General features: G+C 39.7%; 31 protein-coding genes and 1 rRNA gene. 25 read left to right on the top strand and 7 right to left on the bottom strand.

All coding sequences use genetic code 11. The features are described from left to right. Positions 1 to 155 precede the first annotated feature (155 nt). Complete coding sequence (locus LMB57_RS08530; RefSeq protein WP_229272391.1) at positions 156 to 620, bottom strand: low molecular weight protein-tyrosine-phosphatase; 465 nt, start codon at positions 618 to 620, stop codon at positions 156 to 158. 129 nt (positions 621 to 749) lie between these two features. Here LMB57_RS08530 and LMB57_RS08525 point away from each other — a divergent pair, with 129 nt between their 5' ends. From LMB57_RS08525 to LMB57_RS08500, 6 genes are all read left to right on the top strand, one after another. Further along, the gene (locus tag LMB57_RS08525) at positions 750 to 1,319 is read left to right on the top strand and encodes a LemA family protein (protein ID WP_003667234.1); all 570 of its coding nucleotides are present in this window, start codon (positions 750 to 752) and stop codon (positions 1,317 to 1,319) included. Between the two features lie 2 nt (positions 1,320 to 1,321). Then, positions 1,322 to 2,218 carry a zinc metalloprotease HtpX gene (gene htpX, locus LMB57_RS08520; RefSeq protein ID WP_019252335.1) on the top strand — a complete coding sequence of 299 codons (897 nt, stop codon included), beginning with the start codon at positions 1,322 to 1,324 and terminating at the stop codon, positions 2,216 to 2,218. Positions 2,219 to 2,373: 155 nt separating this feature from the next. Beyond that, positions 2,374 to 3,753: a UDP-N-acetylmuramoyl-tripeptide--D-alanyl-D-alanine ligase gene (locus LMB57_RS08515; RefSeq protein ID WP_229272392.1), complete on the top strand. Its 1,380-nt coding sequence runs from the start codon at positions 2,374 to 2,376 to the stop codon at positions 3,751 to 3,753. Between the two features lie 71 nt (positions 3,754 to 3,824). Then, positions 3,825 to 5,321, top strand: coding sequence for a degradosome RNA helicase CshA (gene cshA / locus LMB57_RS08510; RefSeq protein WP_229272393.1), 1,497 nt, complete (start codon positions 3,825 to 3,827; stop codon positions 5,319 to 5,321). Positions 5,322 to 5,638: 317 nt separating this feature from the next. Continuing rightward, the gene (locus tag LMB57_RS08505) at positions 5,639 to 18,721 is read left to right on the top strand and encodes a DUF1542 domain-containing protein (protein ID WP_229275845.1); all 13,083 of its coding nucleotides are present in this window, start codon (positions 5,639 to 5,641) and stop codon (positions 18,719 to 18,721) included. Between the two features lie 286 nt (positions 18,722 to 19,007). Further along, positions 19,008 to 19,949, top strand: a complete 942-nt coding sequence (locus LMB57_RS08500; RefSeq protein ID WP_324255234.1) for a glutaminase — start codon at positions 19,008 to 19,010, stop codon at positions 19,947 to 19,949. Between the two features lie 43 nt (positions 19,950 to 19,992). Here LMB57_RS08500 and dltD read toward each other — a convergent pair whose 3' ends face one another. The 5 genes from dltD to dltX are packed head-to-tail and all read right to left on the bottom strand — an operon-like array spanning position 19,993 to position 24,439. Then, positions 19,993 to 21,282, bottom strand: coding sequence for a D-alanyl-lipoteichoic acid biosynthesis protein DltD (gene dltD / locus LMB57_RS08495; RefSeq protein ID WP_229271044.1), 1,290 nt, complete (start codon positions 21,280 to 21,282; stop codon positions 19,993 to 19,995). Further along, the gene (gene dltC / locus LMB57_RS08490) at positions 21,275 to 21,514 is read right to left on the bottom strand and encodes a D-alanine--poly(phosphoribitol) ligase subunit DltC (protein ID WP_003665624.1); all 240 of its coding nucleotides are present in this window, start codon (positions 21,512 to 21,514) and stop codon (positions 21,275 to 21,277) included. Before dltC ends, dltD begins: the two co-directional genes overlap by 8 nt. A gap of 19 nt (positions 21,515 to 21,533) precedes the next feature. Further along, entirely contained in the window at positions 21,534 to 22,751 is a 1,218-nt protein-coding gene (gene dltB, locus LMB57_RS08485; RefSeq protein ID WP_229271043.1) for a D-alanyl-lipoteichoic acid biosynthesis protein DltB, read from the bottom strand. After that, entirely contained in the window at positions 22,751 to 24,277 is a 1,527-nt protein-coding gene (gene dltA / locus LMB57_RS08480; protein WP_229271042.1) for a D-alanine--poly(phosphoribitol) ligase subunit DltA, read from the bottom strand. The genes dltB and dltA overlap by 1 nt, the downstream gene beginning before the upstream one ends. Before the next feature lie 21 nt (positions 24,278 to 24,298). Beyond that, positions 24,299 to 24,439, bottom strand: a complete 141-nt coding sequence (gene dltX, locus LMB57_RS08475) for a teichoic acid D-Ala incorporation-associated protein DltX (protein ID WP_003671255.1) — start codon at positions 24,437 to 24,439, stop codon at positions 24,299 to 24,301. A gap of 330 nt (positions 24,440 to 24,769) precedes the next feature. Between dltX and acpS the strand changes: the two genes are divergently transcribed. The 6 genes from acpS to LMB57_RS08445 all read left to right on the top strand — a co-directional run bounded on the left by acpS (position 24,770) and on the right by LMB57_RS08445 (position 30,624). After that, complete coding sequence (gene acpS, locus LMB57_RS08470; RefSeq protein ID WP_229271041.1) at positions 24,770 to 25,132, top strand: holo-ACP synthase; 363 nt, start codon at positions 24,770 to 24,772, stop codon at positions 25,130 to 25,132. Further along, positions 25,133 to 26,260 carry an alanine racemase gene (gene alr / locus LMB57_RS08465; RefSeq protein WP_229271040.1) on the top strand — a complete coding sequence of 376 codons (1,128 nt, stop codon included), beginning with the start codon at positions 25,133 to 25,135 and terminating at the stop codon, positions 26,258 to 26,260. It abuts the gene before it with no gap. Positions 26,261 to 26,278: 18 nt separating this feature from the next. Beyond that, a complete protein-coding gene (locus LMB57_RS08460) occupies positions 26,279 to 26,653 on the top strand; it encodes a type II toxin-antitoxin system PemK/MazF family toxin (protein WP_003667249.1) in 375 nt (124 codons plus the stop codon). Positions 26,654 to 26,842: 189 nt separating this feature from the next. Continuing rightward, positions 26,843 to 28,219, top strand: coding sequence for a cytosine permease (locus LMB57_RS08455; protein ID WP_229271039.1), 1,377 nt, complete (start codon positions 26,843 to 26,845; stop codon positions 28,217 to 28,219). Then, a complete protein-coding gene (gene codA, locus LMB57_RS08450) occupies positions 28,210 to 29,448 on the top strand; it encodes a cytosine deaminase (RefSeq protein WP_229271038.1) in 1,239 nt (412 codons plus the stop codon). Before LMB57_RS08455 ends, codA begins: the two co-directional genes overlap by 10 nt. A gap of 384 nt (positions 29,449 to 29,832) precedes the next feature. After that, positions 29,833 to 30,624: a 2-keto-4-pentenoate hydratase gene (locus LMB57_RS08445; protein WP_229271037.1), complete on the top strand. Its 792-nt coding sequence runs from the start codon at positions 29,833 to 29,835 to the stop codon at positions 30,622 to 30,624. Between the two features lie 108 nt (positions 30,625 to 30,732). Here the strand turns inward: LMB57_RS08445 and cbpA are convergent, their stop codons facing one another. Next, positions 30,733 to 31,371, bottom strand: a complete 639-nt coding sequence (cbpA, locus tag LMB57_RS08440) for a cyclic di-AMP binding protein CbpA (RefSeq protein WP_229271036.1) — start codon at positions 31,369 to 31,371, stop codon at positions 30,733 to 30,735. Positions 31,372 to 31,576: 205 nt separating this feature from the next. Here cbpA and pth point away from each other — a divergent pair, with 205 nt between their 5' ends. The 13 genes from pth to LMB57_RS08375 all read left to right on the top strand — a co-directional run bounded on the left by pth (position 31,577) and on the right by LMB57_RS08375 (position 48,251). Further along, entirely contained in the window at positions 31,577 to 32,137 is a 561-nt protein-coding gene (gene pth / locus LMB57_RS08435; protein WP_229271035.1) for an aminoacyl-tRNA hydrolase, read from the top strand. Positions 32,138 to 32,155: 18 nt separating this feature from the next. Further along, a complete protein-coding gene (gene mfd, locus LMB57_RS08430; protein WP_229271034.1) occupies positions 32,156 to 35,695 on the top strand; it encodes a transcription-repair coupling factor in 3,540 nt (1,179 codons plus the stop codon). Further along, a complete protein-coding gene (locus tag LMB57_RS08425) occupies positions 35,692 to 35,964 on the top strand; it encodes an RNA-binding S4 domain-containing protein (protein ID WP_229271033.1) in 273 nt (90 codons plus the stop codon). The genes mfd and LMB57_RS08425 overlap by 4 nt, the downstream gene beginning before the upstream one ends. 100 nt (positions 35,965 to 36,064) lie before the next feature. Beyond that, a complete protein-coding gene (locus LMB57_RS08420) occupies positions 36,065 to 36,421 on the top strand; it encodes a septum formation initiator family protein (RefSeq protein WP_229271032.1) in 357 nt (118 codons plus the stop codon). A gap of 198 nt (positions 36,422 to 36,619) precedes the next feature. Continuing rightward, positions 36,620 to 37,114, top strand: a complete 495-nt coding sequence (locus tag LMB57_RS08415) for a S1 domain-containing RNA-binding protein (protein ID WP_229271031.1) — start codon at positions 36,620 to 36,622, stop codon at positions 37,112 to 37,114. 1 nt (position 37,115) lies between these two features. Next, positions 37,116 to 38,510: a tRNA lysidine(34) synthetase TilS gene (gene tilS, locus LMB57_RS08410; RefSeq protein ID WP_229271030.1), complete on the top strand. Its 1,395-nt coding sequence runs from the start codon at positions 37,116 to 37,118 to the stop codon at positions 38,508 to 38,510. Continuing rightward, a complete protein-coding gene (gene hpt, locus LMB57_RS08405; RefSeq protein ID WP_066035758.1) occupies positions 38,503 to 39,045 on the top strand; it encodes a hypoxanthine phosphoribosyltransferase in 543 nt (180 codons plus the stop codon). The genes tilS and hpt overlap by 8 nt, the downstream gene beginning before the upstream one ends. A gap of 232 nt (positions 39,046 to 39,277) precedes the next feature. Further along, positions 39,278 to 41,386 (top strand): ATP-dependent zinc metalloprotease FtsH, encoded by a 2,109-nt coding sequence (ftsH, locus tag LMB57_RS08400; protein WP_229271029.1) that lies wholly within the window; start codon positions 39,278 to 39,280, stop codon positions 41,384 to 41,386. 90 nt (positions 41,387 to 41,476) lie between these two features. Next, positions 41,477 to 42,397 (top strand): Hsp33 family molecular chaperone HslO, encoded by a 921-nt coding sequence (gene hslO, locus LMB57_RS08395; RefSeq protein WP_229271028.1) that lies wholly within the window; start codon positions 41,477 to 41,479, stop codon positions 42,395 to 42,397. A 107-nt stretch (positions 42,398 to 42,504) separates the two neighbouring features. Beyond that, a complete protein-coding gene (dusB, locus tag LMB57_RS08390; protein WP_003665662.1) occupies positions 42,505 to 43,506 on the top strand; it encodes a tRNA dihydrouridine synthase DusB in 1,002 nt (333 codons plus the stop codon). 20 nt (positions 43,507 to 43,526) lie between these two features. Next, entirely contained in the window at positions 43,527 to 45,053 is a 1,527-nt protein-coding gene (gene lysS / locus LMB57_RS08385; protein WP_229271027.1) for a lysine--tRNA ligase, read from the top strand. 176 nt (positions 45,054 to 45,229) lie between these two features. Further along, positions 45,230 to 45,763: a DUF7010 family protein gene (locus LMB57_RS08380; protein ID WP_229271026.1), complete on the top strand. Its 534-nt coding sequence runs from the start codon at positions 45,230 to 45,232 to the stop codon at positions 45,761 to 45,763. Positions 45,764 to 46,675: 912 nt separating this feature from the next. After that, positions 46,676 to 48,251, top strand: a 16S ribosomal RNA gene (locus LMB57_RS08375). The last annotated feature ends 52 nt before the right edge of the window (positions 48,252 to 48,303 follow it).

Here is a 48,303-nt window from a genome sequence, read left to right as displayed (position 1 = left end):
ACTTCGTTTTTCGACGCGAAGCTAGCCTCTGGGAGCCCCCGCAAGCAACAATAGGCCTCTAACGTTCGGTTTTGCCGGACGTTAGAGGCCATTGTTGTACTGCGTATTTGCTTTTTATGAAAGTAACTTAACTTATGTCACAGTCCCTTTTGTTATTATGATAATTCTTTAGTAATCTTATCCAGCCATAATGGTAATGTCTCGTTTAGGCTATTATACGTATCTTCAAAGCGGTGAGTATACCAAGGATCGGGAATTTCTTGATCCTCTTTACCGGGAATTACTTCATATGCTAAATGGACTTTATCACGATCTTGTGCTGGTGCAATACGTTGCAAGTTGTACTTGTTCATATTATCCATGCAGATGATGTAATCAGCCCAATCGAAATCTTGTCGGGTAATTGGGCGTGAGATTAAGCCCTCTGTTGATAGCCCGTGTGCGTGCATTGTCTTTGCGGCACCTGGATGGGGACTATTTCCTTCTTCTTCGTTGCTTGTTCCAGCAGAATCAACATTGATTTTGCCATTTAATCCTGCGTCCTCAACCATTTGCTTAAACATTGCCTCGGCCATCGGTGACCGACAAATGTTTCCTAAGCAGACAAATAAAACGTTCATGTAATCACCTCATTCATACTTCTATCATACCGAAAAAGATAATATTTTGCTAAAATCTTTGGTAATCATAACACTATCCTTAAGTTTTTGGTAAAATTAAGAACAAATATTTTTAGAGGAGGAACAAAAATGACCCTTATTATTGTAATTGTTGTCATTGTCTTGCTGATCGCCATTTATGCGGGCCTTTACAACAGTTTGATTCAATTGCGGACACACGCACAAGAATCGTGGAGTCAAATTGATGTTCAATTACAACGACGTAACGACTTGATCCCTAACTTAATTTCAACAGTTAAGGGCTACAGCAAGTATGAAGCCGGAACCTTGGAAAAGGTAACTAAGCTACGGACAGAATTAAACAGTATTCCAGACAGCGATCATGCTAAAAAAATGGAAGTTTCCAATGAATTGACGGGAACTTTACGGACATTGTTTGCCGTTGCTGAAAATTATCCAGACCTTAAAGCAAGTGCTGAATACCAAAAATTAATGGAAGAATTAACCAATACTGAAAATAAGATTGCCTACTCACGGCAGCTTTACAACAGTACTGTGGCGGCTTTAGATGCTAAGATTCAATCTTTCCCAAGCAATATTGTGGCTAAAATTCATCACTTCCAACAAATGGATTACTTACAAGTGCCAGAAGAAGCCAAGGCTGTGCCAAAAGTTTCATTTGATGATTTAGGTGATTAAGCATGTTATATCAGCAAATTGCCCGTAATAAACGAAAAACAATTTTAGTGATGTTTGGGTTCTTTGTATTGCTTGCTTTAATTGGAGCCGCGATTGGATATTTATTTGCGCGGACAGCGATTGGCGGCATGATCATTGCAGCGATTATTGCGGTAATCTATATGTCTGTGATCATTGGGCAATCGACTGATGTAGTGATGCGGATGAATAATGCGACAGAGGTACGGTCAGCGAGTGATGCGCCAGAACTTTGGCATATTGTTGAAGATATGGCCTTAGTTGCACGGGTACCGATGCCTAAAGTTTATATCATCCATGACCCAAGCCCCAATGCTTTTGCGACTGGTAATGATCCTGAGCATGCTGCTGTGGCCGCTACTACTGGTTTGATGGAAAAAATGAATCGTGAGGAACTAGAAGGGGTAATGGCCCATGAAATGACTCACGTTCGTAACTATGACATCCGTCTGCAAACAATTGCGTTAGCCTTAGCATCCGCAATCGCAATGCTTGTCAATTTTGCTGGAAATTTCTGGTGGATTGGTGGTCGGAGCAGTAGTGATGACCGAGATAATCCATCAAGTGTTTTCGCGATCCTTGGTTCGATTCTCTTGATTATCTTAGCGCCATTAGCAGCAACCATTGCGCAGATGGCCCTTTCACGTAATCGAGAATACTTAGCCGATGCAGGTGCTGTCGAATTAACCCGTAATCCGCAAGGGATGATTAGTGCATTAGAAAAGCTAAAAACTGCTGTACCAATGAAACATGTGGATCCAAGCAGTTCGGCATTATATATTAGCGATCCGGAAAAGAACGCTAAGCACCATCCTTTTTCAAATTTATTTGACACCCACCCGCCGCTAGATAAGCGAATTGAACGGTTGCGTCAAATGTAATAAATTTATAATGAGTCAAGGCTGAGAAAAAATTTGCTTTTTCTCAGTCTTTGCTATTTTTATTCCCGACTTATCGTTTTTAATCGCCTTATATCAGTGAGGGTGATATAATTAAAAAGCTAGACCAAAGTATCAAAAGAAGAGGTATCTTTTTCATGAAAATGAAATTAGCGGAAATTGCCAAGGCGATCAACGCACAAAATGACATTGAACAGTGGAAAGACGTAGAAGTGACTAATGTCTCATTCGACAGTCGCCATTTAGATCAAGGGAGCTTATTTGTTCCGTTGCAAGGTGCCCAAGACGGTCACCAATACGTACCGAGTGCTTTTACTAACGGTGCAGTAGCTAGTTTATGGGCTAGTGACCATGAGATAACAGATCAGACACACCCGCTATTAGTTGTTAACGATCCGCTAGCGGCCCTTCAACAACTAGGGAAGTACTACTTGCATAAGATCAATCCGATTGTTGTTGCAGTTACGGGAAGTAATGGCAAGACGACGACTAAAGATATGATTGCGTCAATTTTAAGTACGCAGTTTAATGTCACGAAGACATATGCTAATTTTAATAATGAGATTGGGGTTCCAGTAACGCTTCTTAACATGGAGTCTAATACCGAAGCAGTGGTAGTTGAGATGGGAATGGACCGTTTTGACCAGCTTGACTTCTTAAGTAAGCTTGTAAATCCTGACATTGCCGTTATTACAATGATCGGAGAAGCACATATTGAATTCTTCGGGACTCGTGATAAGATTGCTGATGCAAAGATGGAAATTACCCATGGCCTAAAGGAAGATGGAACACTAGTATTTAATGGGGATGAGCCATTATTAGAGGAACGGGTAAAAGATCTTACCCAACGACAGATGCGCTTTGGTCGGCAACTAAGCAATAATTTGTATGCAACAAGTGTCCGTGATGAACCACGGCAGTTATCATTTACCGTCAACGAATGGCCAGATGAAGACTTCACTATCCCAATGGTCGGTGAATACAATATTAATAATGCGTTAGCGGCTATGGAAGTGGGTAAGATTCTGCATATTACTCCCGCCCACATGAAGCAAGCGTTGGCAAACGTTGAATTAACGGAAAATCGTGCTGAATGGGTTAAAGGAAAGAATGGTGAACAGATCTTAAGTGATGTTTACAATTCAAATCCAACCGCTGCCAAGGAAGTCCTTAAGACGATTGCAGAAACACCAGTAGACGGTCGTCGGATTGCCGTATTAGGTGATATGCTCGAATTAGGAGATGCAGCGCCAAAGTTGCATGCTAGCTTAGCAAAAGAGATTGACCACCAAAAGATTGCTAGTGTTTACCTTGTAGGCGAACAAATGAAAAATCTTAAAGACAAGTTGATCCAAGAAGGTTATCCAGCTGAAGATATCCATCATTATGCTACCAGCGACCTTCAACAATTAATTGCCGATCTTACGGCTACTTTGACAGGTGAAGATATTGTTCTATTGAAAGCCAGCCATGGCATTCACCTAGAAGAAGTCTTGACGGCATTAAAAGCAGAATAGTTAATATATTTGCCAGTCGATTACTGATGCTTATATCATGAATCGACTGGTCATTTTTAGGAGGAAAATTTTTGAAGTTTAGTGAATTAGGCTTATCAGATAGTCTATTAAAAGCAATCAAACGGAGCGGATACGAAGAAGCAACACCAATCCAAGAACAAACGATTCCAATGGTTCTTGAGGGTAAGGATGTTATTGGCCAAGCACAAACTGGGACTGGTAAGACGGCTGCTTTCGGTTTGCCAATTATTGAAAACGTTGATACTGAAAATCCAAATATTCAAGCAATTATCATTTCACCAACACGTGAATTAGCAATCCAGACTCAAGAAGAACTTTATCGTCTTGGTAAAGATAAACATGTTCGCGTGCAAGTAGTATATGGTGGGGCAGATATTCGGCGCCAAATTAAGAGTTTGAAACAACACCCGCAAATTCTTGTTGGGACCCCGGGACGGTTACGGGACCATCTTAACCGTCATACAGTTAAACTTGACCACATTAAGACATTGGTGCTTGATGAAGCAGATGAAATGCTAAACATGGGATTCTTAGAGGATATTGAATCAATTATCAAGGAAACCCCGGATGATCGGCAAACATTGCTCTTCTCGGCAACGATGCCACCAGAAATCAAGCGGATTGGGGTTCAATTTATGTCTGATCCAGAAACAGTCCGGATTAAGGCCAAGGAATTGACGACTGACTTAGTTGATCAGTACTATGTTCGTGCCCGTGACTATGAAAAGTTTGACATTATGACCCGCTTAATTGATGTTCAGGATCCCGACTTAACAATTGTCTTTGGTCGGACAAAACGGCGGGTAGATGAATTATCGAAGGGCTTGATTGCGCGTGGATATAATGCAGCTGGTATTCATGGTGATCTTACTCAGGATAAGCGTTCTAAGATCATGTGGAAGTTTAAGAACAATGAACTTGATATTTTAGTTGCAACAGATGTAGCTGCCCGGGGATTAGACATTTCCGGTGTTACGCATGTTTATAATTATGATATTCCATCTGACCCAGATAGCTATGTTCACCGGATTGGTCGAACAGGGCGGGCTGGACATCACGGGGTATCTTTAACTTTTGTTACTCCAAATGAGATGGATTATCTTCATGAGATTGAAAAATTAACTCGGGTACGGATGTTGCCACTCAAGCCACCGACAGCTGAAGAAGCATTTAAGGGTCAAGTGGCATCAGCCTTTAATGATATCGATGAATTAATCGCGCAAGATTCAACTGATCGTTATGAAGAAGCAGCTGAAAAGCTATTAGAAACTCATAATGCAACTGATCTAGTAGCAGCATTGTTAAATAACATGACAAAGGAAGCGGCCAGTGAGGTTCCGGTCAAGATTACCCCTGAGCGGCCCCTTCCACGGCGTAACAAGCGTAACAACCGTAATAATGGCAATCGAAATAACTCGCATGGTGGTAACCACTACCGGCGTAAGAATTTCCGTCGTCACCAACATGGTAGTCGTCGCAATGATAACCATGGTAAGAGCCATTCGAGCCGTCATGCATTTAATATTCGTCATCGAAAAGAAGATTAAATTAGCTAAGGAGTCTTTGGTTGAGATTTAACCAAGGGCTTTTTATGTTAGATAAATTTAATATAATTGCTTGGGTATTAAATTTAGGCTATACTTATCATATGTTTATAGATAGATAGATTTTTTTGAAGTGGATTATCGTGAAAAGTAGTTTACGGACCCTATAGTAGAGCATAGGTAACGAGGTTGTTTTTTAATGTACTAGACAATTACTACAAGAGTGATTAATAAGATGATTAATTATTTGTTTTTGTTCAATTACATTAATAAGGGCAACCTCTTTTAATTACATTTTAATGATTCAGGAGGAATAGAATATGGTATCAAAAAATAATAAAAAATTGATTGCAGAAAAGAATCGGCGTAATGAAAAGCAACGGTTCGCTATTCGTAAATTAAATGTTGGCGTTGCCTCTGTGCTTTTAGGAATAACTTTTAGTATTTATGGCGGTGGTCAAGTAATTGCTCACGCGGATACAGTAAATACTAGTGACCAAGTTGCCGCAAGTGATACGGGTGATAACAGTTTAGCTGGTAAGTCAGAAGTCGCTTTAAGCAATACTGCTTTGAATGCTAGTCAATCGTCCACATCAGCAACTAGTGCTAATAGTGCAGTCCAAAGTCAAGCGTCAGCTAATAGCCAAACAGCAGTAACTGCTAACACTCCTGCTAGTGGTGATAATGCTGTTGCTTCAAATGCAGCTGTAGAAGCAACTAAGGATCAATCTACGGCAGAAAATCAACCAAGTCCTAGTCAAAAAGTACAAACTCCAGCGCAACCAGTAGCACAAGAAAATGTTTCTAGTGATGCGAGCCTTAATGTAACCCGGCAAGTCCTAAATACGATTGCTAACAGAAATTCGATGCCTGTTGCAAATTATTTGACGTCATTTGCTGCGGTTCCTGCTTCTGGTGTAGTTACATTAAATGCAACAGCTGAAGCAGAAGATCCTAATGCAAAAACGGTTACTAATGCGAAGGAATTTATTGATGCAATTCAAAATGGGACTGCTACCACTATTAATGTTGCAAATGATATCAATTTAGCAGAACAAACAGATAATAAATATACAGAGATTCAGATCAAGAATAAGCGTGATATTGTAATTCAATCAGATAATCCAGAAGAAAAACGTACAATTGACTTCTCTGGATATTCATTTGATATGAATACACAAAATTCTGTAACCTTTAAAGACTTGAATATTTATGCTCGTAGTTATTGGGGACTTGTTTATAATGCTGGTGGATATACATTTGATAATGTTAACTTTACTGGTTCACAACTTATCTATACCAAACCAAGTATTAATTCAACCTTAACATTTAAGAATACCATTACTGCAAACTCTGTTTCCTCTTATGTAGGACCACTTGATGGTAAGACACGCGATACTCAACAAAATGGTGGACAGCAAATTCTTCAATTTGAAGGTGGAACAAATCAAATTATTTTTGATGAAAACAGCAATGTGACCTTAACAACAGAAGATGCTAATGCTCTTGAAATTGACGGCGGCACCACAACAATTTATGTAAAAGACGGTGCAAATGTAGCAATTAATCCACATTCTAAAGGTAATCCTGAAAATCGTAATGGAATTGGAACTGGGAAGGTTGCTCGTGCTATTGCTGCCAATGCAAAGATGACAATTAATATTGATCCAAATGCAACTTTAACTATTAATACTGAAAAGGTAGATGGCGATAAGGATGTTGCGGGAGCATTATATTTAAATTCTGATGCTGCTCTTAATGTAAATGGTAATTTAGTTATCAATTCAAATGGCACACCAAGTGCAAGCAAAAACAATGGTGTTCCAGTATACATCAATGGAAATGCAAATATTAATGTTGGAAATGGTGGTAGTTTCGTATTAGATGCTACAAATCTTGGAGACTATAGTTCAAGTCTAATTTCTGTTAATGGTAAGGGGACTGTTAAGTTAGATCCTCACTCTACTTTCAAGATTAGTGCTGATGGAACTGGCGCTTTAACTGCCGTTAACTTGTCATCTGATAGTACCTTTACTTCTGACCAACCAAAAGAATTTACCATTGATTTATCAGCTAATACTAGTTCCGGCAAGACTTTGATTAAGAACGGTACAATCAACTTTACCCGTGTTAAAAACACTAACGTTGCCAGTCAATATCAAGTCCCACTAGGTAAAGTCGATGCCACATATAGTTCTACTGGTGCATTGAGCAACAGTGTAGTAACTTCCTTAAATAAAGATGTTCCTACAAAAGTTTATGACTACATTAAGAGTAATCCAAGTGCACTTTCTTTTGTTGCTGCTGGTGAAGATGTAACTTTAAACAGTTTGCACCTTGATAAAAATAATCAATTAACTGGTATTGCAACCTCTACTGGGGATAGTAAGACTCCAATTTATATTACTGTTTTGATTAATAACAGTTCTACCGGTATCCGTGAAGAAGGAATGTATCGTGTTTATACTGATACTGATGGAAACATCTCTACGACAAAAGTAACTTATACCGGTACTCCTAAAAATCCCGATGGTTCACCAAAGCCTAATGGGGGAGAATTCTCTATTGACCTATCCTCGTTAGCTAGTCAATTAACTGATGATGCAAAGATTACAGTCATCGCTTCTAAAGACTTCGTTGAATCTCCAACGCTTACTGAAACAGTTGAAGCATTACGTGCGCTTAATACTACTACTCTTCAAGAATTAGTAGACGCTGCACCGGAAGAAGAAAAGAAGCCAAGCTACTACAATGCTCCTGCAGAAGCGCAAAAGGCATATACTGATGCGATTAGCACTGGTAAAACTATTCTTGCTAATCCTGGTAACTACGATCAAGTTGATGTAGATAAGGCTGTAACTGCCATTCAAACTGCTCAAAAGGCTTTAACAGGTGAAGAAACCAATAAGCAAGCCCTTCAAACAGCAGTTGACGACGCATCATCAGTAGAATCAAGCAATAATTACACTAATGCTGATTCTAATTTGCAAAAAGCCTACACTGATGCAATTAGTGCTGGTCAAACAGTTTTAAGTAATGCTAGTGCTACTCAAACTGAAGTAAATAATGCATTGACTACTATTAATAATGCAAAAGATGCTTTAAATGGGGATGCTAAGACTGAGGCCGCAAACAAGGCTGCCTTAGAAGCTGCTGTTAAGGATGCGCAAAATGTAAGAAATACGGCTGCATACTACAACGGTAGTGAAGAAGCCCAAACAGCATATAATAATGCAGTCACTGCAGGTCAAACAGTTTTAGCTAATCCAGATGCAACTGCTACTCAAATTACAGATGCTTTAAATGCCATTAATACTGCCAAGGGTAATCTTAAGGGTGAAGCAACTAATACTGAAGCTTTGGAAACAGCTTTAACCAATGCTAATAATGCTAAGGAAACTGGTAATTACACTAATGCTGATCAAGCAAAGCAAGAGGCTCTTAATAATGCAATTGCTGCCGGTCAAACCGTTTTAAATAATACTAATGCGACTCAAGCAGAGGTAGACAATGCAGCCAAGGCTATTACTGATGCAATTAGTGGCTTGAATGGTAATGCTAACTTGGAAGATGCTAAAGACGCTGCTACTGAAGCTATTCAAAAGGCACTAGATACGAAGACTACCGAAATTACTGCCGCTACTAATATTGATCAAGTTACTAAGAATCAATTAATTGAAGATGCTAAGAAGGCAGCAGAGGATGCTAATACTGCTATTAATCAAGCAACCGATGCAAATGCAGTTAACACTGCTAAATCTGAAGGAATTACTAACATCAATAAGGTAACAGTTCCAAGTTTAGATGATGCTAAAACTAAGGCAGCCAAAGAAATTGATCAAGCATTAACTGCTAAGACCAAGGAAATCACTGATGCTGAAAATATCGATCAAACAACGAAAGATCAGTTAATCAAAGAAGCAACCGATGCAGCAAATACAGCAAAGGATGCTATTGAAAAATCTACAACTAATGATGCAGCAACTAAAGCAGGCCAAGCTGGTGTAGATGCAATTAACAATGTAAGGGTACCAAGCGTTACTGATAGTCAAAATGCTGCAAAAGAAGCAATTGATGATGCCCTTAACTCTAAGACTAAGGAAATCAACAGTGCTACCAATATTGATCAAACAACTAAAGATCAATTAATCAAAGAAGCAACTGATGCAGCTAATAATGCTAAAGAAGCCATTGATAAAGCAACCACAGCTGAGGCAATTGAGACTGCACAAGATGAAGGAACAACTAATATTAATAATGTTACTGTTCCAAGCTTAGAGGCTGCTAAGAAAGCAGCAACTAAGGCTGTAAATGATGCTCTTACTGCTCAAACTGAGGCAATTAATAAAGCTGATAATCTTAGTGATGCAGAAAAGAAAGATCTAATTGATCAAGCAACTGTTGAAGCCAATAAAGCTAAAGGAAATATTGAAACTGCTACGACAAACAACGAAGCAGCTCAAGCAGGCCAAGCTGGTGTGGATGCAATTAAGAAGATTGTTCCAACAAGCTTAGATACTGTGAAATCTGATGCAAAGAAAGCAATTGACGATGCTTTAACTAAGAAATTAGAAGAGATCAATTCCGCTAGTGATTTAACTACTGATGAAAAGAGTACGTTAACACAAGAAGCCAATACAGCTGCAGATAAGGCAAAAGAAAAAATTACTAAGGCAACGACTAATGATGCTGTAATTGAAGCACAAAATAATGGTGTTACTGCAATTGATGGTATTAAAGTTCCAACTGAATCAGCAGTCAAAGCAGCAGCTAAGAAGGCAGTAGCCGACGCAGCAACTGCAAAGAACAATGCAATTGATGCGTCAAACTTAACAAATGAAGAAAAAGCTGCCTTGAAGCAAAAAGTTACTGAAGCACAAAATGCTGCAGATCAAGCAATTGATAATGCAACAACAAATGCAGCAGTGACCGAAGCTCAAACCAATGGAGTTAATGCAATTAATGGTATTGAAGTAACTACGTCAACAGCTAAAGAAGCAGCTAAGAAGGCAGTAGCTGACGCAGCAACTGCAAAGAATAATGCAATTGATTCTTCAAACTTAACAGACGAAGAAAAAGCTGCCTTGAAGCAAGAAGTTACTGACGCACAAAATGCTGCAGATCAAGCAATTGATAATGCAACTACCAACGCTGCAGTTACTAAAGCCCAAGAAAAAGGCGTCAATGCAATTGATGGCATTGACGTACCAAGCAAATCAGATGTTAAAGACCAAGCAACAACTGATCTTAACGCAGCAGTTGAAAATGCTAAGAAAGCAATTGATCAAGACAGTAATTTAACTGATGAACAAAAGCAAGCAGCTAAGGATCAAATTGACTCTGATGCTAAGACTGCTCAAGAAGCCATCAACAATGCTACGACTAACGATGATGTCAAGAATGCTGTTGCCGATGGTACGTTAGCCATTGACAAGGATGTTGCTAATGCCGCCATTGATAATGCCGTTGCTGGTAAGAAAGTAGAAATTTCTAAGTCACCATTAACAGACGAAGAAAAGACTGCTTTAAACAATGAAGTGGACCAAGAAGCTAAGAGTGCTAAGAAAGCAATTGACGCTGCAACTACTTCTGAAGCTGTAACTAACGCTCAAGAAAATGGAATTAAGAATATTAATGATACTAAAGTTCCAGCTGAATCAGCTAAAAAGCAAGCAGCCAAGGAAGCTGTGGCTAAGGCAGCTGATGAAAAGAATAAAGCCATTGATGCTTCAAACTTAACAGATGAAGAAAAAGCTGCGTTGAAGCAAAAAGTTACTGATGCACAAACTGCTGCAGATCAAGCAATTGATAATGCAACTAGCAACGCTGCAGTTACTAAAGCTCAAACCAATGGTGTGAATGCAATTAATGGTATTAAAGTACCAACTAAATCAAATGCTAAGGAAAAGGCAGTCACTGATCTTAACACGGCAGTTGAAAATGCTAAGAAAGCAATTGATCAAGATAACAACTTAACTGATGAGCAAAAGCAAGCAGCTAAGGATCAAATTGACTCTGATGCTAAGACTGCTCAAGAAGCCATCAACAATGCTACGACTAACGATGATGTCAAGAATGCTGTTGCCGATGGTACGTTAGCCCTTGATAAGGATGTTGCTAATGCAGCCATTGATAATGCCGTTGCTGGTAAGAAGGATGAAATTTCTAAGTCACCATTAACAGACGAAGAAAAGATTGCTTTGAACAATGAAGTAGATCAAAAGGCCAACGTTGCTAAAGAAGCAATCAATAATGCAACTACTCCAGAAGCTGTAAGCAGTGCACAAGAAAATGGTATTAAGAATATCAATGAAACTTCAGTGCCATCTGAATCAGCTGCAAAACAAGCAGCCAAGGAAGCTGTGGCTAAGGCAGCTGATGAAAAGAATGCTGCAATCAATTCTTCAAACTTAACAGATGAAGAAAAAGCTGCATTGAAACAAAAAGTTACCGACGCACAAAATGCTGCAGATCAAGCAATTGATAACGCAACTAGCAACGCTGCAGTAACGGAAGCACAAAACAATGGTATTACTGCAATTGAAAACATTGAAGTTCCAACAACATCAGCAAATAAAGAAAAGGCAATCACTGACCTTAACACTGCTGTTGATGAAGCGAAGAAAGCAATCGATCAAGATAGCAACTTAACTGATGAAGAGAAGCAAGCAGCTAAAGACCAAATTGACGCTGACGCCAAGCAGGCACAAGAAGCAATTAATAGCGCAACAACTGACAACGATGTAAACGATGCACTTAACAGCGGCAAGATTTCAATTAATAAAGAAGTTGCTAATGCAGCGATCGATAATGCAGCTGCTGGTAAGCTTAAAGAAATCAAAGATCCATTAACTACTGAAGAGAAACAGACTTACACAGATCTGATTAACTCTGAGGCAAATAGTGCAAAACAAAATATTGCTGATGCTACTACTGTTGCAGAAGTAACTACTGCACAAAACAGTGGTGTAGATGCAATTAACAAGATTGAAGTGCCAACTACTTCTACAGTTAAGGACAATGCTATTAAGGCAATTGATAAAGCATTAAAAATTAAGACTGATGAAATCAATAGTGCTTCAAACCTTAACACTCAAGAAAAGACTGACTTAATCAGTCAAGCAACTGAAGCAGCAGATACTGCTAAAAATAATATCAACAATGCCACTACTAATGCTGATGTTGAGACTGCCCAAACCAACGGTGAAAAAGCAATTGCTGATGTAACAGTTCCAAACTTGTCTGATGTTAAGAAGGAAAGCATTGATCTTATTAACAAGGCTTTAGATGCCAAGACTAACGAAATCAACAATGCTTCTAACCTTTCTCAAGATGAAAAGCAAAGTTTGATCAATGATGCAACTAATGCCGCAACTGAAGCAATTAACAACATCAACCAATCTCAAACAAATGATGATGCTAAAGCTGCTGCAACTACTGGTGTTCAAAACATCGAAAATGTCACTATTCCAAGTCTTGATGATGCTAAGAAGAATGCTAACCAAGCTATTGATGATGCATTGAACTCTAAAGTAAATGAGATTAACAATGCTTCTAACTTGAATGATACCGAAAAGCAAAAATTAGTTGATCAGGCAAATGAGGCAGCAACTACTGCTAAGAATAATGTTGAAAATGCCACTACCAATGATGCTGCTCGCGATGCAGCCAATGCAGGAATTGACAACATTAAAGGTATTAGCTTTACTTCACTAGAAGATGCTAAGAAGGCCGCCAACACTGCAATTGACAATGCTCTTAAAGTTAAGACAGATGAAATTAATAATGCATCCAACTTAAGTACTGATGAAAAGCAAGACTTAATCAATCAAGCAACTGAAGCAGCTAATACTGCTAAAGATAATGTTGAAAATGCTACTACTAATGATGCCGTCACTGCCGCACAAAACAAGGGTATTGCAGATATTGCTAATGTGACTGTTCCAAGTTTGGATCAAGTTAAACAAGATGCAATTAATGCAATTAAGCAAGTTCAAGATGCTAAGAATAAGCAAATTTCTAATGCATCTAACCTAAGTGCTGAAGAGCAAAAAGAATTAACTAATCAAGTAGATAAAATTGCTAACGATGCAATTGCTAAGATTAATGATGCAGCAACTACTACCAATGATGCAGTTACTGCAACCCGCGATGAAGCAATCAAGCAAATTACTGATCTATTTATCCCAACACTAGACGGTGCACAGACTGATGCAATCAATGCAATTGAAAGTGCCAAGAATGCCAAAATTAGTGATATTAACAATGCTACTCACTTAACTGATCAAGAAAAGCAAGACTTAATTAATCAAACCAATAAAGCTGCTGATGAGGCAACGAAGGCAATCAAAGACGCTCAAACTAATGATGCGGTTAAGAGTGCGGAAACATCAGGTTTAGAAGACATTAATAACGTCACTATTCCAACTCTAGCCGAAAAGCAACAAGAAGCTATTGAGGAATTAAATGCAGCTCGTGATGCTAAGAACAACGCAATCGATAATGCTACCGATTTAACTACTGATGAAAAGAATGCTTTGAAGGATAAAGTTCAAGCAGCATACAGTAATGCACTATCAAATATCACGAGTGCAACAACGGATGAAGCAGTAACAACTGCTAAAGACAACGGCATTGCTGCAATTAAAGACATTCAAATTCCAACTAAGTCAGCTGCGAAGGAACAAGCAACCACTGACCTTAATACGGCAGTTGACGACGCTAAGAAGGCAATTGATCAAGATAACAACTTGACCGATGAGCAAAAAGAAGCAGCTAAGGATCAAATCGATTCCGACGCTAAGAAGGCCCAAGAAGCCATCGATAATGCGAAGACTGATGATGAGGTTAAGACTGCCGTTGACAATGGTCAGCTTGCAATTGATAAAGATGTGGCTAATGCTGCCATCGATAATGCCGCTGCTGGTAAGAAGGCCGAAATTGCTAAGTCACCATTAACTGATGAAGAAAAGTCTGCGTTAAACAATGAAGTCGATCAAAAGGCTCAAGAGGCTAAAGAAGCAATCAATAATGCCACTACGTCAGAAGCTGTAACTAGTGCGCAAAACAATGGTATTAAGAATATCAATGATACTGAAGTGCCAACTGAGTCAACAGCTAAAGAAGCAGCTAAGAAAGCTATTGCAGAAGCAGCCGAAGCAAAGAACAATGCAATCGATTCTTCAAACTTAACTGATGAAGAAAAAGCTGCATTGAAGCAAGAAGTTACTGATGCCAAAAACGCTGCCAATACTGCAATTGATAACGCAACTACAAATGCTGCAGTAACCGAAGCAGAAGGCAATGGTATTAAAGCTATTAATGGTATTGAGGTGCCAACTAAGTCACCAGCGAAGGATCAAGCAACCACTGATCTTAATACCGCCGTTGACGAAGCTAAGAAGGCAATTGATCAAGATAACAACTTGACCGATGAGCAAAAAGAAGCAGCTAAGGATCAAATCGATTCCGACGCTAAGAAGGCCCAAGAAGCCATCGATAATGCGAAGACTGACGATGAGGTTAAGACTGCCGTTGATAATGGTAAGCTCGCCATTGATAAAGATATTGCTAATGCCGCCATCGATAATGCAGTTGCTGGTAAGAAGGCTGAAATTACAAAGGCTCCATTAACCACCGATGAAGCTAAGATTTTGAATGACTTAGTTGACCAAGAAGCAAAGGCAGCTAAGAATGCAATTAATTCAGCTACTACCATTTCAGCAGTTGAAGATGCTAAGAATACAGGAGTTGCTGCAATCAACGATATTGTAGTTCCAACAACATCATCAACCAAGGATCAAGCCAACCAAATAATTGATAATGCTTTAGCTAACAAGACTAAAGAAATCAATGATGCAACTAACTTATCTGATAAGCAAAAGCAAGACTTAATTGATCAAGCCAACGAAGAAGCGGCAAAGGCTAAGGAAAACATTCAGAATGCCACGAGCAATGAAGCAGTCAACAAGGCTACTACAGATGGTGTAGAAGCTATTGCAAATGTCACTGTCCCAAGCCTTGATGATGCGAAGAAGGATGCTAGTCAAGTAATTGATGGCGTTCTTAAGCAAAAAGAAGATGAGATCAATAATGCGTCCCACTTGACTGATCAAGAGAAGCAAGACCTCATTCATCAAGCACAAACCGCCGCTGACGAAGCCAAAGATAAGATCAATCAAGCGACAACTAACGACGATGTAGCTACGGAAAGAGATACTGGCGTAGAAAAGATTGCCAATATTATTGTTCCGAGTCTTGATGATGCTAAGGATAAAGCCACGAAGGCAATTGATGATGCTTTAGCAGATAAGACGAAGGAAATTAATGATCAAACTCACTTATCTGACCAAGAAAAGAATGATCTTATCAAGCAAATCACTGATATTGCTGACAAGGCAAAGGATAAGATTAACAATGATTCTAATGATGCAGAAGTTGCCAAGGACGAAAAAGATGGTATCGATGCAATTGTTGATACTAAGGTTCCTGGCTTAGAAGATCATAAACAGAATGCAATCAAGTCCTTAGACGAGGCTAAATCTACTAAACTTGCCCAAATCGATGAAGCAGCTCACTTAACTGCAGATGAAAAGGCCAACTTAATTCAACAAGTTGATGCGGAATACAATAAGGCCCTTGATAATATTAATAAGGCAACAACCAATGACGATGCTGATAAAGCAAGTGCAGACGGTGTAGAAGCCATTCTTAATATTGTCGTTCCAAGTCTTGATGAAAAGAAGCAAGATAGTATTGATGCTCTTAATGAAGTGCGTGAGGCGAAGAAGAAAGAAATCAACAACGCAAACAACTTAAGCCAAGATGAAAAAGACGAGTTGACTAAGCAAGTTGATCAAATTGCTGAGACTGCCATTAATGCAATCAATGGAGCAAAGGATGATCAAACAGCTAAGGATGCGGAAAATAAGGGTATTCAAGATATTCTTGATGTTAAAGTGCCAAGCTTAGATGAAGTTAAGACTAATGCTAAGCAAGCAATTGCGGATGCCTTAGAAAGCAAGACTAATGAGATCAATGCTGCTTCAAACTTAGATTCTGCTACTAAGCAAGAATTAATTAACCGTGCTAACGCAGAAGCAGATGCAGCCATTGAAAAGATTGATCAAGCAACCAGCAATGACCAAGCATTAGCTGCATCCCAAGCAGGCGTTGATAAGATTTTAGGAATTGAAGTCCCAACTCTTGCTGAGGCTAAGCAAAATGCCATTGATGCAATTAATGATGCTCTTAAACAAAAGGAAACAGAAATTAATAACGCCTCACAGCTAACTTCTGATGAAAAACAAAATCTAATCAATCAGGTAAACAGCATTGCCGAGAATGCTAAGAATGCTATTAACAAGGCAACTACTAACCAAAGTGTTGAAGAGGCAAAGAATGCTGGGATTGAAAAGATTAATGCTATCAATGTTCCAACAACATCAGCTACTAAAGATGAAGCGATCAAGGCAATTGATGATGCCTTAACTAATAAGGTTAATGAAATCAACAATGCTACTAATATTACTGCTGAGGAAAAGGCCAACTTAATTGATGAAGCTAATAACGCGGCTAATACGGCTAAAGATAATATTGCTCAGGCAACATCTGATAGTGAAGTTATAACAGCTACTACAGATGGGATTAACGCGATCGCTAATGTAACGGTACCAAGTCTTGAAACTGCAAAGGACCAAGCAAAGAATCTGATTGATGATGTTCTCAACGAAAAGAAGAATGAAATCAATAATGCTCAAAACCTTTCAGATAGTCAAAAGCAAGACTTGATTAACCAAGCAACTGACGAAGCGGATCAGGCTAAGAAGAATATTGATAATGCTACAACCAATAATGATGTTCAAACTGCAGAAGACAATGGTGCTCAAGCAATTGAAAATGTAACGGTTCCGAGTCTTGATGATGCTAAGAAGGCTTCAACTAAGGTAATCGATGAAGTATTGAAAGAAAAGACGGCAGAAATTAATGCTGCAACTAACCTTTCCAACACTGAAAAAGATGCTTTAATTAAGGAAGCTACAACTGCAGCTAATACTGCTAAGGATAATATTGCGAAGGCAACAACTAATGACGCAGTTAAGGACGCTGAAACTGATGGTGTTAAGGCAATCCTCGACATTAAGGTTCCTGGTCGAGAAGATCAACAAAAGGATGCCATTGCTGCCCTTGATAGAGCATTAGCTGATAAAGTCAGTGAAATTAATAATGCTAATAATCTTTCTGAAACTACTAAGCAAGATCTTAAGCAACAGGCTCAAGCAGCATACACGACCGCCGTTGATAACGTAAATAACGCTCAAACTAGTTCGGAAATTAATACTGCTCGGGATAATGGTGTTCAAGCAATTCTTGATATTACAGTACCAACGTTAACTGATGCTCAGGATGCTTCAATTACAGCAGTTGAACAAGTTCGGGATGCTAAGAAGACCCAAATCGAAGCAGCTAAGAACTTGACTGAGACGCAAAAAGAAGCATTGAAGAACCAAGTAGACGAGATTGCAGCTAAGGCAATTGATAATATTAAGAATGCAACCACTGACGCCACTGTTAAGGATGCGGAAACAGCAGGAATCAACGAAATCTTGAATGTAACCATCCCAACTCTGGATGCTGCAAAGAGTGATGCTAAACAAGCTATTGCCGATGCATTAACAGCTAAGACGGCTGAAATTAACGCTGCTCAAAACTTAACTGATGCTGAAAAGCAAAAGCTAATTGACCAGGCACAAACAGAAGCTGCTGCTGCAAACAAGAATATTGATGCGGCAACAACTAATGATGCGGCTGAACTTGCTGCGAAGAATGGCGTGCAAGCAATCTTAGACATTCAAGTACCAACTGTTGAAGAAACTCGCGACCAAGCAAAGAAGAACGTTGATGATGCTTTGAATTCTAAGAAGGAAGAAATCAACAATTCTAACCTAAGCCCAGCAGCGAAGGAAGCGTTGATTAATGAAGCTGAACAAGCAGCAGAAAATGCGCGGACAGCGATTGACAATGCTACTACTGCTAGTGCAATTAGTGAAGCAGAGGCAGCTGGAATTGCGGCAATTGAAAATATTAAGGTTTCAAAAGCTCCTACTGAATCTGATAATCCTTCTAACCACCAAACTAATGCTGAAACGCCAGCTGAAGGTAACAGTACTAGCCAAGATAACAATGCAGCTCAAGAAAATAGTAACAAGACCGACCTACCGGGAAGTCATGGAACTAGCCTTACTACTGGTCAACAGACAGAAAAGGCTGCTGATACAAATAGCAAGGAAACATTACCACAAACAGGTAATGAAACAGAACGTGGCTTAAGCATTGCTGGCTTAGCAATTGCAAGTCTATTAGGCTTATTCGGACTTTCAGGATTAGGTAAAAAACGCGATTAAATTAATTAGTCGTTTGATAAACTTAAGCTGGTTTAGGATGAATTAAAAATGCCCCACTCTTATTTAGAAAGTGTAAATAAGAGTGGGGTATTTTGTTATCTTTTTATAAAAATATTTATGCGAATTATTTGATTTATTTATAATGTATTTGTTACGATTATTACGATGATTAGTATCTGAGAAGATGAGCTCATGTAGATATTCGGCTATTATTTCATCATGCAAATTAAGTGTAAAGGAGGACTAATTTTTCTTGTTTGGTACTTGAGGAGCTGCAGGGTTATTTATGCCTTGTGAGAGAGAGGTTTTGACGATGCAAAAATTAGAGCAATTGATTGATAAAAACTTTGCTGAAACAGCTCATGGTAAGGTTGCAAACTATATTCCGATATTAGGAATTGTTGATCCGCAGCAACTGGGCATTGCCATTTATGACGTTGACGAGGACGAAATTGGGACCGCTGGAATGGCAGGAACGAGATTTGCGATTGAGAGCATCGCAAAGGTCGTAGCTTTAATATTAGCGATCAAGAGATTAGGACATAAGCGTGTCTTAGCAGAACTAGAAAATGGCTCGGCAGATTATAGCCTAAGTTCGGTACTATTAGATGATGAGTTGACCGAGCAGGTACACCGGGTAAATTACCTTAATAATTCCTCCGCCTTGTTAACGACAGCCTTAATTGACCAGTTGATGGGGCAAAATAGTTTTAATGCCCTTCTCGGTTTCTGCCGGGAGATTTGCAACGATCCATGTATCAGTTTAAATGAGCGTTTGTTTCGATCGGCAATTATGAATGATAAAGATATTCATGCGCTTGCTTATTATATGAAAGATAAGGATATCTTAGAGACTGTTGATCAAACGTTGATAACTTATTTTATGCAAAGCTCAATGATGGTGACATCGCAGAGTCTTGCTAACTTAGGAGCAGTTTTGGCAAATGATGGAATTAAACCTTGGGATAATGTGCGTCTTATTAACCATGAAGACAATGAGCTGGTGAAGAAATTATTAACAACAGTTGGTTCGTTTGAAGAATCAAAAGAATACACAATTAAAATTGAACTCCCTATTAAAAGTGGTACTGGCGGTGGCTTATTGGCTTGTGCCCCGCAAAAATGTGGTATTGGTATTTTTAGTCCAGCTCTTGACCAGCATGGTAATAGTTTAGCAGGAATGAGCTTATTACAAGATGTTGTCGATCAATTAGATTTAGTAGTTTAATAAAAGCGAGACCCGAAGAAATTCCTTCAAGTCTCGCTTTTTGTTAATGTAATTTTTCTTGGAATTTCTGTAAGTTACCAGGCGTTGGGGTTAAGTTAGTCCATTCTGGTGAAAGGAACTTACTATTGATTTGGTAATGTGGTTGCGGTTGCTTGTTAGAAATAAAACTATTAGTAGCTTTATCAACTTTTACCCAACCAGCCCAACCGATATGGATGGTATCTTCCATAAATCCAGGTTTATCACCATCATGAGAAAGATCCAAAATATGATTGAATCCTTGTTGACGAAGTTGGAATTTAATTTTTTCAACAGATTGGTAATACATATTCATATCCATCCCCGTGTACTTTTCCCACTTTGAATTAACTGGTGGGATGATAAAGAGGACATTTGAATTGGTATTCTTAAACTGATTCAAAACTACTTCCAGATCGCCATATTCTGGCGACTTAGTATAATTGAAATTCCGTTGAGATCCCTTTGTTTTCGCTAAGTTTTTCTTTACACGTTGCGTATAGAAGCTGTTTTTGATACCAAAACGGTTGTTATTAGTATCACGTGCGGCCTCATTCATTGCATCATTATAAAGTTCATTGTAATTGTAACGCTGAGGGAGTTCCTTAACGTTTGGTAAGATATGCTTGACATAGTTGTTATTTAATTGAAAACCAGAGAAGAGGGCATCTTCATGAACCAGCATATTAAGCCGGAAGCGGATAACTCCCATGTCAAAACTGCTAAGGGACTTTCCCTCTGCAATCTTTTTGGCATATGAAGAAACAGACCCATCTTTACCGAGCATTGCAATTAAGCGCGTTGCAACGTAGCGATCGTATGGTGATTTAGGATCAGCATGTTGAAGCCAATTAAGGTTAGCGAGTTCACCATTGTAGTACTTGAAAGCTGGTGGTTGAACACCCTGCTTGGTAAACCATTGTGGTGAAATGATATAGACTGCCTTATTATTTCTCATCTGCGTTTCCATTGAATTAATATTAAAGAATTGCGGAAGAGATTGAGTACCCCGTGAACCGAAGAGGAAGGGGGTATAGTTATGATAACGAGCAGCCATTACAGAAGGATGGAAACGATCCATTCGCCGTAATTCACTAGAACCAAAGAATGGAACATAGTGGGTGTGCTTATCACTGAGCGCTTGTTGTTTGATTGATTGGTTCTTAAAAACAACAGGACTTAGTGATACTGCAGCTTTATGTTCAATCGCCGCTGAGTGCTTTTTACTAATCGGCAGTGAAAACAAAAGAACTACTAATAGACAAGCGACAATCAGCGGGCCAAAGATTGACCACAGCTTTTTGCCATTATGCATTTTGGAGCTCCTTTACCCGTTCTTCAATCTTTTCAATAGTGTCCCATTGGCTACGGTCAAATTCTGAAACTGGTACTTGCACGCCAAAGGCATCTTGTAAACCAAGAAGAAGGCTAACAGTTGCCATTGAGTCTAAAAGCCCACTTTCAAAAAGGTTTTGACTTGCATCACTAAAGTCTGCAGTGTCCCGACCAGTTGCATCAGCTAAAATATTAATAATTTGTTCTTGCATAATTAAAATCCTCCTAAAATTATTTGAATAGATAAGTATCTAAGAACCCACTGAAGATCAAGAAAGTAAACATTACAAAGTTAAATGTGACAAAAATAGCAACTCCAGTAGTGAACTTATTATGTGGTAGCTGTTTTAAGTTTTTGCGCTTGAAACGCAGCCACCAGTCATTAACTACTAGGCCTAGACCTTGGAGAAAACCATAGAGAATATAATACCAGGTAATTCCATGCCAAAAGCCCATTAGTAACATATTAAGCATATATGCGGTTGATGACAAGGTATTTCGATTCTTAAACCACCGTTTTTTGGTAGCAAGAAAGACGAACCGCATAAAAATATAATCACGGAACCAGAAAGAAAGGCTAATGTGCCAACGATTCCAGAACTCTTTAAGGTTTTTTGATTTGAAAGGTTGCTTAAAGTTCATTGGGGTACGCACACCCATAAAGTAGCTAATAGCAACTGCAAACAAAGAATAACCAGCAAAGTCAAAGAATAAGTAAAGTCCGTAAGTGTACATAACACCGACTAAGTTCCAAGAAGGAAATGATGGATCAGCTAAGGCCGCTTTTTCAAAGAAGGGGTAAAAATGCTGACCAAAGAAATAACCGATGACAAATTTGTACAAGAACCCAAGGAATAAGTAGAAAATTCCCGTATTAACAAGATTCAAATATTCCTCGCGGGTGGGGACCTTTTTATAATCCTTTTCAAAACGCCGGTAACGATCAATTGGTCCAGAAGTAATGGTTGGCATGAACAGAATGAAACGAATGAACTTCCATGGGGAAATCTCCTTGATCATTCCATCACGCGTTTCAATTACTGTTCCGACTGCCCGGAAAGTTAAATAACTAATTCCCAAGAAACCAAGGAGAGAGTTATGACCAACCATTGCTGGTGAAAGCTTAACAATTACAATCGGCAAAATTGATAAGGCGGCAGTGAAGTAAAAAATACCACTTGAATTATTATTTTGCCGGTAGCGATGATAAGCCATCACAATAATTGTCTGGTAAATAACATAAGCAATTAATGAAATTCCTTGTTGCCAGCTTGAACCATCGAACATTAAGAAGATAAAAATGAAACTAATTAATGCTTCATACCAGCTAAACCTCTTCCCAAAGTAAAGGCCGATTCCCAACGGTAAAATAGCAAGAAGTAAGTAGAAGAAGTATACCGGGGTTCCATAAGCACTGAAATTAGGAAGGTTTGAAATCCAATCAATCATTACTTGTTAGCCTCAGCAATCATTTGTTTAACTGCAATCTTGCCATTTGCAGACATTGGAAATGATTCACGGTAAACGAATTGGGTAGGCATCATATATGGCATGATTAAGCCATCCAAGCTTTCACGAATCTGCTTTGTTAATCCAGCCGTATCTTCAGTCGCTTCGTTTGGAATAACATAAGCAATCAGGTGCGTAACTTTGCCGTCTTTATTATATTTCGGAACCGCAACTGCTTGTTTGATTAAAGGACTCTTTTCAAGGCTGGCACGAACTTCATCAAGTTCAATCCGGTAACCATGTAATTTAATTTGGAAATCCATGCGGCCTTTGTGGTGAAGTAAGCCATCGCTGTCAAGGGTACCTGCATCCCCAGTTCGGTAAGCAGGCACCCCATCAATCTTAAAGAATGCTTTAGCTGTTTTTTCTGGATTATTCATGTAGCCACGTGCCACACTATTACCACTGATTACAATTTCACCTTGTTCACCAGGAGTAGTGATTTCTTGATCGCCATTCCAAATGGATAATTTAACCCCTGGCTTTGCATAGCCAACTGGTAAGCGGTCATTATTTTCAATTATTTCAGGCGTAATCTCAATTCCTGATACGGCAACCGTTGTTTCAGTCGGACCATAAGTGTTAAAAATTTGGGCATCTGGGAATCGTTGGTGTAATCCTTTGGCAGTTTTTACTGTTAATTCTTCACCACAGAAGAGAAAGGTCTTCAAACTTGGCATTTTTTGTTGGTTAAATGCCGGGCTAAGCATTAACATATCAGCAAAGGATGGCGTCCCTACAAATACCTCAAGATCAAGGCTTGGTAAAGCAGTAAACAGCTGACCAAAATTCTCAACAACTTCGTGAGGAAGCGCCTTGATTGTCCCACCATTAAGTAGTGCTGGTAACCAGTACATATTCGAAAGATCAAATGAATATGGTGGTTGCCCTAAGAAATTAGCATGTGCTTTGATCTTAAATTCATCGCTTAACATCCAGTCGATGAAAGTCATAAAGTTATCGTGACTAACTTCAACCCCTTTTGGCGAACCGGTAGTTCCAGATGTAAAGAGAACATAAGCTAGTTCGTCACCATTAATCATTGCTGAAGTATTAAAAGTTTGTGGTGTTGCCAAAATTTTTTCAAGCTGTTGATGATCGACAATTGGGGCCTCAAATTGAAGATCATTACTTGGGAAATCATTAACAGCAATAATCATCGCTGGTTTAGCAGTATTCAAGATTGATTGCATCCGTGGAATTGCTGAATCGTTGGACACTGGAATATAAGTGTGCCCAGCTTTTAGTGCTGCTAAAAAGCTAATAATCATTTCAACTTGATGATCACCATATACGAGAATCGGACTACGATCAGGCAAAGATTGAGTACTAAGCCATGCCGCTAAAGTATCAACTGCTGAGCTTAAGTCCGCATAAGTGGTCGTTTTACCCATTTCATCATATGCGATCCGCGTTGAGTTGTCCTTGGCAATTTGCTCAAAGACGGTAATAATATTCTTACTCATATATTATCTATTTCCTCCGCATTAAAATTCGTTGTAGATAAATGGCTCTTGGCCTGCTCCATAATAACCATAAAGGTAGATTAATAAAAGAAGCACTACAAAGTAAAATAATGTTTTTAAGATGAATTGTAATGCAGGATGGCGTTGAATAATCTGAGCCATAGTTCTCCTTCTCTCATCTTTATAAATTTGTAATTGACATTCATATCAAGAATACCATTAATTATGCATCTCGGCTAATAGGGTGAGTTACTTTCACCTTACTATAAAATCCTTAAGGAAAAATTAATGAAATGTTCAAAAATAAGAATGCTTATTGCCTTAAAATTATAACTTTTTCTGAGCTAATTGTAACTATAAAAATATAAACTTTATTTATAATTTTATATGACATGACAATGATGGACTAATGTAACAATAATTGCAAGAAGCGCTTATTTTCGATAAGATTAAGCGGTAGATACTAGTGAGAATTAAGGAGACGAACGCTCGATGATTAAGGGGATTGGAATCGATATAACCGAGATTGAACGAGTTAAGAAAGCTGCGACAGCGCATTCTCAATTCATCCAGCATGTATTGACACCGACTGAACTAGAACAATATAGTCAATTTAGCGGTCAGCGCTCAGCAGAATATCTTGCTGGTCGGTGGTCACTAAAGGAATCTTTTGCTAAAGCATACGGAACGGGGATTGGTGCTAAACTAGGCTTTCATGATATTGAAATCATTGATAACCAATATGGTGCGCCGATTGTGACTAAATCGCCGTATAATGGTAATGCTCATGCTTCAGTGAGTCATACTGCCACATTAGTAATGACAGAAGTAATTTTAGAAAGTGAGAATAAATAAATGGTTAATGGTCGTTTGCGAGATACATCATTAATAGTGGACTTAGATGCATTACGTCATAATATTCAAGAACAGAAAAAAGTATTGCCCCCCAATAATAGGATTCTTGCCGTTGTAAAAGCAAATGCTTATGGCAATGGATTGATTCCAGTTGCCCAAACAGCAATGACTAGTGGTGCAAGTGGGTTATGCGTGGCGATTTTAGATGAAGCATTAGAATTACGGGATAACGGTATTGAAGCCATGACGCTTGTCCTTGGAATTACGCCAGTTGAAGATGCATTGATTGCTGCTCAAGCCGGAGTTTCTTTAACGGTCGGCTCCTTAGATTGGCTTGAACAATACCATCAGTTAGCACAAGTTGCCAAGCCTAAGAAACCATTAAAGGTTCATCTTGGGATTGATTCAGGAATGGGTCGGATTGGTTTTACAGAGGTAGATACATTTAAGCAAGCTGTTAAGTTGCTTGATAGTCCTGAATTTGAATTTGAAGGGATGTTTACCCATTTTGCAACTGCTGATAGTCCTGATGAAAATTACTTTAATCAGCAGGTCCAACGTTGGCATCAATTTATTGCTAGCCTTGATGAACTGCCACCGTATGTTCATATGGCAAATTCGGCGACCGGTTTATGGCATCGGAAGACAATCACTGCTAACACAATTCGCATGGGTATTTCAATGTATGGACAAAACCCATCTGGACGTGACTTGGAATTAACGCTTGATTTACAGCCCGTTAGTTCATTAGTTTCATCAATTTCTTTTGTTAAGCAGTTAAAGGCAGGGAGATCTGTCAGCTATGGTGCCACTTATACGGCGGAGCAAGATGAATGGTTAGCCACCTTGCCAATTGGTTATGCTGACGGTTATCCACGGTGTATGACTGGTTATAAAGTATTAGTTGACGGTCAATTTTGTGATATTGCCGGACGAGTATGTATGGATCAAATGATGATTCGCCTTCCTAAGTATTACCCAGTCGGCACTCCAGTAGTATTGATGGGCAAGTCCGGTGATCAAGAAATTACAGCAACTGATTTAGCTGAGCAGGCTGGAACTATTAACTATGAAATCCTAACTAATATTAGTAATCGGGTTCATCGCATTTATCGCCAAAGTAATTAATTAAGGGAAGCGAAGGTAATGACAAAACGAAAAGTAAAACGGGGTGACATCTATTACGCAGACTTATCCCCGGTAATTGGATCGGAACAGGGTGGTGTACGTCCAGTCCTGATCCTTCAAAATGACGTGGGAAATCATTATAGTCCAACAGTAATCATTGCTGCGATTACTGCCCAAATGCAAAAAAAGAAGATGCCTACTCATGTCCAACTAAAAGGTAAGTCGTTACCATTAACTCATGATTCGGTCATTTTATTGGAGCAATTACGTACGATTGATAAACAACGATTGAAAGACCGAATTGCTCACTTATCGCCAGAGACAATGGCAAAAGTGGATAAAGCATTAACAATTAGTGTGGGGTTGAATGCTGCCTATGATGAAAATAAATGAGTTTGACAATTTGTGTCAGAACTCGTATACTCACTATTAAATTAATCACGGTTCTTTTAATGTAGCCCAGAGAGACTACAAAAGACAAAGTAATATAAGCATAGTGGACACAAAACTATGCTTCCTCTTTTGTAAAGCTCTAGGACCATTAAAGGGACTAGAGCTTTTTAGGTCTAAGGAGGATATCTTGTGAAAGAGCAAAAAGGGACAACGGTTTTTAGTATTCCAATGAAGAACCGAAAAACTAATACTTGGGATATGTTTGCCACGTGGGTCGGCGCAAATGCCAATAATGGGACATGGTTTGTCGGCGGAGTGCTCGCCGCTTGTGGATTTTCGGTTGCCATGAAGGTCTTAGTATTGTCATCTGCCTTATCATATGTATTTTTAAGTTTGGTAGGTTACATTGGTTATAAAACAGGAGTATCGACGATGACTTTAAGTCGTGCTTCATTTGGTGAACGGGGCAGTTATCTCCCATCATTAGTTAATATTACCCAATTTATTGGTTGGACAGCGGTTAATACTTTTATTGCTGCCCAATCGGTAAGCATTCTTTTCCATGACTTATTAGGATGGCCTGTGTGGGGACAGCATGGCGGCTATTTAGGGCTAGTAGTCGGGATTATTATCATGAGCATTCTCCATATTATTAGTGTTTCTAGCGGATCACGTTCAGTTCAAATGATTGAACGCTTAGGGATAATTCTTGTTCTTGTATTCGTCATTTGGGAGTCAGTAGCTGTTTTTCGAACCGTTTCCTTCAGTCAAATTGTAAATTGGCATGTTCCTGCGCAATCAAAAATGGCAGTCGGCGCGGCAGTCGATTACGTAGCAGCTTTTAATTTAGCCTGGGTAACTGCCGGTGCTGATTTCACTCGCTTTACTGCTAAAGAAAAGAATGCGACTTTGACGCCATTTCTTGGTGCTTTACTAGGGGTTGTATGGTTTGCTTTTATCGGCTTGATTTCAACAATTAGTATTGCAATTTCAAGTGGGGGATATAATGCAAATAACTCCGATCCGTCAACGATTGCTAGTAAATTAGGGCTAGGGATAGTTGCCCTCCTTGTTATTATTTTGACATCGATGACGGCAAATGCTGTTAACTTATTAGCGGCTGGATCTGCTCTTTCAAATATCTTTACAAAGCTCAAATTAAAGTATTCATTATGGATCGTAGTATTGCTTGCGACAGTTGTGACCTTTATCCCAATGTTTGTCGGTAGTTTCTTGAGTGCTTTTGAATCGTTCCTTGATTATGTGGGGATGGTATTAGGACCTACGATTGCCATTATTTGTACTGATTTTTATTTCCGCGCTCACCGGCAATACGATGTTGATGAATTAGGTAAAGTTGGTGGGAAATATTGGTATCGCGGCGGCGTCAACTGGGTAGCAATTATTGTTTTTGCTATCGGGGTTGCTTTCTTCTTAGGTGTTCATCAGTTGCCAATCTTCGTAAATACGATTGGGGCCACATTTATTGATATGTGTTTGAGTGGTATTCTATATTATGGAATTATGTTGCTGGTTGACCGAAAGGAAGATGAATTATGCTATTAAAAAATGTCCATGTTGATAATCATGAAGAAGTAGTCGATGTTCGAATTATCAATGGAAAATTTAGTGAGATTAAGGCTAACTTAACGCCCCATGACGGTGAAGAAATTATTGATGGTAAAGAAAATTTACTTTTACCACCATTTGTTGATTCTCATGTTCACTTAGACGCTACACTTACTGCTGGTCAGCCAGAATGGAATGAAACGGGAACTTTATTTGATGGTATCCGGATTTGGAGTGAGCGGAAACAAGATTTAACTAAGAAAGATGTTAAATCGCGTGCGAAAAAGACATTACTAAATATGGTTGGTCATGGAATGCAACACGTACGGAGCCATGTTGATGTGACTGATCCTCATTTAATTGCCGCCCGTGCTCTTCTTGAATTGCGTGAAGAATTAAAAGACCAGATCGACTTGCAGTTGGTTGCATTTCCACAAGAAGGTATTCTTAGCTATCCTCATGGACGTGAACTAATGGAACAGGCGGTCAAAGAAGGATTAGATGTCGTTGGTGGTATTCCCCATTTTGAATTTACAACTGAATATGGTTGGCAATCCGTCCATTTCTTAATGGCTCTCGCGGATAAGTATGATCGTTTAGTTGACGTTCACTGTGATGAAATCGATGACCCAGCTTCGCGTAATCTTGAAGTTTTAGCGACCGAAGCTTATGAACGAGGGATGAAGGATCGGGTCACAGCAAGTCATACGACAGCGATGGGATCATATAATGATGCTTATACTTATAAATTATTCCGTCTATTAAAGATGAGTGATATTAACTTTGTATCTAATCCATTAGTCAATGTTCACCTTGGCGGCCGCTTCGATACTTACCCAAAGCGTCGCGGCGTTACCCGGATTAAGGAATTAACAGGAGCGGGGATTAATGTTTCCTTTGGTGAGGATGATATCCAAGATCCGTGGAATCCCCTCGGTGATGGTAACATGTTAGATGCAGTTACGATGGGTGTTTATATTGCTCACTTGATGGGGTATCACCAACTGCAAGATGCCTTTAATTACGTAACCTATAACGGTGCTAAGACATTGCATATTAGTGATAATTATGGAATTGAAGTAGGAAAACCTGCAAACTGTATCTTATTGAATGCCCACGACTTTTATAATGCCCTTAATAAGCATGTTGAAGTTCTTTATAATATTCGACATGGGAAGGTTCTTGCCGAGACGAAACCAGCTGAAACCAAAGTTAATATCAAATAAAATTAAAAAAATCTCATAATAGTTATTGACAAGTTAGGGAATGACCGGTATATTATATCCAACAATTAAATTTAGATTAGAAAAACGTTGAAGGAAATAACGATTTGAAATTGGTGACAGAGAATTAGCGGGTGGTGTGAGCTGATCGAGATTTCTAATTGTTAATCGTTCCTGAGTTACCGGCTGAAACCAAGTAAGCTGAGGTTGGCTGCCATCCATTATTTTGGCCACAAATGATTGTTTGTGAATGAGAGGATTGACTACGAGTTGATCAAAGTAGGATGGTACCGCGCAGAAGCGTTCTTACAATTGCGATAAAGCAATGTAAGGACGCTTTTTTCTTTCTAAATTTTAAGAAAATATTTTGTCTTGGAGGTAATTATTATGACTGAATTAAACGCACGACAGGAAGAATTTGCTAAGGCTCTTTTTGAAGCTTATGACACTAATACGCCGTTGAAAGAGGAAGAATGGAAAGACGTTGTTACTGATGATGAAACCGCATATGCAGTTCAAGATGCGGTAGTAAAGTTAAAAGGAAAGCCAACTGCAGGCTATAAAGTTTCGTTAACTAGTAAAGAAACTCAAGACATGTTTGATGCTGATTCACCATTGTACGGACAACAAGTTGCTGAACGATTCCTACAATCACCAGCGGATGTTGACTTGCAGATGTTAAACGAACCGCTATTAGAAGTTGAATTAACCTTCCGTGCAAAAGAAGACTTGCAGCCGAGTGATACATTAGAAGATTTATTTCAGAAAGTAACTGTTGCGGGAGCCTTAGAATTGCCTGATGCACGTTTTGTCGACTGGTTTCCAGATTTAGGAAAATATAATGTAATGGCTGATTGTGCTGTTGGTGGTCTTGTTGTATATGGTGAAGAACATGATGCAGATAGTGTGTTTGAAAACGTTGACGATGCTGCTAATGTTCATGCCGTTTTATTCAAAGATGGTGAGAAATTAAAAGAAGGGGTATCATCAGAAGTTTTGGGCAATCCCTTTAAGTCTCTTCAATGGTTAGTGCAAAAATTAGCTGAACAAGGAAAAGCATTTACCAAGGGTCAAATGGTATCATCTGGAACATTTGTCTTACCACCTAAGCTCACTGCTGGTAAGTGGGAAGTTGAGTTCGATAGCGGTTTAGGAAACGTTGTGGTTAATGCAAAATAAGTGTTGAAAGCAGGTGGGAAAATTGGGTGAGGAATCGCCAACGGAAATTAATATTTTGAAAATTAAAAAGCGATCTGTGGTTAAGTTAATCACAGGTCGCTTTAAGATTTAATAACTTTGGTGCAAGTCTTCAATTTCTGAAACTTCCAACCCTTTTTTCTCAAGTCGTTTAACAATTCGTTCCATCTTTTCTTTAGTAACATCAGCAGGCAACGTGTATAAGACTCGTTTCATTGTTTCGTCTTCTGGATCGAGCGAAATGACATTTACGATCTGACAAAAACGAGTGATTTCTTTGGCAGCCGTTACCAGTGCTCCCCGTTCATCAGGAGTGATAACAGTTAAAACATAACTCCCATTATTCACGTTCCAGCCAGCAGCTAACATTCGTAAAAGACTATTATGGGTTAAGATTCCATAAAACTGGTTATTGTTATCCAATACCGCAATATATGGAAGATCGCGAATAGCGAAGAAGATAGAGAAGAAAGCCGCATTAATTGAGATGAATTTAGTGGCATTCTTTAATAATGCAGTTACCGGTAAGTGCATATCCCCCTGTCGTGCTTTATGCCGGTAAAGATGCATTTTATAAATATTTCCCCGAAAAATCTTTCCTGACTTATCGAGAACTGGTACACACCGATAACCGGTATCCTCCAAGATGGTCAGAGCCTCATCTAATGTCGCTGTTTCTGGAAGAGTTGTTAAGGTTGCTTTGGGTTTGATTAATGAATTGAAAATCATAATTAACATCCTTTTTATCGATTAAATGCACTCACTATAATAACACATTTCTATCAAAAGGATTAGAAAAAGATTAGAAGATTTATGCTGCTAATTCAAATTAGTATGCTGAAAAAAGTAACATAGGGTATAATACTAGTTAAAATTTATGCTGGACGGGAAGAGTGACCGTGCGGCTTTTTTGCGTGAAAGGAATGAAAGAACAATGAAAATGATTGTTGGTTTAGGAAATATTGGGACGCGGTATGATGAGACCCGTCATAATACTGGCTTTATGGTGGTTGATCAACTAGCACGAGATTATCACCTGGGAGCATTCACCCACCTAAAACAAGAAGCAGTAGCAGTTAGTGGGGTAATTAATGGTGAAAAAGTAATGTTAGTCAAGCCAACGACGTTCATGAATGATTCAGGACGAGCAGTCGGACCATTAGTAGATTATTATGGTATTGACTTGGATGATCTCGTAATTGTTAATGACGACTTGGATATGCCTGTTGGCAAAGTACGTTTAAAAACACATGGGGCTTCTGGTGGTCATAATGGGCTTAAAAGTATTATCAGCGCGTTGGGAACCAAGAACTTTAACCGGGTAAAAGTAGGAATTGACCATCCCCAACATGGAACGGTGGTTAGTCACGTCTTAGGTAAATTTTCTAAAGAAGAACGACCTAAATTTGACCAAGCCGTTGAACACGCTGAGCATGCATTAGAAGACTGGATTAATGGAGAAGACTTTGCCAAGTTAATGAATACCTATAACTAAAATAGAAAGGTGGCGTTGATGGTGCAAATAGAAAATCTAATCGAGAAGACGCCATCATTTAAACAAATTACGGCTGATCTCCAACCAAAAAACCATCAATTGATAACAGGGATTTCTGGATCGGCGCGAACAGAATTACTGAGTGCCCTTTCTAAAGAAGGACAGCAACCAATTCTAGTGGTGACCGACACAATTTCCCATATGCAGGAATTAGCTAGTGACTTAGAGAACCTTCTTCCTGCCAGTCGTGTTTACCAATTTCCGGTTGAAGAGGTTTTAGCGGCAGAAGTAGCAACTAGTTCTCCTAACTATCGTCTTCAGCGGGTTCTGGCCTTAAATGCGTTGATTAATAAAGAACCAGCAGTTGTGGTTGCATCTGCTGCGGGGTTACGGCGCAATATTATTTCACCAGAATACTTTGCCCAGTCCTCGTTAAAGATTAAGACTGGCGGAGAAGTGGATCCAGCTAAAATTCGGCAACAATTAAACGCAATGGGGTACCAATCTCAAAAAATGGTCTTGCGGCCTGGTGATTTTGCAATTCGTGGGTCGATTATTGATATCTATGCCTTAAATACCGATAATCCGGTTAGAATTGATCTTTTTGATACAGAAGTTGATTCACTCCGGTATTTTGATGCTAGTACCCAGCGGAGTATTGATAATGTTGAAGAAGTTCAGATACTACCAGCGACAGATTTTATTATCCCGGGGACTGAATTTTCGCGGGTGTATGAAGCGCTAGATACTGAATATAAAAAAGTAGTGAAGGAGTTAAGTGCTGATGATGCTGATATTGAACAGCAGGTGGCTAACCGCTTTGAACCATTATTAAACGCGCTTAAGAACCAGCACTTGCCTAATGAACTTTTAGAATTTAGCAATCTGGTTTATCCGGCGAAGCATTCCTTATTTGATTATCTTCCTGATAATGGGACGATTTACTTTGATGACCTGACACGGATAAAGCAATTTGCCAAGCAGATGACTCAAGAAGATGCAGGTTGGTTTAAAGATAAGGTTGCTCACCATCAATTAACGGATGTTCCAGATCTTAGCAATGACGTCTCGGCCATAATAAAAAAAGACCCGCATCCGCAAATTTATGGCGCTTTATTTAAAAAAGGTCTCGGTAATATTAAGCTTAGCCAAATTACCGACCTAAAAAGCAGAACCATGCAACGTTTCTTTGGTCAAATGCCACTACTGAAAGCCGAACTTCAGCGGTGGATTGATCAAGGGCAAACAGTAGTACTGATGGCAAATAGTCCAGAACGGCGAAAGCAGATTGCTCAAACGCTTGCTGACTTTGATATCACCGCAACTGAAACTGAATTAACAAATATCGAGCCGAATGTTGTTCAAATTGTTGCTGCTAACTTAAACAATGGATTTGAAATGCCGCTTGCTGGGCTGGTTGTTATTACAGAAAGTGAGATGTTTAAGCAGGTAAAAAAGGTTCATCATCGTCCACAAAAACTTGCCAATGCCGAACGTTTAAAAAATTATACTGATCTTAAACCGGGTGACTACGTAGTTCATGTCAACCATGGAATTGGGATTTTTAGTGGAATTAAGACGATGGAAGTTGACCATGTTCATCAAGACTACATGATCATCAATTACCGGGATAACGCTCAGATATATGTTCCAGTAACCCAGCTAAACCTTGTCCAAAAGTATGTCTCATCAGAATCTAAGACCCCGCATATCAATAAGCTTGGCGGTAACGAGTGGGCAAAGACTAAACGGCGCGTTTCTTCAAAGATTGAAGATATCGCTGATGAATTAGTTGACTTATATGCTAAGCGAGAGGCGGAGAAGGGGTATGCTTTTCCGAAAGACGATTATCTCCAAAAACAATTTGATGCTAATTTCCCGTATAATGAGACTCGTGATCAGTTGCGGAGTATTAATGAAATTAAAGAGGATATGGAGAAGCCAAAGCCGATGGATCGACTATTGGTAGGGGATGTCGGCTATGGTAAAACCGAGGTTGCAATGCGGGCAATTTTTAAGGCGGTCACTGGAGGAAAGCAGGTTGCCTTCCTTGTGCCAACAACTGTTCTTGCCCAGCAACACTTCAACACCCTCATGCGCCGGTTTGAAGGCTTCCCAATCAACATTGCCTTGATGTCACGTTTCAAGACGCCCAAAGAGCTAAAAGAGACAGAAGCAGGGTTAAAGGATGGAAGCGTTGATGTTGTTGTTGGGACTCACCGAATCCTATCAAAAGATGTTGAATTTAAGGACCTTGGGCTATTAATTGTTGATGAGGAACAGCGATTTGGAGTAAAACATAAGGAAAAACTAAAGCAATTAAAAAATAATGTTGATGTTTTAACCTTAACGGCAACCCCAATCCCCCGGACCTTGCACATGTCAATGCTGGGCGTACGGGACTTATCAGTTCTTGAGACCCCGCCTGCTGGGCGTTACCCAATCCAAACCTATGTAATGGAGCAAAATAGTGGTGCAATTCGCGATGGGATTATTCGTGAAATGCAACGTGGCGGACAGGTTTATTACCTTCATAATCGCGTTCATGACATCGAAGAGACTGTGGCATGGTTACAAGACCTTGTTCCTGAAGCCCGGATTGGCTATATTAATGGTCAGATGAGTGAAAATGAACTGGAGACAGTCCTCTATGAGTTTATTCAAGGAAATTATGATGTATTAGTGACTACCTCGATTATTGAAACGGGGGTTGATATTCCAAATGCTAACACCCTCTTTGTTGAAAATGCTGATCGGATGGGGTTAGCACAGCTATATCAGATTCGCGGACGGATTGGTCGCAGTAATCGGGTGGCTTATGCTTACTTTATGTATCAACCTAATAAGGTCCTAACCGAATTAGGAGAAAAGCGGCTGGCTGCAATTCGTGATTTTACAGAGTTGGGATCTGGATTTAAGATTGCGATGCGTGATCTTGCTATTCGTGGAGCTGGTAACCTCTTGGGAAAACAGCAGCATGGATTTATCGATTCTGTTGGTTATGACCTATATTCGGCGATGCTTAGTGATGCGGTGGCTAAAAAGCAGGGTAAGAAGCAAACTATTCACTCCGATGCTGAAGTTGAGTTAGGGGTTGAAGCTTACCTGCCAACGGATTATATTGCAGACCAACGACAAAAGATCGAATTATATAAAACAATTCGCCAAGCTAAGACAGATGAAGAAGTTATTGATATTCAAGGTGACTTGATTGATCGGTTTGGCGATTACCCAGCACCGGTCGGAACGCTATTACTTGTAAGTCAATTGAAGAATCATGCTGATCTAGCGATGATTGCTGAGATTAAACGGCAACGGGATAATATTAATATTAAGTTTACCGAACGTGCTAGTCGCTTGATTAAAGCTCCGGCAATAATTAAGGAGTTAGCTAATACGCGGTTCAAAGCGACAATTGGTGAGGCCGATCAGCAACTAACGATTCGGCTGGTTATCCAACCCAAAATGACAACTGATGATTGGCTTCACCAGCTACTACAATTTGTAACGGCTTTAGGAAACGTTATTCAAGCCGATGAAAAAGGAGCGGAAAAATGAGATTAGATAAATTTTTAAAAGTATCACGAATTATTAAACGTCGATCAATTGCTAAGGAAATTGCGGACCAAGGACGGATCTTAATTAATAGTCAACCAGCAAAGTCATCCAGTCGGGTAGCGGTTGGGGATACTTTAACAATTAAGTTTGGTAATAAGACAGAGACGGTTAAGATTAATCGGATTGTTGAAACAACTAAAAAGAGTGAAGCGGAAGATATGTATGAAATTGTTGATGAAACTTATGCAGAATCTTTTGACCAACTATAATGTCTTCTGAGATATAAAAAAGTTGATAATAATATGGACATTCTCCGCGGTATCTTGCTATACTTAAAGCGTGATAAGTTAAAATGGAGGGGAATGTCAGATGAAAGGACAATCTGATAGCAAAGTTTCACAATTAAATACCCCATATGCCCGCCAGGTTTCGAATCAAAAAACATATAATCGGCATGTGCATAAGCGCCGTTGTCAGCGGATTATTGCCGTTTTTTTGATTATCTTCTTAATCTTTGGAATTCAGATATTTCAAAGCAAACGGACATTAACGGATATTAATGGCAATATTCGACAAGCACAATCACAATTAACAAAACAAAAACAAAAGAATCAACAACTACAGCGTCAGATTAAAATGTTACATAATCCCGAATATATTCAGCAGGTTATCCGTGCCAAATATAATTACTCTAAAAAAGGTGAGACAATCTACAATTTGAACTAATGATCATAAAATTAGCTCAATAAGATGTTTTTAGTAGGGTTAGAATATTTTAAATGTTAAAATTAAGAATGTAATTGGGTGATTTTTCAGTTTAATTTTTTAATGAGAAGTTTAGTTATTTTCATACGTTTTCAAGATGAAGTTATGATATACTCAAATACAAAAATATGAGATGGTTCAGGAGGATCTATAGGTTTCATGGCAATTGAAGTTGGAGCAAAGGTTTCAGGTAAAGTTTCAGGAATCACTAATTTTGGTGCATTCGTTGATTTAGATGATAATCAGACAGGGCTAGTACATATCAGTCAAATCTCTGATAAATATATCAAGGACGTTCATGATGTATTAGCTGTCGGGGATGAAGTTACAGCAAAAGTAACACGGATTGGTGATGACGGTAAGATTGCTCTTTCAATCAAGGCCGCAGCTCCTCGTGAACATCAAGATCATCATGAAAACGACCATCATCGTGAAAATAATCATCGTGATTTTCACCACGAACGGAATAATAATTTCCGTGGTCACAATGATAACTTTCGTGGTGGTTTTAGTGGACGCCACCACAACAGTCACCAACACGAAGACTTTAATGACATGTTAGCTGGCTACTTAAAAGAAAGTGAATCACGTTTATCTACTTTGAAGCGTCAAACTGATGGTAAGCGTGGCGGCCGTGGTGGTCGACGGAGCTAATATGGCGGATTTACAACAAGCATTTGAGCGACACCTAGTAAGGAGTCGCTTTTTTACTACCCAGGATAAGGTAGTAGTGGCTGTCTCAACCGGGGTCGATTCGATGGTTCTTTTAGATCTCTTGCAGCACTTGCCGTTAAGGGATCGTCCACATATTATCGTTGCCCATATGAACCATGAATTACGAAAACAAAGTCGGCTTGAAGAACAGTTTATTCGGCAATATTGTAAACAAAATGATTTAAAACTAGCGGTTGCACACTGGCCACAAACTCTTCATCCACAGACCGGAGTCGAAAACGCTGCTCGGCAAGCCCGCTACCATTTTTTTCGGGAAGTGATGGAAGATAGCCAAGCAAAAATCCTGCTCACGGCACACCACCAAAATGATTTAGCAGAAACAATGCTGATGAAGATGACTCGTGGTGGTCAACTGAGTCAATTAGTGGGAATACGGGATCGGCGACCATTTGCTTCTGGAACCTTAATTCGGCCACTTTTACCCTTTAGCAAGCAACAGCTAAAGAAATATGCTTTACAGCATCATCTTAAGTGGTATGAGGATAAGACAAATAAGGACTTGAACATTCAACGGAATCGATTTCGACATGCGATAATCCCAATGCTTGAAGAGGAAAATCCTCAGTTGCTTTCTCACCTCGAAAGCTATCATCAACAGTTAACGGATCTTATTGCCTGGCGTGACCAAGAAGTTGCAGATCAATTAGCAACATGTATTGATCAACAAGGAAGGATGAGCCTGGCAAGATTATCGAAAAACAAGGAAATTATTCGAAAAGAAATTTTACGACAATGGTTTAATAAACAAGGGATATATGATATTAAGGACCGACAACTTGATGAATTGCTGCAGACCTTAGAAAACGAGAAAAAGCCACAGCAAATCGTTAAATTGTCGCACCAATATATTCTTGAGAAAACCTACGCTACTTGTGCGTTAAAAAAAATAGATAATCCGCTTGAGAACCTACAAAAGCCCCAAGATCATGTGATAAAATTGGAACAATGGTATCAAGTAGATTCAATAAACTTAATGGCAGTGTCAGCTGAAAAGTCGTTTTTTAAGGATGAAGAACAGGTAGTTTCGCAATGGCTTGCTCCTGATCAATTTCCACTACGGCTACGACAATGGCGACAAAAAGATCGTATTCGCTTGAAAAATGGTCATCACCAGTTAGCTAAACGGGTTCTAATCGACCAAAAAGTTTCCCGAAAACAGCGTGACCAGCAAATGGTCCTAGTTGATGCGCATGACGAGGTTGTCTGGATAGTTAATCGAAAGTGGAGTTGGTTTGAACGGCCAACCGGCTATCAGCAGACGTGGCAGCCATGTTTTATTGGAATAAAAAATAAGGAGAAGAAGGTAAATGAATAACGATATTGAGCGTGTCTTATATAGTGAAGAAATGCTTGGCAAACGAATGGACGAATTAGCAACGGACTTAACAAAAGATTATAAGGATAAACGACCAATTATCATTTCCGTTTTAAGCGGGGCAGTTTTATTTACTGTTGATATGATCGAACGGCTAGACATCATGGCCCAAATCGACTTTATTGATGTTTCTAGTTATTTTGGTGGCTTAGGTTCGACTGGAAAAGTTAAACTTATTCATGATTTGAAAACAGATGTTAAAGACCGGCATGTTCTAATTATGGAAGATATTGTTGATACTGGTCGTACTTTGAAATACTTGATGGACCTTTTAGCTGACCGGGGAGCAAAGAGTATCAAGGTTTGTTCATTATTAAATAAGCCAGAAGGTCGGAAAGTAGATGTTGACCCTGACTATGTTGGCTTTACGGTTCCTAAAGAATTCTTGGTTGGGTATGGTCTTGACTACAAGGGATTCTACCGAAATTTGCCATATGTTGGAATTTTGAAGCCATCTGTATACCAAAATGATTAAAAATGTTAGATAATTAGGATGACGGAAAATCAATATTAAATGGACGGTATTTTAAAGATATTCTTAATTAACGTCCATTTTTATGGATCCGTAAATATGTAGTGTATATTATTAATAACATTGGCGATAAAACTATTAATTCTTCTGTGAAATTAATAGTCAATATTTGTCAAATATGCTATGATAGTGACTACAATTATAAAATATCGTTGCTGGTAGATAGGAGGTTGTTATGAACAACAATCGTAAAAAAAATAATTTTACTCATAACGTTCTCTTCTATGCCGTGATGTTCTTGTGTATTATGGGAATCGCCTACTTCTTCTTTGGGGGCAATACCTCAACAGGACAAAGTAAGACAGTTTCCCAAAGCGAGTTTATCTCCGAACTGAAGAGTAATAAGGTTAAGAGCGTTCAGCTTCAGCCCAATGGTGGTGTATATAAGGTTACGGGTACTTACCGTAAACCCCAGCCAAATAATGACAATTCCGCCAACAATACTGGCTTTGCTCTTACACCACAACGAAACAATAAGGTAACGCAATTCCAAAGTTCTGTTTTGGAAAGTGACGTAACTGTTAGTCAACTTCAAAACTATGCTAACCGTCATAATGTAAAGATTAGTACTCGTGCTGAAGAATCTAATAGTGTCTGGATGAACCTATTGTTGACTGTCTTGCCATTAGTCATCATGATTTTCTTCTTCTACATGATGATGGGTCAAGCTGGTCAAGGTGGCGGTGGCCGTGGAGTGATGAGCTTTGGCAAGACCAAGGCTAAGCCATCTGATGCTAAGAAAAACAAAGTTCGTTTCTCAGATGTTGCCGGTGAAGAAGAAGAGAAACAAGAATTAGTTGAAATCGTTGAATTTTTGAAGAATCCAAAGAAATTCACTAAGCTTGGTGCTCGTATTCCATCTGGTGTTTTACTAGAGGGGCCTCCAGGTACTGGTAAGACCTTGCTCGCTAAGGCAGTTGCCGGTGAATCAGGGGTGCCATTCTTCTCAATCTCTGGGTCTGACTTTGTTGAAATGTTCGTCGGTGTTGGTGCTAGTCGTGTTCGTGACTTGTTTGATCAAGCCAAGAAAGCTGCTCCAGCAATCATCTTCATTGATGAAATTGATGCTGTTGGTCGGCGCCGTGGAAATGGCATGGGCGGCGGTCACGATGAACGTGAACAAACCTTGAACCAATTGTTAGTTGAAATGGATGGTTTCCAAGGTGATGAAGGAATCATCGTGATGGCAGCTACCAACCGTTCTGATGTCTTGGATCCTGCCCTCTTGCGTCCAGGACGTTTTGACCGAAAGATTTTAGTAGGGCGGCCAGATGTTAAGGGTCGTGAAGCCATTTTACGAGTTCATGCTAAGAACAAGCCAATGGCAAGTGACGTTGATTTAAAGGAAATTGCTAAACAGACTCCTGGTTTTGTCGGGGCTGACTTAGCTAACCTATTAAACGAAGCGGCCTTATTAGCTGCGCGACGGAACAAAACTGAAATTGATGCTGCTGACTTAGATGAAGCAGAAGACCGGGTAATTGCTGGACCAGCTAAGCATAACCGTGTCCAATCTGAACAAGAACGAAAGACTGTTGCATATCACGAAGCAGGTCATACCATTGTGGGTCTTGTATTAAATGACGCACGAGTTGTTCATAAGGTTACAATTGTTCCACGTGGGCGCGCAGGTGGATATGCTATCATGCTTCCACGTGAAGATCAGATGTTAATGTCGAAAAAGAATGCGATGGAACAAATCGCTGGTCTGATGGGTGGACGGGCTGCTGAAGAGCTTGTCTTTAAGTCACAATCTTCAGGAGCTTCGAATGACTTTGAACAAGCAACCCAAATTGCTCGTTCAATGGTTACCCAGTACGGAATGAGTGATAAGATTGGTCCAGTAGAACTGCAAAGTTCTGGTCAGGTCTTTACAGGTCAAGGCTATGACCAATCGCCTTACTCCGAAAAGACTGCTGCTTTAGTTGATGAAGAAGTACGTCGAATCTTAACTGAAGGGCACGAAACTGCCTTACACATTATTGAGACGCACCGTGAACAACATAAGCAAATCGCTGAAGCATTACTCAAGTACGAAACGCTTGATGAAAAACAAATTCTTAGTCTTTATAAGACTGGAAAAGTTCCTGATAAGGATGTTGCTGCTGAAGACGAAGAAGCACGCGCACAAACCTTTGAAGAATCCAAGCGTGAACTTGAACGATTGGAAAATGAGCGTCACGATGAAGCAAAGGATAATCAAAATGATTCATCCGATACTAAGAGTGACAACTCAAACGATTCACAATCAAGTGATGATTCAGACAATTCTGAAGACAAGTAAACTATTGAAAAGACGGAAGATACAAAACCTGATTGGTAGGTGGTGGTCTTCCGTCTTTTCTTTAGGTTAAATTTTAAGGAGGAAGTTAAAATGAAAACAACAGATTATTTAGTAAAGTCAATGACTAAGGATGGAAAGTTTCGGGCTTATGCTGTAAATGCTACCCAAGTTGTTCAAAAGGCACACGAAATTCATGATACATGGAGTGCTTCTTCTGCTGCTCTTGGTCGAACGTTAATTGGAACGATTCTTTTGGCTACTTCTAGCTTACAAGGAGAAGCAGGAATGACGGTTAAGATTCAAGGGAACGGTCCGGTTGGCTTTATTATTGCGGATGGAACTGCTGAAGGAACCGTAAAAGGCTACATGGGTAATCCACATGTTTCTTTACCAGCAAATGATAAGGGAAAGATTGACGTTGCAAAGGCAATTGGTAATCAAGGGACCCTTTCTGTAACCAAGATGGCTCCTGGCGACAAGACACCTTATACTGGCGAAGTAAATTTAGTTTCTGGTGAACTTGGTGATGACTTTACTTACTACCTTGCTCAATCTGAACAAATTCCTTCAGCGGTTGGTCTTTCAGTATTCGTTAACCCTGATGAAAATATTGATGTTGCTGGTGGCTTTATGATTCAAGTAATGCCTGGTGCTAGCGATGAAGAAATCAGCAAACTTGAAAAGACATTAAAGGGCTTGCCATTGGTATCACAGATGTTACGTGATGGTGATACGCCAGAAGATATTTTGAAGAAGATTTTTGGCGAGGACTTAAAGATCCTTGAAACAATGCCAGTTCGTTATGCGTGTGATTGCTCTAAAGAACGTTTTGCCCACGCCCTTGCAAGTATTTCTAAAGACGATATGAAGAAGTTGATTGATGAAGACCACCATGCGGAAACTGTTTGCCAATTCTGCGGGAAGAAGTACGAATTTAACGAAGACGAATTAAAGAAGATCTATGCGGAAATGACTGCGAATGATGATAAAAAATCAACAGATGAAAAGTAATTTTTGGTGCTAAGCGTGTTGATATGCTATGATAGTTGAGTTATCGGACAATTAAAAATGAAACTGGATGGCCAGCACAGTTTCTTAAGCAGTAATGAGGTGAAAAAATGAAGTGGAAGATCGGTAACGTTGAAATTCCTAATCAAGTTGTTGTTGCACCAATGGCTGGAGTAACCAATTCCGCCTTTCGGGTTATCTGTAAAAGATTTGGTGCTGGCTACGTTGTCTGTGAAATGATCTCAGACCGTGGCATTATGTACCATAATCAACGAACTTTAAATATGATGGATGTCGACCCGGAAGAACATCCGATGGGAATTCAAATTTTCGGTGGAACCAAAGAAACATTAGTTGAGGCTGCTAAGTATGTGGATCAGCATACAGCAGCTGACGTGATTGATATAAATATGGGGTGTCCTGTTAATAAGGTTGTAAAAACTGATGCGGGTGCGCGGTGGTTACTGGATCCTAATAAAGTCTATGAAATGGTGTCATATGTTACTGATGCTGTTAAGAAGCCAGTTACCGTTAAGATGCGAACCGGTTGGGACGACAAGCATATTTTAGCTGTTGAAAATGCTTTGGCAGCTGAACGGGCAGGAGCTAGCGCAATTGCGATGCATGGTCGAACTCGAAAACAAATGTATACGGGACAAGCAGATTGGAATATACTAAAAGAAGTAGCGAGTCAATTAAAAATTCCGTTCATGGCTAATGGTGATGTGAAGACACCAGAGGATGCAAAGAAGATTCTTGATATGACTGGCGCAACCGCCGCAATGATCGGTCGGGCAGCGATGGGTAATCCATGGATGCTAAAACGAACTGAACATTACTTAGCGACTGGCGAACTGCTCCCAGAAGCAACCCCAGAACAAAAGATTGAAATGGCCAAGGACCACCTTAATCGTTTAGTTGATTTAAAGGGCGAATATGTGGGAGTACGTGAGTTCCGTGGGTTATCTACTTACTATATCAAGGGTATTCCGCGTGCTGCTCGGACTAAGGTAGCGTTAGTCGAGGCAGAAACACTTGATGAAATGAACGATATTTTTGACCGCTTTGCTGAACAAACTGCAGAACGAGCTGCAAAAAGACAGCAAGCCTAATTACGAGGAGGAGAACTTAAGTGTCACAAGAACTAGATCAAATGCGCGTTCGGCGTGAAAAAATGGAAGAGTTAAAAGAAGCGGGAATTGAACCATTTGGCCGCCGCTTCAAACGAGACCATCTTGCCCAAGACTTGCATGATAAGTTTGATCAATACGATAAAGAAGAATTAAACGAGATGGGCGCCAAAGTAATTATTGCGGGTCGAATGACAAGAAAGCGGAGTAGTGGTAAGGCTGGTTTCGCTGACTTTGTTGATCGGACTGGTAAGATTCAAGTTTACGCTCGTAAGGATATGGTCGGGGATGAGCCTTACCATGTTTTTAAGCGGTCAGATATTGGTGACTTCCTTGGAATTGAAGGGGATGTTATCAAGACGGATACAGGTGAATTAACTGTTCGTGCACATAAAATTACCTTCTTGTCAAAAGCATTGCGTCCGCTTCCTAATAAGTGGGATGGGGTTACTGATCCTGAAACTATCTATCGTCAGCGTTACCTTGATTTGATTTCTAACCCAGAAAGCTTCAAGCGTTTCCACCAACGGACAGCGATCATCAAGGCCGTCCGGAAGTACATGGATGATAATGGCTTTACAGAAGTTGAAACCCCAATTTTGAACACTCAAGCTGGTGGTGCTAATGCGCGGCCATTTATCACTCACCACAATGCGCTTGATATTGATATGTACTTGCGGATTGCTACCGAATTGTACCTTAAGCGGTTAATCGTTGGTGGCTTTGAACGGGTATACGAATTGGGCCGGATTTTCCGGAATGAAGGGATGGATCCTCACCATAACCCTGAATTTACGACAATGGAAACTTATGCTGCTTACTTTGACTTTCAAGATGTTATGGATGAAACAGAAGGAATCGTTAAGGCAGCAGCTAAAGTTGTTTCAGATGATGGAAAGATTACTTACCAAGGACGTGAAATTGACCTTGGAGGAAACTTTAAACGTGTCACGATGGTGGATGCCGTTAAGGAAAAGACTGGCATTGACTTCAGCGATGAATCAATGACGGATGAAGATGCTAAGAAGTTAGCTGATGAACACAAGGTTGAGTATAAGCCTTACTGGACAAAGGGTCATATCTTGAATGCATTCTTTGAAGAGTTCGTTGAAGATACACTTATTCAACCAACTTTTGTCTATGAATTCCCAGTCGAAGTTTCACCATTAGCAAAGCGGAATGCTGATAATCCTGCGATGACTGATCGTTTCGAATTGTATGTTGATGGTAGCGAATTGGCAAATGCCTTTAGTGAATTGAACGATCCAATTGACCAGAAGGAACGTTTTGAAATGCAAGCAAAGGAAAAAGCTAATGGTAATGATGAAGCTGAACCAGTCGACTTAGATTACGTTCAAGCCCTCGAATACGGGATGCCGCCTACTGGGGGACTTGGTATTGGAATCGATCGGCTTGTAATGCTTCTTACTGATGCTAAATCTATTCGGGATGTTATTCTTTTCCCAACAATGCGTCCAGAAAAGGAAGCTAAGAACGATTCAAAGAAAAAGAAGAACAAGAAGAAGTAAGCTGAATGGTTGATATAAAGGCGTTAACGAGTCTTTGAAGATACAGCAAATCTTAGTTAATGAAAAATTAGCATAAATAGATAACTCGTATTCCATTTTTTGTGGAGTGCGAGTTTTTTCTGTTTTAGGTATGATAGAATAATTATCAATTTAGAGGAGAAAATGAGGGGAATTCGATGGGAGAATTAGAAAAGTTAAAGCAAGACTGTATAGTAAAACAAAAGCGCGGGTTGCATATAATAATAGCTTCGATCGTAGTATGGGGCGGTATTCTTGCAGTAGAACTACTTAATGTTCCCGTTCTTACTAAAAACTTATTCGTATTTGTCTGTACGGCCTTACTTTTACCAATATCTTATTTCATATCTCGATTGATTAATGTAGATTTTCAAAATAAGACAAATCCGTTAACTAAATTGGGGATGTTGTTTTCGATGAATCAGCTTTTGTATCTTTTAATTGCAATGTGGATTTATCCGACTATTCCCAATAAAATGTTAATGGTGTTAGCGATAATATTTGGTGCTCATTTACTGCCATATAGTTGGTTGTATAATTCTAGGACATATTTTGTTTCATCAATAGTAATTTCGATATTAGCGTTATTGGTGGGGCTTAATTTTAAACCGTTTGTTTTAGCATCAGTTATGCTTACCATGGTAGTAGCATTTTGCATTACCTTAATATTAGAAAATCATCAACTTAAATGAAGGCTCTGATCGGTAAAGAAGATCGAAGCCTTTTTTACTATATTATTTTAATTCTTGTGGGCCTCCTATAGTAGGAAAGTAGTTGCAAGAAAATACAAGGCTAATAGTCAGCGAGATGCTCCAGATATTAATGTTCTTAATAATCTATCTAAGAAGAGATAAAATTGGATTGGTCTGGCTATTTAACTATTGATTTAATTGCTGAATAATACTTTGGTTGGTGAGCTGAATAAAATTAGAATTTAAATCTAAAATAATAGTTCCCAATATTAAGGTAAAATTGAAGGGGTAAAACCATCGGCAATAATATAAGTAAATGCATCGAGCTACCACCGGATTTTAATGTTGATGCTTTGAAACTAGTTTTCCATATTAATTAAGGAGGTAATTTTAGAGATAGTGAAGAAGTCCTAATTGGCAAAGATGATGGAAAATTATAGACAACCTTATTAAAGGAAAAATGAGTTTACGAAGCTAAAAGATAGCGATAAAAATAAAATTCAAAAAAGTTGAAAAAAGGTGTTGACGAAAGAATGAAATCCATGTATAGTAGTTATCGTTGTCAAAACAGTTAAGTGCTGTTGAGATGGTTTGACAAAAAAGTTAAAAATAATTGTTGACATCTGATTGACGACATGATATATTAATAAAGTTGCTGATTGAGTTATCGATCAAAAGAAATTCAAAAATAATTAAAATTTCTTCTTGACAAGTTAATCTGATACATGTTATAATTAGTATGTTGATTGGCTGCTTGATTAGCCAACAGGTAGACCTTTGAAAACTGAACAAAGTTTCGACGAATCAAATATGTAGGGTCTTCAATCACGATGTGATTTGAAGCAAAACATTTGCGAAGTCAATTCGCTTAATAACAAAGATAATTGAGAGCTATTCAAGTTCTTATATATTTTATATGAGAGTTTGATCCTGGCTCAGGATGAACGCCGGCGGTGTGCCTAATACATGCAAGTCGTACGCACTGGCCCAACTGATTGATGGTGCTTGCACCTGATTGACGATGGATCACCAGTGAGTGGCGGACGGGTGAGTAACACGTAGGTAACCTGCCCCGGAGCGGGGGATAACATTTGGAAACAGATGCTAATACCGCATAACAACAAAAGCCACATGGCTTTTGTTTGAAAGATGGCTTTGGCTATCACTCTGGGATGGACCTGCGGTGCATTAGCTAGTTGGTAAGGTAACGGCTTACCAAGGCGATGATGCATAGCCGAGTTGAGAGACTGATCGGCCACAATGGAACTGAGACACGGTCCATACTCCTACGGGAGGCAGCAGTAGGGAATCTTCCACAATGGGCGCAAGCCTGATGGAGCAACACCGCGTGAGTGAAGAAGGGTTTCGGCTCGTAAAGCTCTGTTGTTGGAGAAGAACGTGCGTGAGAGTAACTGTTCACGCAGTGACGGTATCCAACCAGAAAGTCACGGCTAACTACGTGCCAGCAGCCGCGGTAATACGTAGGTGGCAAGCGTTATCCGGATTTATTGGGCGTAAAGCGAGCGCAGGCGGTTGCTTAGGTCTGATGTGAAAGCCTTCGGCTTAACCGAAGAAGTGCATCGGAAACCGGGCGACTTGAGTGCAGAAGAGGACAGTGGAACTCCATGTGTAGCGGTGGAATGCGTAGATATATGGAAGAACACCAGTGGCGAAGGCGGCTGTCTGGTCTGCAACTGACGCTGAGGCTCGAAAGCATGGGTAGCGAACAGGATTAGATACCCTGGTAGTCCATGCCGTAAACGATGAGTGCTAGGTGTTGGAGGGTTTCCGCCCTTCAGTGCCGGAGCTAACGCATTAAGCACTCCGCCTGGGGAGTACGACCGCAAGGTTGAAACTCAAAGGAATTGACGGGGGCCCGCACAAGCGGTGGAGCATGTGGTTTAATTCGAAGCTACGCGAAGAACCTTACCAGGTCTTGACATCTTGCGCTAACCTTAGAGATAAGGCGTTCCCTTCGGGGACGCAATGACAGGTGGTGCATGGTCGTCGTCAGCTCGTGTCGTGAGATGTTGGGTTAAGTCCCGCAACGAGCGCAACCCTTGTTACTAGTTGCCAGCATTAAGTTGGGCACTCTAGTGAGACTGCCGGTGACAAACCGGAGGAAGGTGGGGACGACGTCAGATCATCATGCCCCTTATGACCTGGGCTACACACGTGCTACAATGGACGGTACAACGAGTCGCAAGCTCGCGAGAGTAAGCTAATCTCTTAAAGCCGTTCTCAGTTCGGACTGTAGGCTGCAACTCGCCTACACGAAGTCGGAATCGCTAGTAATCGCGGATCAGCATGCCGCGGTGAATACGTTCCCGGGCCTTGTACACACCGCCCGTCACACCATGGGAGTTTGTAACGCCCAAAGTCGGTGGCCTAACCTTTATGGAGGGAGCCGCCTAAGGCGGGACAGATGACTGGGGTGAAGTCGTAACAAGGTAGCCGTAGGAGAACCTGCGGCTGGATCACCTCCTTTCTAAGGAATAAAACGGAACCTACACATCGAAGAAACTTTGTTTAGTTTTGAG

The organism is Limosilactobacillus secundus (assembly GCF_020784695.1).
Lineage (GTDB): Bacteria > Bacillota > Bacilli > Lactobacillales > Lactobacillaceae > Limosilactobacillus > Limosilactobacillus reuteri_F.
This window is presented reverse-complemented; position numbering and strand designations above follow the sequence as displayed.

What these genes read in the sequence shown, in the direction of transcription:
- LMB57_RS08530 (WP_229272391.1), bottom strand. Translation starts at nt 620, where the DNA reads ATGAACGTTTTATTTGTCTGCTTAGGAAACATTTGTCGGTCACCGATG.
- LMB57_RS08525 (WP_003667234.1), top strand. Translation starts at nt 750, where the DNA reads ATGACCCTTATTATTGTAATTGTTGTCATTGTCTTGCTGATCGCCATT.
- htpX (WP_019252335.1), top strand. Translation starts at nt 1,322, where the DNA reads ATGTTATATCAGCAAATTGCCCGTAATAAACGAAAAACAATTTTAGTG.
- LMB57_RS08515 (WP_229272392.1), top strand. Translation starts at nt 2,374, where the DNA reads ATGAAAATGAAATTAGCGGAAATTGCCAAGGCGATCAACGCACAAAAT.
- LMB57_RS08505 (WP_229275845.1), top strand. Translation starts at nt 5,639, where the DNA reads ATGGTATCAAAAAATAATAAAAAATTGATTGCAGAAAAGAATCGGCGT.
- LMB57_RS08500 (WP_324255234.1), top strand. Translation starts at nt 19,008, where the DNA reads ATGCCTTGTGAGAGAGAGGTTTTGACGATGCAAAAATTAGAGCAATTG.
- dltD (WP_229271044.1), bottom strand. Translation starts at nt 21,282, where the DNA reads ATGCATAATGGCAAAAAGCTGTGGTCAATCTTTGGCCCGCTGATTGTC.
- dltC (WP_003665624.1), bottom strand. Translation starts at nt 21,514, where the DNA reads ATGCAAGAACAAATTATTAATATTTTAGCTGATGCAACTGGTCGGGAC.
- dltB (WP_229271043.1), bottom strand. Translation starts at nt 22,751, where the DNA reads ATGATTGATTGGATTTCAAACCTTCCTAATTTCAGTGCTTATGGAACC.
- dltA (WP_229271042.1), bottom strand. Translation starts at nt 24,277, where the DNA reads ATGAGTAAGAATATTATTACCGTCTTTGAGCAAATTGCCAAGGACAAC.
- dltX (WP_003671255.1), bottom strand. Translation starts at nt 24,439, where the DNA reads ATGGCTCAGATTATTCAACGCCATCCTGCATTACAATTCATCTTAAAA.
- acpS (WP_229271041.1), top strand. Translation starts at nt 24,770, where the DNA reads ATGATTAAGGGGATTGGAATCGATATAACCGAGATTGAACGAGTTAAG.
- alr (WP_229271040.1), top strand. Translation starts at nt 25,133, where the DNA reads ATGGTTAATGGTCGTTTGCGAGATACATCATTAATAGTGGACTTAGAT.
- LMB57_RS08460 (WP_003667249.1), top strand. Translation starts at nt 26,279, where the DNA reads ATGACAAAACGAAAAGTAAAACGGGGTGACATCTATTACGCAGACTTA.
- codA (WP_229271038.1), top strand. Translation starts at nt 28,210, where the DNA reads ATGCTATTAAAAAATGTCCATGTTGATAATCATGAAGAAGTAGTCGAT.
- LMB57_RS08445 (WP_229271037.1), top strand. Translation starts at nt 29,833, where the DNA reads ATGACTGAATTAAACGCACGACAGGAAGAATTTGCTAAGGCTCTTTTT.
- cbpA (WP_229271036.1), bottom strand. Translation starts at nt 31,371, where the DNA reads ATGATTTTCAATTCATTAATCAAACCCAAAGCAACCTTAACAACTCTT.
- pth (WP_229271035.1), top strand. Translation starts at nt 31,577, where the DNA reads ATGAAAATGATTGTTGGTTTAGGAAATATTGGGACGCGGTATGATGAG.
- mfd (WP_229271034.1), top strand. Translation starts at nt 32,156, where the DNA reads ATGGTGCAAATAGAAAATCTAATCGAGAAGACGCCATCATTTAAACAA.
- LMB57_RS08425 (WP_229271033.1), top strand. Translation starts at nt 35,692, where the DNA reads ATGAGATTAGATAAATTTTTAAAAGTATCACGAATTATTAAACGTCGA.
- LMB57_RS08420 (WP_229271032.1), top strand. Translation starts at nt 36,065, where the DNA reads ATGAAAGGACAATCTGATAGCAAAGTTTCACAATTAAATACCCCATAT.
- LMB57_RS08415 (WP_229271031.1), top strand. Translation starts at nt 36,620, where the DNA reads ATGGCAATTGAAGTTGGAGCAAAGGTTTCAGGTAAAGTTTCAGGAATC.
- tilS (WP_229271030.1), top strand. Translation starts at nt 37,116, where the DNA reads ATGGCGGATTTACAACAAGCATTTGAGCGACACCTAGTAAGGAGTCGC.
- hpt (WP_066035758.1), top strand. Translation starts at nt 38,503, where the DNA reads ATGAATAACGATATTGAGCGTGTCTTATATAGTGAAGAAATGCTTGGC.
- ftsH (WP_229271029.1), top strand. Translation starts at nt 39,278, where the DNA reads ATGAACAACAATCGTAAAAAAAATAATTTTACTCATAACGTTCTCTTC.
- hslO (WP_229271028.1), top strand. Translation starts at nt 41,477, where the DNA reads ATGAAAACAACAGATTATTTAGTAAAGTCAATGACTAAGGATGGAAAG.
- dusB (WP_003665662.1), top strand. Translation starts at nt 42,505, where the DNA reads ATGAAGTGGAAGATCGGTAACGTTGAAATTCCTAATCAAGTTGTTGTT.
- LMB57_RS08380 (WP_229271026.1), top strand. Translation starts at nt 45,230, where the DNA reads ATGGGAGAATTAGAAAAGTTAAAGCAAGACTGTATAGTAAAACAAAAG.